The organism is Streptomyces sp. NBC_00390 (genome assembly GCF_036057275.1).
Lineage (GTDB): Bacteria > Actinomycetota > Actinomycetes > Streptomycetales > Streptomycetaceae > Streptomyces.
This window is the reverse complement of sequence record NZ_CP107945.1, coordinates 746387-802212: the sequence shown is the minus strand read 5'-3', so window position 1 is coordinate 802212 and position 55826 is coordinate 746387. Positions and strand designations below refer to the sequence as shown.

Sequence of the window (55826 nt, the reverse complement as noted above, 5' to 3'; positions counted from 1 at the left end):
GAGAAGCTGCTTGTGCACACTCCCCACCTGGACCGCGTGTTCTTCGGCAACAGCGGTACGGAGGCGGTGGAGACCGCGTTGAAGTTCGCCCGGTACGCAACCGGCCGGACCAGGATCCTGTACTGCACGCATGCCTTCCACGGCCTCACCGCCGGCTCGCTGTCGGTCAACGGCGAGGCCGGATTCCGGGACGGATTCGCGCCGCTGCTGCCGGACACCGCCGTCGAACCGGGGGATCTGGACGCGCTGGAGCGGGAACTGGAGCGCGGCGATGTGGCGGCCTTCGTCGTCGAGCCGATCCAGGGCAAGGGTGTGAACTCCACGCCGACCGGTTTCCTGCGCGCCGCCCAGGAACTCCTGCACCGGCGAGGGGCCCTGCTGATCGTCGACGAGGTGCAGACCGGACTCGGCCGGACCGGGGACTTCTACGCCTTCCAGTACGAGGCCGGTGTTGAGCCGGACCTGGTGTGCGTGGCAAAGGCGCTCTCCGGAGGGTATGTGCCCGTCGGGGCGACCCTCGGAAAGGACTGGATCTTCAAGAAGGTCTACTCGTCCATGGACCGCGTCCTGGTGCACTCCGCCAGCTTCGGGGCCAACGCCCAGGCGATGGCCGCCGGGCTCGCCGTGCTCTCGGTGCTCGAGGACGAGCATGTCGTCGCGAACGCGCGGGTGACCGGCGAGCTGCTGCGCGCCCGGCTCGCGGCACTCGTGGACCGCTACGAGCTGCTGCATGCCGTACGAGGGCGCGGGCTGATGATCGGCATCGAGTTCGGCCGGCCGGAGTCCATGCGGCTGCGCAGCCGGTGGACCATGCTGCAGGCCGCCCGTAAGGGACTCTTCGCGCAGATGGTGGTGGTGCCACTGCTGCAGAAGCACCGGATCCTCACCCAGGTCTCCGGTGACCACCTCGAAGTGATCAAGCTGATTCCGCCACTGATCATCGGCGAGCGGGAAGTGGACCGCTTCGTCGAGGCGTTCACCGCGGTGATGGACGATGCCCATGGCGGCGGCGGACTGATGTGGGACTTCGGCAGGACGCTGGTGAAACAGGCCGTCGCGAATCGCTGATTCTTTGCCTGGCTGGCAAGAAATTTGCCAATGGGGCAATCGCCTGGCGCAATGGACGCATGACCGATGCTGCCGCCGGGCGGGGAACCGGCCCGCTCCCCGCCGAAGGGACGGCCCCTGCCGAAGGGCTCCCACACGTCGCGCCGCGCCTGCGCGATCTGCGCCGCCGCCGCCGGCTCACGCTCGAGGCGGCGGCCCGGCGCGCAGGCCTTTCGCCGGCCCATCTCTCCCGGCTCGAGACGGGACAGCGCCAGCCGTCGTTGCCGATGATGCTCGCCCTGGCCAGGATCTACGGTACGACGGTCGGCGATCTGCTCGGCGAGCTGCCACCGGAGCGCGAGGCTGTCATCAGGGCCGGCCGGCGGGAGCCCGCCGCGTCCGACGGCTGGACATATCAGCAGGCCGGCGCGCCAGGGCGGGCCATGCAGGCCCTGCGGGTGGTGGTGCCCTACGGCGCCCAGGGCGACATGGTGCGCGTCCATCCCGGCGAGGAGTGGCTGTATGTCCTCGAGGGGCGGCTGCGGCTGAGCCTCGGTGACTTCGTGCAGGAACTCGCACCGGGGGACAGCGCGCACTTCGACTCCCTCACCCCCCACCGCCTGGCGGCGGCCACCCCGGACGGGGCAGAGCTGCTGTTCGTCCACACCCTCCTGCAGAGCCCCGAGCTGCACCCGCACGTCTGAGACCCCGGTGCGCGGTTCGCGCTCCGTCCTGAACAGAAAGGTCCGTCATGTCACAGCAGCAGGAGGAGCGGTTCCCCCGAGGCCTGGTGATCAGGCTGTTCGTCTACCTGATAGCCGGTCACCTCTTCGCCGGCTTCCTCTATCTGCTCTTCCTGGTGGGCGGCAAGGGGTAGCGCGCAAGGCGTCACGCCTCGTCGAGGAGCCGTTCGCGCAGGCGCTCGCGCGTCTCGGGGGAGAGCCCCAGGCCATCGGAGAGATAGCGCTCCGTGCCGCCCCACGTCTCCTCGATCGTTTCGAAGGCCGCGGCCAGATACTCGGCGCGGGCGTCGAACAGCGGGGCGAGCAGCTCCATGACCTCGGGGGACATCGCGGCGGGGGAGTTGTCTTTGCGCCGGACCTTGTAGCGGCGGTGGGGGTCGTTGGACTTGAGGTAGTCCGCCTCGATCGCGTCGCGGTCCACGCCGACCGCGAGCAAGGACACCGCGATCGACAGACCGGCCCGGTCCTTGCCGGCGGCGCAGTGCATGAGCGCAGGGACGCTGTCCTCGGCCAGTGCGTGCAGCACCCGGCTGTGCTCGCCGGTGCGCTCCTTGATGATCATCCGGTACGACGCGGACATCCGGCCCGCGGCCTTGCCGTCCGCGAGGATCGACTTCAGCTGGTCGAGGTTGCCCTCGCGCACCATCGTCCAGAACTCCGCGCCGTCGGCCGGGTCGCTGAGCGGCAGGTTCACATTGCGTACGCCCGGAAGATCGACGTCGGGACCCTCCAGCTTCTGGTCCGCGGCGTTGCGGAAGTCGAAGATCGTGTGCAGCCCGAGCCCGGAGAGGAACGCCGCATCGCTCGCCGTCGCGTTCGCCAGGTGACCGCTGCGGAAGAGCCTCCCGTACCGCACCCGCCGGCCGTCCGCCGTCGGCAGTCCGCCCACATCCCGGAAGTTACGAACTCCGGCCAGCTCGGGTTCTGTCGACGGGGTCTGCGGCAGCTGCTGCGTCACGTGGACTCCTGAGGTGACTGCCATCGGCGCGGCTCGCCGACGGTGGCGTGATGTGGCTCCCGACGATACGACACCCGTTTATCGGGCAATCATCTCGGCCGTCCTGCAGGGGCGTTGCGCCGTCCGCCCTGGTCGCGGCGAGTGATCCGGGGATCCGGCTGGTTCGGACCAGGCCCCGGTCGATGCGGCCACCCGCGCCCGAGCGGGACCGGAAGCGACTTCCCGTCCCTGTGCGCCGTGTCGACGCGCCTGACACGTGTATACGGAGAGTCACCCGGATGCTTTCGCATTCCTCGGCGGAGGGGAGCCGGTCGAATTCAATGCCGTCCCCCGACCTCGTCGGCGGTGAATAGAAGGATCGCCGAGGCCCCACGGCGGAGTAATGGAGTGATGTGCATCACTTTTCCTCGACCCACGGAAGGGCGAATTGCGTTGATCGTCGTGGGGCTTGATCGGTGAGTGGCGGTGTAAATCATTAAATGGTGCTTCTGTCCGAATTGGATGGTTCCGGTATGGCGTGCCCTGATGTGGGGCGCGCTGGAATCGGGTCGTGAGCAGGGTCATATTTGTGACCGTCCGTGGCCGGGCCTCGAGGTCGAATTCCGTTGTCGGCGCGGGGGGCGAAGATCCGCGATCCACGGAGCGTGACGGGAAATCCGCAGCGCTTTCCCCGCTCGGCATTACTTCCGGAAATCGGCGGCTTGTTCCGGCCCGACAAACTCGCTTACGGTCACCGCAATCCGGACGGACCGCCCAATCCTGCCGCTGTCCGGAATTCGATCCCATCCACGTGTGGCAGGAGCGGGGGACCCAGGTAGTACGCCGCATCCGATCAAATCGGACGGCTTGGGGTGAAGTCGGACATTTTGTCCGGCCGGGCAGCTCCAGCCCGAACCCGACAGCTCACCTCGCCGGCGCCGGAGAGGAATGCGCCATGCCCGCAAAGGGTAAGCACCGTCGTCCCAAGTCCAACCGGATCACCCGCGGCTTCATCGCCGCCGGTACGGGTGGCGCCGCCATCGCCCTCCCGCTGATGGGTGCCACCGGCGCACACGCCGCAGCCAAGGCCGCGCCCGCCACGGCACCTGCCGCCGCGTCCGGGAAGGCACATGCTGCTGCCCCGGCCACCTTCTCGGCCGGATCGGCAGCCCATGCGCCGGCCGGCAAGAAGGCCACCACCTACTCGGTCGTCCCCGGCGACCACCTCTCCAAGATCGCCGCTGAGCATGATGTGCGCGGTGGCTGGCAGAGCCTGTACGCGGACAACCGCGAAGCCGTCGGCGAGAATCCCTCGCTGATCCACCCCGGCCTCAGGCTGACGATCAACGGCAAGGGGAAGGCGAAGACTTCCGAGGCAAAGGCCACCGAGAAGTCCGAGTCCCCGTCCGAGTCGCAGACCCGGCCGTCCGGTGACGACGCGCGGCCCGCCCCGGCGGACACGGCAGAGCCTGTCGAGCAGCAGTCCTCCGAGCCGAGCGCCGAGCAGACCTCCGCCCCCGAGCAGTCCTCCGAGCCGAGCGCCGAGCAGACCTCCGCCCCCGAGCAGGCCTCCGGCTCCGGCTTCGCCGCACCCATCGAGGGCGCGCCGATGTCCACCGCCTACCGCACCGCCGGCGCGATGTGGTCCAGCGGTTACCACACCGGCGTCGACTTCGCCGCCGCCACGGGCACCTCCGTCAAGTCCGTGACTGCCGGCACCGTCGTCTCGGCCGGCTGGGGCGGCGCGTACGGCAACCAGGTCGTCATCCAGCACACCGACGGCACCTACTCCCAGTACGCCCACCTCTCCTCGCTGTCCATCTCCAGCGGCGAGTCGGTGACCGGCGGCCAGCAGATCGGCCTGTCCGGCAACACCGGCAACTCCTCGGGTCCGCACCTCCACTTCGAGATCCGCACCGGACCCGGCTACGGCTCCGACGTCGACCCGCTGGCCTACCTGCGCCAGAACGGCGTCTCCATCTGACCGCCCTGACTCCCTGACAGGTTCGGGCGCTGTTGGACCGGCTCCCCCGTCACCGCTCACGCGGGGCGGGGGAGCCGGGGTATTCCGGCTTGGGCGAAACTTGACCGGTGGCAAAGATCACCCCGCGTCAACCCCTCCTTACGGTCGCGTAGGTCACACCCGTAAGGGAAAGATGTGCTCCCGTGGCAGACGATTCGAGAACAGGGAACAGCGGCGGAATCGGGTCGTACGCGGCGATCGGTGACAGCTTCACCGAGGGCGTGGGAGACCCCGGACCCGGCGGGACGTTCGTCGGATGGGCGGACCGCTTCGCGGTCCTGCTGGACGACCGTATGCCGGAGCACACCTTCCGGTACGCCAACCTCGCCGTGCGGGGCAAGCTCCTCGACCAGATCGTGGAGGACCAGGTGCCGAGGGCCAGGGAACTCGCCCCGGACCTGGTGTCGTTCTGTGCGGGGGGCAACGACATCATCCGGCCCGGCACGGACCCCGACGATGTCGCCGAGCGCTTCGAGCGTGCCGTGGCCGATCTGTCGAGCGCGGTCGGCACCGTCATGGTGACGACCGGGTTCGACACCCGAGACGTCCCGGTCCTTCGCCATCTGCGCGGCAAGATCGCCACATACACCGCGCATGTGCGGGCCATTGCCGACCGCTACAACTGCCCGGTGCTCGACCTGTGGTCGCTGAAGTCCGTCCAGGACCGCCGGGCTTGGGACACCGACCGGCTGCATCTGTCGCCGGAGGGGCACACCCGGGTCGCCCTGCGCGCCGCCCAGGTGCTCGGGCTCGACGTGCCTGCCGACCCCGACCAGCCGTGGCCGCCGCTGCCGCCGCGCGGCGCGCTCGAGGTGCGCCGGGACGACATCCAGTGGGCACGTGAGCACCTGGTGCCCTGGATCGGGCGCCGGCTGCGGGGCGAGAGCTCCGGCGACCATGTCGAGGCGAAGCGCCCGGACCTGCTGCCGCTGTGACCCGGACGGCGGCGCCCCTGCCCGGTCAGGGGCGCGCCGCCGAGGTCCACGGCCCGCCGGCCGGGGCCGCCGCCGGGATCCGTTCCAGCACGCCGCCCGCGAACACGTCGTACAGCGGCAGCGTCTCCAGATGCACATAACCGATGTGGCAGTCGCAGACGGCGAGCGGGCAGGCCCTCGGGCCGAGGGCTCGCCGGAACGAGCCGTCGTAGAGATTGCCCAGCTCGGCACGGACGAAGTGGCAGCGGCGCACCGTGCCGTCGCCGTCCACGGAGACGACGGACTCGCCCGTACGGCACGGCAGGCCGGCGGAGCGGTGCGGGTGGCGGCTGTAGGGGAACAGTGGGTCGAGCGCCGTCCACAGCGCCGCCTCTTCATCGGTGTATGCGTGGCCCTCGGCTGCGTTGACCCACAGATACACGTGGGCCGGCAGCTCGGAGCGCAGCCTGCGTGCCTGCTCCAGATGGTCCGGAAGACCGACGACACCCACGCTGAACCGGATCCTTTGCCCTGCCAGATCGGTGCACTTCTGAAGGAACCTGTCGTACGGGGTCTGGCCCGGGTGGTAGGTGCACCACAGCGCGAGCGTGCCGGGGTCCGCGTCCGCCGTCCAGTCCGTACGGCAGCTGAGATTCGTCTGGACGGCCACCCGGCGGATGTGCGGCAGATGCGAGAGCTCGGTCAGGGTCCGCCGGTACCAGGAGCGGACGAGCCCCTCGCCCCACGGTGTGAAGAGGATCGACAGCCGGTCCCCCCGCTGCGCCGCGGCCCAGGCCGCGAACCGCTCCAGCGCCGCCCGGTCGGCACGCAGCTGCTCCCTGCTGTCACGGCGCTTGGCGAACGGGCAGTACGGACAGTCGTAATCACAGGAGGCGAGCGGCCCGCGGTACAGCATGGTCAGGTCCACGGCATGCTCACTTCAGCTCGTACGCGGCCATGGCGGCCCGTACCGGGGCCGAGAAGAGTTCAGGCCCCAGCGCGTCCGAGTACGCGAGCCCCTCGGGCGTCAGCTTCAGCCGGCCCGGCTCGGCGTCCTCGTCGAGCCAGCCCCGGGCCGCGAAGCGTTCCAGCTCCGCGGGGAAGTGCTCGGCCGCATCCGCGCCGAACCGCTCGCGGTAGCCTGCCCTCTCCATGCCCTCGGCCTGGAGCAGCGACTGCAGCAGATGCCGGCGGCGCGCCTCGTCCTCGTCGACCCGGCGGCCCACCTCGGCCCGCGTGAAGTCGTCGGCCTGCGTGAAGGTGTCGATGATGCCGCGTATCTCTCGCATCTCGACGGCGTAGTCGAAGGAGTAGTGGAGGGCCGAGGTGTACGAACGCGCACCGCAGCCGAGGCCGATCATGCCGTCGGTCTGGCAGGCGTGGTCGCCGGGGCCCTGCCGAGGGGCACCGCGGCGGCGGAACATCCGCATCGACACCTGCTCGTAGCCATGCGTCAGCAGATGGTCCCGGCCCGCCCGGTACAGCCGCAGCCGCTGGGTGTCCCATGCCGCGTCGCTCCGGTCCCCGAGCCGGCCGAGGCCGGTCAGCGGGCGCACATACAGCGGATACAGGTACAGCTCCTCCGGCTCCCAGACCAGTGCCGCATCCAGTGACGCCCGCCAGGTGTGCTCGGTCTGGCCGTCGATGCCGTAGATCAGATCGATGTTGAGCACCGGGACACCGGCATCACGGATCCGGCCGAGTGCCGCTTCCACGTCGGCGCGGTGCTGCGGGCGCACCGCCGCCTTCGCCTCCGCGTCGACAAAGCTCTGCACGCCGATGCTCACCCGTGTGGCGCCGCGTGCCGTGAGCACGGCCAGCCGGTCGGCGGTGGCCGTGGCCGGAGAGGTCTCGACCGAGAGCGGGACGGCCCGCAGATCTGCTCCCATCCGTTCCTCGGCGATGTCGCACAGCCGCTCGAGCTCGGCCGCGGTGAGACAGGTGGGCGTGCCGCCGCCGAAGGCGGCCGCGGCGAAGTGCACCGGACCGTCGTCGCCGAGCGCCTCGCGCACGGCGGTCGCCTGGCGGTCCAGGGCGTCGAGATAGCGGCCGGTGAGCTCGTCGGGCGCGCCGATCCGGGTGAAGAGATTGCAGAAGCCGCAGCGGACCTCGCAGAACGGTATGTGCGCGTAGAGCGAGAGCGCGTCCTTGCCTTCCCCCGCCCAGACCTCGCGCAGCGCCGGCCGGTCTCTGCCGTCCCTGCCCAAGGGGCGGTAGGCGGTCTTGTGCGGGTAGGCGTAGACGTAACTCTGGTACGGACGCGGGACGTTGCTGCTGGCGCTCATACGGATGCCTCGAGGAAGAAGTGGGCGTACGGGACCGTCCAGACGGATGCGTGACCGAGCCGGTGGCCGGTGAATCCGTCGTCGCCGTACGCGGTGCCGTGGTCGGAGCACACGATGGCGAAGCAGCGGCGGCGGCCGGCGGCCGCCGCGAACAGCCGGCCGATGTGCCGGTCCACGTACTCGAGGGCGGCCGCGTGCGTCTCGCGGGAGTCGCCCGCCGCAGGGGTCGCGCCCGGCAGATGGAACCAGTTGGGCTGATGCAGCGAGGGCACGTTGACGAACAGGAACAGCCGCTGCTCGCGTGGCAGCGCCGCGACCACCTGCTCGGCGCGCGCCACCTGGGCCTCGAAGGAGGTGGGCGAGGCGACGCCGAACTCCGGCTCCCAGTGGCTGTCCTGGAACAGCCCCGGCAGGACGGAGCCCAGCGGACCCTGCTTGGTGAAGAACCCGACGCCACCGATGCACACCGTGCGATAGCCCGCCCCCGCGAGGGCCGACACCAGGTCCGGGGTGTCGTAGACGAAGGTGCGGCCGGCGGTGGTCTCGCTCCCCGCGAAACGGGCGGCGAACAGCCGGGGATGAGGTCCCGGCGTCGCCGGGGTGGGCAGAAAGCCGGCGAAGATCGCCTGGTGCGAGGCGTAGGTGAAGCTGCCGGGTGCATGACGCCGTTCCCAGGTGCCGCCGGGCAGATGCCGCGCCAGGTTCGGGATCCGGCCCGCCGCGGCGAGCTCGGCCGCGACGTCGAAACGCAGTGTGTCCAGGGTGACGAGCAGAAGATCGTCACGGCCGACGACCGCGTTCATGTCCGGCTGCGGTTCGCTGCGGGGTTCGGGCTCCGGGTGGAGCTCCAGGTGGGGAGGCCGGAGGGCCTGCGGGTCAGGGGCTTGCACGGTGGTGGTTCCTTGTTCCGTTCGGTTCGGTTGATCTGCGCAGCACGGCGGAGACCTGCGCCGCATAGGTGTCCTGGCCTTCGGCCTCGCTGCCCGCCAGGCCGGACAGTCCCGGCAGCAGATCCCCGAAGGCGTTGACCTCGCCGACGGCGAAACGACGCCAGCCGGTGGCAGGCAGCAGATCCACACCCACGCGAAGGGACCTCGGGAAGCAGGCCGCGGTCCGCTCGCAGAGCTCCAGCGTCCGCCCCCAACTGCCGCCCGCCGCCTCGGTCGCCGCACGGGCAGCCGCCAGGTCGCCCCGAGCACCACCCAGATGCAGGTTGGTCATGGGGGAGCGGCTCGTCCTGACCACCGCGTGGGTGGCACGGCCCGCGACCACCACCACACGGAGATCGGCGGTCCCGCCCCGCTGCGCGGCTTTCGGGAGCCAGCGCTCGATGTGCAGGCCGTCCGGGGCGAGCGCGTCGACGAGAGCGGCGACTTCGCGCTCGGTGGTACAGCGGCGCACCCGCAGGGAGTTGAAGAGCCTGCCGTCCGGTGCACGCTCCACCGATGTGGTGGCCTGCACCCGGCCCCGACTCGCCGTCTCCAGCGCCAGCACGCCGGACGCCGAGGAGCCGTGCGCCGGCTTGACGAACACCCGCGGCAGCCCGAATGCCTCCTGAAGGGCGCGTACATCGTCCCAGCCGCGCACCACCGGAGCATCCGCACCGGACGTCGGTGACGGCGGAACGGGCACTGCGGCGCGGTCGAGCACGGCATGACAGAGCCGCTTGTCGAACAGCACGGCCAGCTCCTCGGGGTCGTCGAGCAGGCTCGCGCCGCCGGCCGCGGCCAGCGCGGCCACCTCCCGCAGGGCCGCGGTGAAGCGCTCGTACCAGCGGGCCGTGCCCTCCACCCGGGTCGGGTCGTCCGTCCCGCGCAACTCCCGTTCGACCTCGGGGTCCTCGCCGGGCGAATCGATCCGCACGAGCTCGCCGGGGCGGAACCCGGCGCGGCCCCGGAGCACATCGAGCCACGGCACCACGCGAGCGGCGGGCAGGCCGGCGGCACGCACCGCGTCCTGGAACATGCCGACCCGGCGGTTCTCCGGATTGCCCACCAGGGCGAGGCGCGCCCCCGCGCGGCCACGGGCCGGGCCGCTCACTCGGCGACGGCCGTGTAGCGGTCTTCCCTCGCACGGGTGGCGTTGCGGGCGGCCTGCTCCTCCGAGTGGTCCACCTCGACTCCGGCCGGCTCCAGGGCGTCGGACAGGCGCTTCATCATCGCCTCGCTCAGGAAGTGATGATGCACGTCCAGCTTCTTGAGGTGGGTCAGCGGCTGTCCGGTCAGCAGAGCCTCGGCGCCGTCGTCGCCGAGCGTGCCCATCGACAGATCGAGCGTCTCCAGGCCCGCCACCACCGGAGCGCTCGCCACGGCAGCGGCTATCTGGTCCTGGATCTCGCTGTTGCGCAGGGCCAGGTACCTCAGCCGGGGCAACCGCGTGCCGGAGAGGATCGGCTCCACGTCGGACACATCAGCGGTCCCCCCGTACCAGGACGTGCCGAGCCAGACGTCGAGATGCTCCAGCGCGGGCAGCTCGCTCGCCGCGATACCGCGCACCACCTCCGCGCTCAACCCGCCCGCCTCGACCCTGAGATCACGCAGCCGCTCGTGCTTCAGGGCGGGGAACTCCAGCCCTTCGCCGCCGCGCACCCCGAACACCTCCAGTTCGGGGAACCGGTCGAGCAGTGGCCCCACCGACCCTTGGTTGATCCAGGAGATCTCGCACTGCTCGTACGTGATGTCGCCGAGGAACAGCGCGCGCAGCCGCGGCAGCCGATCCTTCGCGCCGAGGAGCGCCGATACGACCCCTTCCGGTGCAGAGTCGAACGCATCGCTCCACGAGCCCGCGATCAGCGCCCGCACCTCGGTGGTGTCCACCACGTCCGTGAAGCGGGCGAAGGCATCCTCCCACTCCTCCTCGCTGTCGTAGGAGTCGACGGAGATCCGCCACGCCACGGATGCGGCCGGCGGCAGCTCGGTCTTCGACTCGGCGCCGGGGAAGTCGAACGCGGGCAGGCCGTACAGCTCCTGCAGATGGTCCGAAATGGTCATGACGGGCTCCAGACACCGGTGCGGTGACGATCGGCTGATGTGCGTGCAGTTCTACCAACTCCCACTGACAACGGCCGTGGCGGGGCCGGTCCGCGGCGGCGGCCGGGGCCGTTGTCAGACCCTGCCTCTAGCTTCGTGTTCAGGTCCCGGCGCACTCGGCGCCGGGCGTGGAGGGGAGAGCCATGTACCGGCAGGGGGATGTGCTGATCGTGCCCGTCGCGGAAGAGGCCGTGCCGTCGCATGTGACGGACGCGCCGCACGAGGCGCGCGACGGACGGGGCCGGCTGGTGCTCGCGCTCGGCGAGGTCACCGGCCATGCGCACGCGGTGCTGGGACCCGGCCGGCTCGTGCGTGAGCCGGGCCCGTTCGGTCCGATGCTGCTCCATCTGCCGGAAGGCGGACGCGTGGTGCACGAGGAGCACGCCGCGATACCGCTGCCGAAGGGCTGGTACCGGGTGGTGCGCCAGCGCGAGTATCTCCCGGGCGCGGTACGGATCGTCGCGGACTGACCGTCGGCGTACCACCACCACATCGACACAGGAACGAAACAGGGGACGGGGCTCACACATGCAGTACGCGGACAAGTGGCGGGCCGTCGCGGCGGCGACGGGACCGGCGGACCGGGCAGCCGCCGAAGAAGGCGTCCGGCTCGCCTACCGTACGGCCGGGCTCGCCGCGCCGGAGCGGATCATCTGGGCCGGCTCGCCGCGCGCGGGCGCCCTGGCCGTGCGTGCGCTCGACAGCCCGGGACGCTCGGTGCGCGACGAGGTGCGCACCAAGCCGTGGGCCGAGGAACGGCGGCGCGTGCACGACGAGTTGGGTCCGGCCGGCTGGGCCGAGGTGTGGAGCGTGACCGGCGCCCGCCTCTGGGACACGACGCGTGCGCTGGCCGAGCGGATACGCGCGGGAATCGTGGACTCCCTCGTCGGGGCGGATCCCGACGGCAGTGCGGCGCACGCCGCGGCCGAGACCGAGATCCGGATCGCCCTGCTCGACGCGGTCCTCGGCCAGCACGACGCCGCCTGGCTGGCCGCGTTCGACGGCCGCAGCGACCGGCTCGAAGGGCTGGCCAGGGTCGCGTCGCACGCCGGCTGGTGGTGGCCGTACGAGAACGTGGCAGTGATCTGCGAGCGGCCCGCTCAGCTGCACCGCGACGAAGCCGGCCGTCTCGACTGCGGGGACGGCCCCGCCCTGGTCTTCCCGGACGGCTTCGCGCTGTACGCCTGGCGGGGCATGCCCGTGCCCGCCGACTTCCTGCGCGAGCTCACCTCGCTCACCCCGGAACGCATACGCACCGAGGAGAACGCGGAGCTGCGCCGCGTGATGCTGGAGCACTACGGCTACGACCGCTATCTCGCCGAGTCCGCGGCCGAACCGGTGCACCGCGACGAAACAGGGATCCTGTGGCGCATCGCCCTGGCCGACGACGAGGACGTGGTGATGGTCGAAGTGGTCAACTCCACGCCGGAGCCCGACGGCACCCACCGTGCGTACTGGCTGAGGGTCCCGCCGGACACACGGACGGCGAAGGAGGGTGTGGCGTGGACGTTCGGGCTGCATGCGGACGCCTACGAGCCGGTGCGGCAGACCTGAGGCGCCGGTGCGTGTGCCGCCTGAGAACCGGGGGCGACAGGCGCGTCGCCGAGGGAGGGTGGGTCAGCGGGCGCCGGCGCTGAGGGCTGCACGATCGACGCCGAGTTCGCGGGCGAGCGCCTCGTCGGTCCACTCCAGCATGGCCGCCCGGGACAGCGACCCCGCGTACGAGGTCATCTGGACCGCCAGACCGTCCAGGAAGGCCGTGAGCCGCCAGGCGGCCGCCGCCGGGTCCTCGCACGGGAACTCCCCGGTGGCGGCGCCCTCGGCTATGACCCCGGTCAGAGCGGCCTTCCACTGCTGGTCGAGATCGCGGGCCACATCACGCAGGGCCGGTTCGCGCAGCGCGACCGCCCAGCCCTCGATCCACAGGCGCCAGCCCTTGGCCTGCCCGGTCGGCGCATACCAGCGCACGGCGGACCGCAGCCGCCGCAGTGCGGTGGTGCGCCGTCCGAGCAGCTTGCGCAGATGGGCGAGATCGCCGTCGGCGGCATAGCTGAACGCATCGGCCACCAGCTTCTCCTTGGTCGAGAAGTGGTAGAGCACCAAGGCGCTGCTCACGCCCAGGGACGCTGCCACGTCGGAGATGCGCACGGCCGCCACGCCCCGCTGCTCGATCTGCTCGACGGCGGCGCACAGCAGCTCCTCCCGCCGCTCCGCCACACTCAACCGGACTCTGCCCACGGCGTCACCCTACACAGCGGATCTTGGAGCAGGCCCGCCGCTGTCGGAGACGGGGGCTCGCTTGCCGGTCGCGACGAGCGGGCGTGCTCCGCCGGTCCGACAGGGCCCCGCTGTGCGGCTGTCGGGCGCTGTTGCCCGGCCCGCTCGTACCGTGCGCCGCCGGTCCGGCCGGGCGCGACAGGTCAGCGCGCGGCGGCGGTCCGGGTGGGCGGCTTCGCCGGGATCTCGCAGCGATCCTTGAAGCCCTGACTGGTCAGGCCCAGTGCAGAGTTGATCCGCGAGCGGAGGTTCTCCACCGCGACCATCGCGGTCAGTTCGACGAACGCCGGCTCACCCAGCGCCGCGACCAGCCGCTCCGCCAAGTCGTCAGCGACCTGTGGCGGGTTGGCCGTCATGGCCTCGGCGTACTCCATGACATCCCGCTCCAGCGGGCTGTAGGCGTCGCTCTCACGCCACATGGGCACATCCTGCACCTTACGTGCGTCCATCCCCTGTCGTCGGCTCTCCCAGTGCCCGAAGTCCATGCACCAGCTGCAGCCGATCGACGCTGCCGTGGCCATCACGGCGAGCGTCTTCAGCTCGTCGTCCAGGCGGTTCCACCTGGCCACCGACATTTCGAAGCGGAGATCGGACCGCATCACCCGCGGGTTGTGGGCCAGCGCCCGGACGGGGTCCAGGACCTCACCGTACGAGCGCTTCGAGTACCACTCCGTGAAGCGCAGGAACAGCGAACGGGGCGGGGTGAGCGAGATGCGGGCCATGACGGGCCTCCCTCTTTCTTCGTGATCGCTTGGACCGGCTCGGTCCTGTGCGATGCCCTTCACCGATATGACGGACCGGCCGCCCCGGAATGTGACATCGGCCGGACGGCACCGGATCCCGGCGGGCAGGAACACCGGAAAGGGAGCAGGCGTTGCCTGGTCATGACGGATATGGACGCACAGCCGGAAGCGACTTCGAACCCAGGGTCGGACCCGCGGCACGACGCCCTGCTGAAGCTGGTCGCCGAGCAGGACGGTGGCGTGCTGGTGACCCTCAAGCGGGACGGCAGGCCCCAGCTGTCGAACGTGAACCACGCCTACTACCCCGACGAGCGGACCGTGCGGGTCTCCATCACCGACGACCGAGCCAAGACCAGGAACCTGCGCCGTGACCCGCGTGCCTCCTACCACGTCACGAGCAAGGACCGCTGGGCATGGACCGTCGTCGAGGGCGTCGCGGACCTCTCGCCGGTCGCCGCGGACCCCCACGACGACACCGTCGAGGAGCTGATCAGGCTCTACCGGGACGTGCAGGGCGAGCACCCGGACTGGGACGACTACCGGCGGGCGATGGTCGAGGACCGGCGCCTGGTGCTGCGGCTGAGGGTGGAAAGGGCCTATGGCCAGCCCCAGGCCTGAAGCCCCGGGCCCCCGCCGGGCCGCCCAGCCCCGCGATACCGCTTCGCACATACATACATAATGGATGGAACCCGAGCTTCAGGAGGTGCCGTGACCGGCGCTGGTACCCCCCACACGCTGCGCTCCCGGCTGCGCTCGCTCCGATCGGCCGCTTTCGGAGCCGACCCCGGCGGGGCCCGGATGGAGCGGATCCGCCGCTCGCCGAACTTCGCCGACGGTGTCTTCCAGAACCCCGTGGGGGCCCGGACCCGGCCCTCCGGCGGTTCCATGGTCGAATTCTTCAAGATCTACTTCCAGAAGGAGGCGCGGGCGCACCGGTCACCGATCGGCACCGTGCCCGTCCATGCCACCACGGTCGCCGACCTCGCCAAGCCCCCGGTCACCGACCTGCGGCTCACGTGGATGGGGCATTCCAGCGTCCTCGCGGAGATCGACGGCCACCGGGTCCTGTTCGACCCGGTCTGGGGCGATCGATGCTCGCCCTTCAGCTTCGTGGGCCCCAAGCGTCTGCACCCCGTCCCCGCCCCGATCGCCTCTCTCGGTCCCGTCGATGTGGTCGTGATCTCCCACGACCACTACGACCACCTGGACATGCCCACCATCCAGGCACTCGTCTCCACGGACACCGTCTTCGCGGTGCCGCTCGGCGTCGGCGCCCACCTGGAGCGCTGGGGCGTCTCCGCCGACCGGCTGCGTGAGCTGGACTGGAACGAATCGACGAAGGTGGACGGGCTCCGCCTGACCGCCACCCCCGCTCGCCACTTCTGCGGCCGTGGGCTGCGCAACCAGCAGCACACCCTGTGGGCGTCCTGGGTGGTCGAGGGAGCCGAGCACCGGATCTTCCACAGCGGGGACACGGGCTACTTCCCCGGCTTCACGGACATCGGCGCCGAGCACGGCCCGTTCGACGCCACCATGATCCAGATCGGGGCGTACAGCGAGTACTGGCCCGACATCCACATGACTCCCGCCGAGGGCATGCGGGCCCACCTCGATCTGCAGGGCGGGCAGCCGGCCGGTGTGATGCTGCCGATCCACTGGTGCACGTTCAACCTCGCACCGCACCCCTGGGCGGAGCCCGGTGAAGGCACCGTCGCCGCCGGCGCCGAGGCCGGGGCCCGGGTCGCTCTGCCCCGCCCCGGCGAACCCTTCGAGCCGACCTCCGACACCGTCCCGGCCGTACCGTGGTGGCGCGCCGTCGCCACCGCGCCCGGCGGCGGATGGGGCTCCTCCGCACGCAGCGGCACCCCGGAAGTGGCACCGACGGCCTGACCCCTGCCTTTCGGCCAACATCCGTTCGGGTCCCCGCCTGCCCGGTCCGCCACCCGCACCCAGCCTTCGCCCAGTTCGACGCCCCCTTGACCCCGCTGCCACGACAGATCCGGCCGCGGGGTCAAGGGCATGCTTTCGGGCGTTCGTACGAGCCCTCATACCAGAGCAGGACGAATAACGGGCAACTTTGTCAACTGCCCGTCGCACGTGTCCGTTTGGCCACTACCGTGTGTTGCCGGCGATCAACGATGGGCTCATCCTGCATGCCCGGGTCCAGCGTCGAGCCGATGTCGACCACTCGAACCACGTCGTTTTCCTGGGGCCCCACGTACCAAGGACGCTGATGTCTCAACTACGAGCACCCGCCGCGCGGTCCGACCGCCGAGAGGGCGGGCGTCACGGCCGCCCCGGCGCCCGATCCCTGTCGTCGGGGAGATCGAACCCCGCGCCGTCGTCGCCGGAAACCCGCATACGCCCTCAACTGCTGCGCACCGCGGTCCTGCCCACCGTCGTCGCCGCGCTCAGCGGAGCGACCGCGGTGATCGTCACGATCCGCGCCACCTCACCCGAGCCGACCCTCGGTCTGTGGGTGGCGCTCACCGGCATGGCCGCACTGGCCATAGGGGCTGTCGCGGCGGCCGCCGTGGGCGCGGACCGGACGTCCAAGTCCGTGCTCGACCGCTGCTCCGCGCTGCGCCGCAGCACGGCGCGCGAACAAGCCGGCCTGCTTACCCTCGTCGACCAGCTCAGACGCGGCGAAGGACCGCCCGCCCGCCGGACGCCGGCGCCGCCACCGAAGGGTGGGGACGAGTTCGACCTGCTCACGCAGGAGCTGAGCCGCTCGCACGACGCGGCCGTCGCGGCCGTGGTGCAGGCGTCCCGGCTCTCCAGCAGCGTCGGCAACGAACAGAAGGTGGAAGTCTTCGTCAATCTTGCCCGGCGACTCCAGTCGCTGGTCCACCGCGAGATCCAGCTCCTCGACGAACTGGAGAACGAGGTCGAGGACCCCGAACTGCTCAAGGGCCTCTTCCACGTCGACCACCTGGCCACCCGAATCCGCCGCCACGCCGAGAACCTCGCCGTCCTCGGCGGTGCGATCTCGCGGCGCCAGTGGTCCAACCCGGTCACCATGACCGAGGTCCTGCGATCCGCGATCGCGGAGGTGGAACAGTATCCGCGGGTCAAGCTGGTGCCACCGATCGACGGCACCCTGCGCGGCCATGCCGTCGCCGACGTGATCCACCTGCTCGCCGAACTGGTGGAGAACGCAACCCTGTTCTCCGCCCCGCACACCCAGGTGCTGCTGCGCGCCCAGCATGTCACGGCCGGACTCGCCGTCGAGGTCGAGGACCGCGGCCTGGGCATGCCGGTAGGCGAACAGAACAAGATGAACGCGCTCCTCGCCGACCCCGACCAGGTCAATGTCGCGCATCTGCTGCAGGACGGCAGGATCGGGCTGTTCGTGGTCTCCGCGCTCGCCCGCCGCCACGGCATCGCGGTCCGGCTCCAGACGAACATCTACGGCGGCGTGCAGGCCGTGCTCGTCCTGCCGCAGGGACTGCTCGGCGCCACCACCGACCGGCTCGAGCAGTCCGGCGCCGCCTCGGCGCCGCAGGAGAACGCGCACCGTATCGCCGCCACCGCGCCGCCCGTCCTGCCCACGCATCAGCCCGAGCAGCCGGCACCGGCCCACGCCCATGCCCAGCCGCATCCGATGCCGCAGCAGGCCCACGCCCAGCCGCATCACCCGCTGCCCGCGCAGCGCGAACCGGCCCCCTCCACCACGGGGACCAGCCCGTTGCCCGTACGGGGTGAGCACAGCGACCGGCCCAATCCCGCAGCCGCCAGGCCCCCCGCGGGCCGCCCGGCACCACATCTGGGCACCCCGGCCGAACCCGTACGCACCATGCCGAGCGACATCCCGGCGGGCCATCTGGCCCCTGGCAGCACCGGCCGCCCCCAACTGCCCAAGCGCCGGAGCCAGGAGCACCTCGTCCCCCAGTTGCGGGACGCCCCCATGCGCCGCAAGGACGACGACCACACCCTGCACGATCCGGGGCTGATGGCGGCCTTCCAGCGAGGCATCGGCCTCGCCGAGTCCCAGTCGTCCGCACAACCCGCAGCGCACCACACCCCGCAGCTCCCCGACAACACCCCCAAGGAGTAGACGACCATGGCGAGCGACATGCCGGCCGGTCATGCCTCGGACCTCGACTGGCTGCTCAGCGGCCTTGTCCAACGCGTTCCGTACACCCGCAACGCGGTACTGCTCTCCTCCGACGGCCTGGTGAAATCGGTGCACGGACTGGACACCGACAGCGCGGACCACATGGCCGCACTCGCCTCCGGCCTCTACTCGCTCGGCCGCAGTGCCGGAGCGCGGTTCGGCGACGGCGGTGAGGTACGCCAGGTGGTCGTGGAACTCGACTCCACCCTGCTGTTCGTCTCCACGGCGGGCTCGGGCACCTGCCTGGCCGTGCTCGCGGGCCGTGAGGCCGACGCCGCCGTCCTCGGATACGAGATGGCGATGCTGGTCAAGAGTGTGCGTCCGTATCTGGTGACGCCGGCGAGACAAGCCGCGGGAGCGACGCCCAGCGCCGCGGGGCAGTGAACATGCCGGCGCCCAAGGACGGGCCGTTGCTCGACGACGCGGCGGGACGCCTCATCCGTCCGTACACAGTCAGCGGCGGCCGCACCCGTCCGACGGCCGCCCTGGACCTGCTCTCGATGGTGATGGCCACCGGGACCACACCCCAGCCACAGCTCGGCCCCGAGCACAGTGTGGCGCTGGGACTGTGCGACGGCCCGACCTCGGTCGCCGAGATCTCCGCGCATCTGCGGCTTCCGGCGGTCGTCACCAAAGTGCTGCTGTCCGACCTGGTGGACTGCGGCGCGCTGACCGCGCGGGCCCCGCGCGGGAGTGACACAACCACGGACCGTTCTTTGCTGGAGGCGGTACTCGATGGCCTACGACGAAGGCTCTGAAACCGGCGACCTCTTCCCCACCGCGCTCAAGATCCTGGTCGCGGGCGGCTTCGGTGTGGGAAAGACGACCTTGGTCGGCGCGGTCAGCGAGATCGACCCGCTCAGTACGGAGGAATTGCTCACCCAGGTCAGCGTGGCGACCGACAGCCTGGACGGCATCGAGTCCAAGACGACCACCACCGTCGCCATGGACTTCGGCCGGATCACGCTGGACGCGCGCCATGTGTTGTATCTCTTCGGTACGCCCGGGCAGGAGCGCTTCTGGTTCATGTGGGACGAGCTCTCCGAGGGCGCGCTCGGAGCGATCGTCCTCGCCGACACACGCCGGCTCGAGGACAGTTTTTCCGCCGTGGACTTCTTCGAGCGGCGAGGCATCGGATTCGTCGTCGCCGTCAACGAGTTCGACGGCGCCTATCGCTACGAGCCGGAGGAGGTGCGGGCAGCGATCGACCTCAAGCCGGAGGTTCCGGTCGTGCTGTGTGACGCCCGGATCGCCAGCTCGGGGATCAAGACGCTGGTCACCCTGGTCCAGCATCTGCTCACCACCACCGCGGTGCCGGACGCGGCACCCAGCTATGGAGCACCGATATGACCTACGACCCCACCGGCCATCTGCTGCTGACACCGGTCGACCGTGAGGCCCCCGTCCGGGTGCAGCGGCTGCGCCAGCTGGGATTGGGAGACCGGCCCGACCCGGCCTTCGACGAATTCGCCCAAAAGCTCGCGGAGGTGACCGGGGCGCCGTTCTCCATGGTCAACTTCATCGACGAGAACCGGCAGTTCTTCGCCGGACTCCATACCCCGACCGGTACGCGCAGCGGCTCCGACCTCGGTGCGGCAGCGGCGGGCAGCGGCGGGGTCAGCCGCTTCATGGCGCGCGACCACGGTTACTGCCCGCATGTGGTGGTGCGCCGCAAGGCACTCGTCCTGGAGGACGTCTGCGACTATCCGCGGTTCGCGGGCAATCCGGTCGTCGACGAGATCGGCATCCGCTCCTATCTCGGGGCGCCGCTGATCGACCGGACGGGTATCGCGCTGGGCACGATCTGTGTGGTGGACACCGAGCCGCGGCCCTGGGGCAGAGCGGGCCTGGAGACCATCAAGGCCCTTGCGGCGGAGCTGATCGAGCAGATCCACCGCCGCGAGGACGGCGGCATCTGAGGCGGCGTTCCCGGGGCCCACTCCCGCGGCCCCCGGGAAGGCCACGAGTACGGCCCCGGCAGCGGTCCGCAGCGCCTGCCGGGGCCGAACGCCATCTGCACTACGGCACACCCGTCGCACACGGACATCAGATGGCGGGAGCCATCCGCACCAGGTCGGACAGCTGCTTCGACCACTGCCCCTTGGACGTGCCCAGCGCCACCTCCGCCAGGCGCAGCAACTGCACGTCGGAGGTGCCGGCCGGGGCGAACATGTGCAGGGCATCGCGCAGATAGCGCTCCATCGGCCGGTCCGTGAACAGGCCCGAGGCCGCGTGGATCTCCATGCCGTTGCGGGCGGAGTCGATCGCCGACTCCACATTGACCAGCTTGGCGTTCATCAGCTCGGCGTCGCAGGCCATTCCCTCGTCGAGCAGATGTACGGCGTGGTAGGCGGCGAGTCTGGCCGTCATCAGCCGCGACTGCATGGCCCCCAACTTCAGTTTCACCGAGGGAAGTTCGTGCAACGGCTTGCCGTATCGGTGGCGCTGGGCACAGAAGTGGGTGGTCTCCTCGAGGACGGCACAGTGGATGCCGAGGGATACGGCAGTGAGGTTGGCCCGCCCGTACAGCACGCTGGACGAGTAGGCCACGGCCAGCCCGTCGCCCTCGTCGCCGAGCCGGTTGGCCGCGGGCACCCGGCAGTTCTCGAAGTGAAGCTCGCCGAAGCTGAACCCGTGCAGTCCCATCGTCGGACTCTGTTCGCCGATCCGGAGCCCCGGCCGGTCCGACTCGACGAGAAAGGCCGTGAGCCCACCTGAGCCGGGTCCCGTCCTGGCCACCACGCCGTGCAGATCGCCTACGTGGCTGTTGCCGACAAATATCTTTCGGCCATTGAGCACGTACTCGTCACCGTCCCGCACAGCGGTGGCGCTCATGCCGAGCACATGGCCGCCCGATTCGGCCTCCGTGACAGCAATGGTGGGCAGGCATTCACCGGCGGCGATGGCGGGAAGCCAGGTCTTCTTCTGCTCGTCACTGCCGAAATGGACAATCTTCGCCACCCCCAGCTGGGACGCCTGCACCATCGCGCCCATGGCGCCGCTGACTCGTGACAGCTCCTCGATGATGATGGTCTTGGCGAGGTGTCCGAGTGCCGTTCCGCCGTAATCGCTGCTGATGGTGACGCCGAGCCAGCCCTGTCGCGCGATCAGCAGGGACAGCTCCCGGTGGACCGCGCGGGCCTCCTCCATCGCCGGTATCCGGGGCCGCACCTCCCTCTCGGCGAATTCCCTCACTTCGGCCCGAAGCTGATGGTGCAGTCGACTGGCGAAGTATCCGTCCATCGCGAGCCCTCCTCTGCGAAACGCCTGCTCGTGCGATTGTTCGAGCAGGTGGTGCATCGGCAGTGGTCCCGTCCCGAACAGGCCGACCACATCAGCGTGTTGACCCTTCCGGAGCGGGACAAGGTCGTTGTCAACTTTGGCCGATTCCTTGACCGTTGAGGTTTGATTGAACGCCTGTTCTGTGTGGTAAAGCCTTGCCTGATCCCGTCGTACGGCATTCCCCGTGCATCACTTCCTGCCACATGCCAAAGGCAAAGGTTTCGTGGGCATATGGCACTCAGGGTCAATTGATCACCTCAGAAGAACACAGGTGTGTCATCCGGGACCATCTGCAGAATCGATAAAGCGCCGAAGCGGACTGAAAAGAGCCCTTCCCTGCCTGGCTGGTGGCCACGTGCGGCGCAATGTGGTGGCACAGAGCGCGCGGGCGCGCATCGCGGGGCGTGCATCGAGGGGTCGCACCTTCACGCGCGCCCGTACGGGGCAGCCGCACTCCCCGGCGTCCCTGCGGTTGGTACCGGTGTCAGTGGTGAGTCGTACGGTCGTTTCCATGGCCACTGCCGACGACGTACGCCGTATCGCGCTCGCGCTCCCGCGGGCTGTGGAGAAGCTCGCCTGGGGTATGCCCACCTTCCGGGTGGAGGGAGGAAAAATCTTCGCCTCGCTGGACGACGACGACCAGGTGATAGGGGTGAAGTGTCCCCAGGAGGACCGCGAGGAGCTGATCGCGTCGGAGCCCGGCAAGTTCTTTCTGCGCACAGGCCACGACGAGAACTATCCGTGGTTGCGGGTGAGGCTCGCGGCCCTGGACGACGTGGACGAGCTGCGGGCGATCCTGGCGGACTCCTGGCGCCAGGCCGCACCGCGCAGACTGCTCGACACGCATCCGGAGTTGGCCGAGCCGCCGGTGGACTGAGCGGCGTCGGCGGCGCCTTCGCCTTACGGACACCCGACCAGGGTCCGGCCCCCGCGTCCGGTGCTCCGGTGGCCGCCCGTCGGTGGGCGAGGGCGTCGCCGAGCCGCGAGCGGCCCCGCGGAGCCTGCCCTCGGGTGGCGAGGTGCCGGCGAGGGACGGCTCCGCGATCACCGTGTCCGGGCGGTCGCCCGTCGCCCGTCACGCGGTCGCTCCTCGCTGCCGACGCTGCTATGTCCATGCCCTCGGTCGGCACGGTCGCGCACTGCTCGGTATGCGGCGGACCGTGACGACGCTCCCGCCGTGGCGCGAGCCGCAGGCCACCCGGACGAGGCGGAGGCTGCGCTGCGACTGGCCGCATCAGGGAGCGCCGAGCCGGGAGGCTCGGGCCTGCCCGTGCCTCCCGCCGCCGGGCAACCCGAAGTGCGGCCGAGGGGAGGCGGTGCCGGGGCGACGTGGCGGACGCGGCGGGACATGAAATACGGGTTCGTGACCACCGGTCCAAGTGCGGTATTGTTCTCGTGCGCGTTCGGCCGGGGGAAACCCCAGGTCAGGCGGGCATCGGGACGTGGCGCAGCTTGGTAGCGCACTTGACTGGGGGTCAAGGGGTCGCAGGTTCAAATCCTGTCGTCCCGACTTTTCGAAGTCGCAGGTCACAGGCCGTGTCGGAGACATCCGACACGGCCTCTGACCGTTTCCGGCGTCCTTGTGACCCGATGTGGCGTCATCCGGTCGGCTGCGGCGGACTCAGCTCCGCCCAGATGATCTTGCCGTCCCGGGTGTAGCGGGTGCCCCACTGGGCTGCGAGCTGGTTGATGATGAACAGCCCCCGTCCGCGCTCGTCCGCCGTCCGGGCATGGCGCAGATGCGGTGCCGCCGTGCCGGTGTCGTGGACCTCGCAGGTCAGCGTGTGTGTCTTGATCAGGTGCAGGCGCACGGGCGGGGCGCCGTAGCGGACCGCGTTGGTCACCAGTTCGCTGACGACGAGCTCGGCCGCGTACATCTCTTCCTCGCGGTGCGCGCGCCGGACAGTGCGATGGTGTCGAACCAGCAGCCGCTGTTGCGCCCGGGAAAGTAGAGTGGCGCGGTCTCGACGGCGATGCGGTCGGCGGCGGCGTACGGGAGCAGACGGCGCTGGACCGTCGAGGCGATGGTGTGGTCCCGGGCGTAGCGACGGGCGTTGTCGATGCTCAGTGCGGTGTGCGCGGTCAGTGTCACGGTGAAGGAGAGATCGTTCTTGCTGAAGGGCTCGGACCTCTTGCAGCGGTAGAGGCTCACCGCGCCGAGGACCATGCCGCGCAGCGCCAGGGGAGCGACGATGAGCGAATGGGCCCCCGTCGCCTCGATCGCCCGGCTCCTGGCCGGGTCTGCCGCCAGCCAGGGGGTGTCCGGGCCCAGCGTGACGCGGCGCGGCCGCAGGTCGGACAGCGCCTGTGCGTAGGGGGTGGGATACGGGACGTCGCGCACATCCCCCACCGGATAGGCGGCGTCGACCCCGCTGGGGCCGCGGAAGGCGGTGCGCCGCAGCGAGGAGTCGCGGGTGAGGGGCTGCAGGGGCGGCTCCGCGCCGCGCAGCACCTCCTCCACCACGTCGACCACCGCGATGTCGGCGAAGGCCGGTACCAGAGCATCGGCCAGATCGCGACAGGTGGCCACCAGATCGAGCGACTGCCCCACGCGCTCGCGCACCGCGTCCAGTGCCGCCGCCCTCGAACGGGCCTGTTCCTCCTCCGAGACATCGGCCACGAGCACCAGCACACCGGGCGTGGCACGGTCCGAACCGGTGAGCCGGTAGAAGGAGACGGTGAAGCTGTGGTCCGGACCGGAGCCGTCCGCACGCCGGCCGCGCACGCGCCATCTGCGGGTGGGCGCACCGGTGTCCAGGGCTCTCTCCAACAGGCGCTCCGCCTCGTCCGACCGCTCGAGCCGGTAGATCTCGGTGAATCTCCGGCCCAGGAGCGATCCGACGGGTGCCACGGGGGACGCGGTGTCGACGCTCACGGTCCGCAGGTTTGCGTCGAGGACGTACAGCGCCATGGTGGACTGGCTGAACAGCGCGTCGAGGAGTGCCGCCCCCATGCCGTCGGCCATCGAGTTGTGGATCGGCGCATCGGCGTCCGACACGGTGTCACCGCCTCCAAGGTGCCTCTGGTGCTGTGCGCCAACACCAGGACACCAGGATCGGACGACGGTCGTGCCACCGCGACCGAGCGGCGGCGTGCGGGTGAGGCCGCGCGCGGCGGGAGGCACGCCCGGCCCTTACGGCGTTGCCCCCAGAAAACGCTCCGCCCACAGACCCAGCAATTCCTCGTCGAACGAGGGGTTCTCGCGCAGTACGCCGGTGAGCGCGAGGCCGCGGTGCAGGACCAGAAGCGACTCGCAGAGCATGGCGAAGTCCGAGCGTGCGGTGACCTCGGGCCCGAAGATGTCGGCGAGGACGGCGCGTTGGGCGGTGCCCACCTCGCGCTCCGCGGGCAGCAGGGCCGACTTGAGCTCGGGGTCGGTGCGGGCGGCCAGCCACAGTTCCAGGCCCGCGAGGAAGTAGGGTCCCGACATCGCGGCGCGCAGCAGTTCGAGACCCTTCTGCGGGCTCCTGCCGTCGCTGTTCGCCTCGCTGCGGATGTGGGCGAGCCGCAGCTCGGCGGCATGGTGGGTCGCGGCGGCCAGCAGGGCCGCCTTGGAGGCGAAGTGGTGGAGCAGGGCGCCGCGCGAGACTCCGGCCCGCTCCTGCACCCGATGGGTGGTGGTGCCCGCGAAGCCGTACTCGACAAGGCAGTCGATGGTGGCGTCGAGGAGCCGCTGCCTGGTCTCCTCCCGGCGTTGCTGCTGGGTGCGTCGGGTGGGTGGCATGGCGGGAGCGTACGGCACGGATCATGGATCAACAAACAGTCTGGACGGACTGTATGGGGGTCCTCTATCGTCCCGGTCACCACGCGTCGCCGGACGGGTGCAGGCTGGGGAGTCTGTCGAAGGCATCTGCCCGGCCCGGCCGGTCCAGGTGCCAGGAAAGGGGATCGATGGACGACAACCCGGCCGTGCGGATCGAGCGGGACGGACCCGTCTTCACGGTGGTGCTCAGCCGTCCCGAGGTCCGCAACGCCGTCGACGGGCCGACGGCAGACGGACTCGCGGACGCCTTTCGCCGGTTCGAGGCGGACAAGGACGCGTCGGTCGCCGTTCTGTGGGGCGAAGGCGGCACCTTCTGTGCGGGTGCCGATCTCAAAGGCATCGGCACCGAGCGCAGCAACAAGGCGCTCGCCGAGGGCGACGGGCCGATGGGGCCCACCCGGATGCGACTGACCAAACCCGTCATCGCGGCGGTCTCCGGGCATGCGGTGGCCGGCGGGCTGGAGCTCGCGCTCTGGTGCGATCTGAGGGTCGCCGAACAGGACGCGGTCTTCGGGGTGTTCTGCAGGCGCTGGGGTGTGCCCCTCGTGGACGGTGGAACGGTGCGGCTGCCGCGCCTGATCGGCGAGAGCCGCGCCATGGACATGATCCTCACGGGACGCCCCGTGCCGGCTTCCGAGGCGTACGACATCGGGCTCGCCAACCGGCTCGTACCGCCGGGCGACGCGCGCCGGGCCGCGGAGCAACTCGCCCGGGAGATCGCCGCGTTCCCGCAGCTGTGCCTGCGGCACGACAGGCTCTCCGTGCTCGAGCAGCACGGACTGGGCACACCGGACGCGCTGGCCGCCGAGTACCGGCACGGCATGGTCCCCTTGACGGCGGGGGAGACCCGGTCGGGCGCCGACCGGTTCGCGGGCGGTGCGGGCCGTCACGGGTCGTTCACGGACTGACCGTCAAGGCTCCTTCCGCGCCCGAAGAGGTCCGCTCACAGGTGCGGCAGCGCGGGTCCGGGCCGGGTCACAGCAACAGCGCCGCCCCGGGGTGAGCGCACCGGGCGGGCCGGACCGGCGACAGCGCGCCCGGCCCTGGTGCGGCCCCACGTGTGCGCCCGGCAGGCCCGGCGCCCAGGGCCGGCGACGCCCCCGCGCCGGACATCCCCCGGGGCGCCGCACGGCAGAACCGGCCCTTCTCCTCCGAACGGCCCTGCCCCGGTGCCGCACCCGCAATCCATCGGCGACCCTGGACAGATGCAGCACGACGCCTCCCGGATCCGGGTCCGCAGAATCTACGACGCCCCCGAGCCGGACGACGGCACGCGGGTGCTGGTCGACCGCCTGTGGCCGCGCGGCCTGAGCAAGACGGACGCCCGCGTCGACGAGTGGCCGAAGGCTCTCACGCCGTCCACGGAACTGCGGCGCTGGTACCACGGCCCGGAGGGGGCGTACGAGGAGTTCTGCCGGCGCTACGAGAGCGAACTCGCCGAACCCGCCGCCGCCGAGGCGCTGGAGCGGCTGCGGACGCTCGCGGAGGCCGGGCCGCTGACCCTCCTGACGGCGGCCAAGGAGCCGGCGCACAGCCATACGTCGGTCCTGGTGCGGGCGTTGGCGCCGAACCGCTCCTGACGCGGGGGCGCGACGCACCCTTCACGCGCGCCGCGGGCCTCGTGCACGATGGCGGACGTTCCGGGTGTCCACCGGGCCCGGAGTCCGCTGTCCGTCCTCAAGCCCTGGAGGCGTCGCATGGCGAGCAAGGACCACGGAAGGCTCGACGAGTTACAGCGCGACCCCTATCCGCTCTACGCCGAGGCCCGCGGCACGCCGGGCCTGACCTTCGTGCCCGAACTCGACGCCTGGCTCGTCGCGCGCGACGCGGACGTACGCGAAGTGCTGATCCGCTCCGACGACTTCTCGTCCGTGCGCGCGCTGCTCCCCGACGTCATGCCCTCGCCCGCCGCGCTGCAGGTGCTGTCCAAGGGGTTCGGCAAGCGGCCCACCGTCGTCTCCACCGACGGCGCGTCGCACCAGCGGCACCGGGCCCCCCTCAACCGCGGGCTCTCCGCGGCCCGCGTCGCGGCCCTCGTGCCGTACGCCGCCGAGCGCGCCGAGGCGCTCGTGGACGACTTCGCCGCCGACGGCCGCGTGGAGCTGATGCAGGCGTACGCCCGCAAGCTGCCGGGTCAGGTGATCGGCCGGCTCATCGGCATCGACCCGCAGGACGTGCCGGCCGCGGTGTACGGAGGCTACCGCGCCGAGCAGCTGCTGTTCCGTCCTCTCGAGCCCGACGAGCAGGTCGGTGCCGCCGAGGACGTCGTGGCGCTGCAGACCATGCTCGACCGGTACATCCGCGACAGGCGGGCGCATCCCCGCGACGATCTGCTGTCCGGTATGGTCGCGGCTCTGGCACCCGGCAGCGGCGAGCTCACCCTCGACCAGCGCCACGAACTCGTCTCCAGCTTCCAGAACTTCCTGATCGCCGGGCATCTGACCACCTCGGCCCTCATCGGCACCACGCTGCTGCACCTGCTGCGCGACCGGCGGCAGTGGGAGATGATCTGCGACGACCCCGAGCTGGTACCCGCCGCGGTCGAGGAGGCCGCCCGCTATGACACGGCCGTCCAGGGCTTCCGCCGCACCGCCACCCGGCCGGTCACCGTCGCCGGAACCGAACTGCCCGCCGGAGCGACCGTGTTCGTGGCCTACGGCTCCGCGAACCGCGACGAGCACAGCCATGACCGACCCGATGCCTTCGACATCACCCGACCCCTGTCCCGCCGTCATGTGGCCTTCGGCCACGGCGCGCACGGCTGCCCCGGCTCCCAGCTCGCCCGCGAACAGCTGGCCCTGACCCTTGGACTGCTCGCCCGCAGACTCCCCGGACTGCGGCTCGACGAGGAACAGGCCCCGGTCGTCATGCGTCCGACGCTGATCCACCGCTCGCCCGAGACGCTCCATGTCCAATGTTGAATCCTCCCCTCCGTGGAGGGATGGGATTCCTCGCCCTCCGGGGCTGGTCTGGGGATTTCTGGCTCACGCTGCCGGACCAGGCAGCGCCTGGGCTGGACTTCCGCGATCAGCACCAGCCGGGTTGAGACCAGCCCGGACCAGCATCACGCGGGCGGAGTTCTTGTCCCTGGGGGATACGGCTCCGCACGCGGTGCAGGCATACGTTCGCGTCGAAAGAGGCAGTGCGTGCTTGGTTCTCGCTCCGCACTGTGCGCAGTCCATGGTGGTGTGCGCGCATCCTCGGAGGAATCCGGTGAACGGATCCCGGTGACCCGATGTCTCACGGCCCGGGTTGGGACGCACGGCCCGGCATCCCGCATATCCTCCGGCCATGCGCGTCGCACTCTTCATCACTTGCGTCAATGACGCGGTGTTCCCGGCCACGGGCATCGCCACCGTGGAACTCCTGGAACGGCTGGGGGTCGACGTGGACTTCCCGGCCGGTCAGACGTGCTGCGGACAGCCGCAGTTCAACACCGGATACCGGCGCGAGTGCGAGCCCCTCGTCCGGCGTACGACGCGGGCCTTCGAGGGGTACGAGTACGTCGTCACCCCCTCGGGCTCCTGCGCGGCCATGGTCCGGCAGCACTATCCCCGGCTCGGCGGCCCGCCGGGCGAGGAACTGGCGGCCCGCACCTACGAGCTCACCGAATTCCTCGTCGACGTACTCGGCGTGACCGACGTCGGCGCGTACTTCCCGCACGTCGTCACGTATCACCCCTCCTGCCACGGTCTGCGGCTGCTCGGCGTCGGGGACCGGCCGCGCCGGCTGCTGGCTGCCGTCAAGGGCCTGGAACTGCGCGAACTGCCCGGCGGTGAGGAATGCTGCGGCTTCGGCGGCACCTTCGCCGTCAAGAACGCCGACGTCTCCACCGCCATGGGACAGGACAAGGCGACGAGCGCGGTGTCCACCGGGGCCACGGTGCTGTGCGGCGCGGACAACTCCTGCCTGATGCACATCGGCGGCATTCTGCGCCGCCGAAGGGAGCCGATGCGCACCCTGCACATCGCGGAGATTCTCGCCGGCACGGAAGCGCATCCCCGCACAGGAGAGGAGTCCCTGGCATGAGCGGCACCTATCTCGGGATGCCGTCCTTCCCCGTGGCGGCGAGGGACGCGGTGCACAACCCCACACTGCGCGCCAATCTGCGGCACGCCACCCACACCATCCGCGACAAGCGGGCACTGGCCGTCGCGGAGCTCGAGGACTTCGCGACGCTGAGGGAGGCCGGCAAGCAGATCAAGGACCACACGCTGCGTCATCTCGACCGCTACCTCGTCCAGCTGGAGGCCGCGGTCACCGCGGCGGGCGGCTCCGTGCACTGGGCGGCCGACGCCGCCGAGGCCAACCGGATCGTGGCCGATCTGGTCAAAGCCACCGGCGAGCGCGAGGTCGTCAAGGTCAAGTCGATGGCCACCCAGGAGATCGGTCTGAACGAAGCGCTGGAGGCCGAGGGCATCGCGGCGTACGAGACCGATCTGGCCGAACTCATCGTGCAGCTGGGCGACGACCGCCCCTCACACATCCTCGTCCCCGCCATCCACCGCAACCGCGACGAGATCCGCGACATCTTCACCCGCAGGATGGCCGACTGGGGCAGAGGCGCGCCCGACGGACTGACCGACAGCCCGGCCGAACTCGCCGAGGCAGCCCGGCTGCATCTGCGGGAGAAGTTCCTGCGCGCCAAGGTCGGTGTCTCCGGCGTCAACTTCATGGTCGCCGAGACCGGCACCATCGTGGTCCTCGAGTCCGAGGGCAACGGCCGGATGTGCCTGACGCTGCCCGAGACGCTCATCTCCGTGGCCGGCATCGAGAAGGTGGTGCCGACCTGGCGGGATCTGGAGGTCTTCCTGCAGACCCTGCCACGCTCCTCGACCGCCGAGCGGATGAACCCGTACACCTCCATGTGGACGGGGACCAGGGACGGCGACGGGCCGCAGACCTTCCATCTGGTACTGCTCGACAACGGCCGTACGCGGACACTGGCCGACGACGTCGGCCGGCAGGCCCTGCGCTGCATCCGCTGCTCGGCCTGTCTGAACGTCTGCCCGGTGTACGAGCGCGCCGGCGGCCATGCCTACGGCTCCGTGTACCCCGGCCCGATCGGCGCGATCCTGAGTCCCCAACTGCGCGGCACCGGCAGCGAGATCGACGCCTCGCTGCCTTACGCCTCCACTCTGTGCGGCGCCTGCTACGAGGTGTGCCCGGTCGCCATCGACATCCCCGAGGTGCTCGTCCACCTTCGGGAGAAGGTCGTGGAGCAGGGCGGCAAGGGCCACAGACGGGAGAAGGCCGCGATGAAGGCCGCCACCTGGGTGCTGAACCATCCGGGGGCTCTGGCCGCCGCCGAGCGGGCAGCGTCGAAAACCCGGGGACTGCATCCGAAGAAGCCGCCCGGCGCGGGCGCGTGGACCGGCACCCGCGAACTCCCGCAGGTGCCGGCCACATCCTTCCGTGACTGGTGGAAGAAGAACCGCACATGAGTGAACGTTCCCACCGGGCGAGCTCCCGCGACCGGATCCTCGGCCGCATCAGGGCCGCCGTGGCCGACGCCCCCGCGGCACCGGAAGCCGCCCGCGACTATCTGGAGAGCCATGCGCCGCACGACCCGGCCGCGCTGCTCGGCCTGCTGCACGAGAACCTCGCGGACTACCGGGCCCATGTCCACCGCGCCTCCGAGGCCGAGGTGCCTGCACTGATCGCCCGGCTGCTGGCCGGGCGCGGTGCGCGCTCGGTGGCCGTGCCCGACGGACTCCCGCCGGCCTGGCTCGCCGCTGCCGACGTCGAACGGCGGACCGACGAAGGCCCGCTGACTCCGTACGAACTCGATGCGACGGACGCCGTGGTGACCGGCTGCTCCCTGGCGATCGCCGAGACCGGCACGATCGTCCTTGACGCCGGTCCAGGCCAGGGCCGCAGGGCCCTCACCCTCGTACCCGACCTGCACATCTGCGTCGTGCGCGCCCCGGACCAGATCGTCGCCTCCGTTCCGCAGGCCATGCCACGCCTGGACCCGACCCGCCCCCTGACCTGGATCTCCGGTCCGTCGGCGACGAGCGACATCGAACTCGACCGGGTCGAGGGCGTGCACGGCCCGCGCACGCTGGAAGTGGTCCTGCTACAGGGTCAGCCGCGGCGCCCGTGACGCCGCGTCCACCGGACCGCTGAGGCCGGCCGCCAGATCGCGCGCCCAGGCGGTCAGACCAGCGACATCGATGGCGTACGGATCGGGGAAGTCCGCGATCCGGTCCGCGCCGCGCCGCAGCAGGCGCGCGCCGCCCGTCGTATTGCCCCGGGCCGCATGCGTCAGGCCGACCGCGAGCTGGGCGAGGCCCCGCCACAGCTCACGCTCGGTGTCCGGTCCCGACTTCCACGCGTCCTCGAAGACCTCGTGCGCATGGAACGGCATGCCCGCATCGAGCAGACGCTGCGCCTCGGCCAGCGTCTCGGCCGGAGTGCGCAGCACCCCCTCGGGCTGGCGTTCGACGCCTCTCTCTCCGTACGGCAGGGGGCGGCCCAGGCCGTCGCGCGGGCGGGCATTGCGTGCGCGTCCGTCGAAGTCGCGGTCCCTCGGTGCCTTCTCCACGCCCCGATTGTGCCCCGGACACCGCCCGGCGCGGCGGGCCGGGCGGTACCCGGCCGCCGAGTGCGACGCAGGAGCGGACCGTGGGCAGCCCCCGTCGCCGCAGCGGACGGCCTTCCCGCCTGTTCGGTCCCGTGGCCGGCCCGGCTGGGACCGGGCCCGCTTCACGGCCGGCCGCGCCGGCCTGCGGCGCCGGGCGACCCGTGCCTCCAGGTGTGTGCGGCCCCCGGCCGGGACGGCGCGGTCCCGTCGGGCAGCAGGCCGGCCCGGGCCCCCGTGGCTGCCCGTCAGGTCGGGTGTGCGCACACAGCGTTCGATCCGCCGGCGGGTGTCACACCGGCCACGGCCCACCCCGTCCGCCCGCCCCGCGGAGTGGGGTATGGTTCTCTTGCACGTTCGGCCAGGGGGAAGCCCCAGGTCAGACGGGCATCGGGACGTGGCGCAGCTTGGTAGCGCACTTGACTGGGGGTCAAGGGGTCGCAGGTTCAAATCCTGTCGTCCCGACTTTTCGAAGTCGTCGATCAGAGGTCGTGTCGGAACATCCGGCACGGCCTCTTGGTCTTTCCTCCAGGCACCCATTTGTGCGGCCGGCAACTCCGGGAAACTCCGTTCGCCCACGTCAGTGCGGATCGATAGGGTTTATGTGGAACTGCACCCGGACAACGGGAGCGGTCGGCAGGCGGAGCGCCCGACACCCCGGGGTTAGGTCGTTGCGTTGGACATACACGGGTCGACGAGTGATGCGCCGGATCAGCCACTGTCGGCGATCGGGTATGCCGGTGTGCTCCGCGACCTGCTGCCGATCGCGCTGTGGAGGTCCGATGCGGATGGACGCATCGTGGAGTGGTCGCTGGCCGCCCAGGACCTGCTCGGCTATACGCACGACCAGGTGGTGGGCCGGAGCGCGGTTCCCGCTCTGGTGCCCCCCGCCGGCTGGGGGCCGGCCGAGCGGATGAAGCAGAAAGTGCTGGCGGGCGAGGCAGTCGTCGGGACCCTGGCGCTGCGGCACCGCGACGGCCACCTCGTGCCGATGGAGATGTGGGTGGTCCCCTCCGCGGACGTGCAGGGGCACACCGGCATCCTGGCCATCGCGGTGGAGACATCCGCCGTCCGCACGATGAGGGACTCGCTCGCCGCCCTGGAGGGCCTGTTCACCCAGTCACCCATCGGTCTGGCGATCCTCGGCCCCGATCTGAGTTTTGTCCGGGTCAACGACGCGCTGGCGCGGATGAACGGCCTCTCCGCGCCCGAGCACCTCGGCAGACGGCTGTCCGAGGTCGCACCCGGCATCAACGCCACCGTCCTGGAGAGCGTGATGCGGCAGGTCCTGGACTCGGGGGAGGCGATGGTCGACGTGCGCCGTACCGGTCGCACCCCCGCCGATCCCGACCAGGAGCGGACGTGGTCCTGCTCCTACGCGCCGCTGCTCGACAGCGCCGGCCGCCGGCTCGGCCTGATCGCCTCCGTGATCGACATCTCCGCGGCGGAGCGGGCACAGGCCGAGGTGGGGCGGGCACGCCAGCGCTTCGCCTTCCTGGCCGAGGCCGGTGCGCGGATCGGGACCACGCTGGACCTGCGGCAGACCGCCGAGGAGGTGGTGCAGGTCCTTGTCCCCCAGCTGGCCGACTCCGCCGACGTCCAGCTGCTGGAGGAAGTACTCGGCCCCGACGAGGCAACCGCGTCCAGCCACGGCGTTGTCCGGCGGCTGGCCGCCGCCTTCCCCGACGCCTTCGCCGCCCCCACCCCGCAGCTGGCGGTCGGCATGACCTTCCAGATCCCGCTGGGTTCGGTGTACGAGCAGGTCGTCACCGACGGACGTCCCATGAACCTCTACCTGTCCGACATCCCGCAGCTGATCACCGATCCGCGCGCCGACCGACTGCGTACGTACCTCAGCACCCGGTTCGGCTGCGCGCGGCTGATCCCTCTGGTCGCACGCGGCACGGTGCTCGGCGCCGTGGTGGTGACGCGTGTCCGCGGCCGTGAGCGGTTCGACGAGCAGGACTGTGTCCTCATGGACGAGCTGGTCTCCCGCGCCGCGCTGAACATCGACAACGCGCGCATGTTCACCAGCCAGCGGGAGGCCGCCCTCACCCTCCAGCGCAGCCTGACGAGCACCGCGTTGCCCGACGTGCCGGGGCTCGAGCTCACCGGGCGGTATCTGCCTGCCAGCGACCACGAGGTCGGCGGGGACTGGTACGACGTCATCGCCCTGCCCGACGGCACCACCGGGCTGGTCATCGGCGATGTCATGGGTCATGGCATCCACGCGGCGGCCGTCATGGGGCAGCTGCGTACGGTGGTACGCACACTGGCCCGGCACGGAATGCCCCCGGCCGAGCTGCTCCGCTCGCTCGACTCCGCCGTGGCCGACCTGGGCGAGAACGAGATGGCGACCTGCGTCTACGCGGTCCACGACCCGGCGGCCGAGGGCTGTCTGATCGCCCGGGCGGGGCATCCGCCGCCGGCCGTGGCCCACGCCCGAGGGGCGATCACGTTCCTCGACGGGCCTTCCGGTACGCCGCTGGGTGCGGGAGGTCAGGATTTCCCGACCGAGAAGGTGCCGCTGCCCCCTGGGAGTCTGCTGGTGCTGTACACCGACGGCCTCATCGAGGCCCGCGACAAGGATCTCGACCAGGGCATGGAACAGCTGGCCCGGGCGCTGCGCGACTTCGACCGCCCGCTGGACGACATCTGCGACCACGTCCTCGGCCGGCTGCTGCCCACCGAAGCGCAGGACGACGTGGCGATGCTCCTCGCCCGGACGCGGCACCCGCACCGTTCCGCGGCCGGCACCCCGCCGGTTCGGCGCGGTCCTGCCGGCCATGCGGTGGGGAGGGGGTGGTAGCTGTGGACACACCGGTGACGACATTCAGCGAGGGGCCCGAGGACCCGTTCGCGCTGGGCCGTGCGGCCACGGTGGTGCTGGACGACCGCGGAGGCATCGTCGGCTGGAGTGAGCGGGCCGAGGCGCTGCTCGGCTACCCGTCCGGTGAGGTGCTCGGGAAGCCGGCGGCCGCGCTCCTGGTCGACCCGCGCGACCGGGATGTCGTGCTGGAGGCGGTCGCGGACTGCCTGCACGGCCGGGGATGGTTCGGGGTCGTACCAGTGCGGCACAGCAGCGGCCGCCGGGTGGAACTGGGCTGCCGGGCCCGGATCATCCTGCGGGGGGACTCGGGCGTCGAGTGGTTCCTGGTGGGCGCGCCCGCCGAGGAGGTGATCCAGTGGGAGACGGACCGGGCGGTCCTCGACGGACTCTTCCGGCGGTCCCCGATCGGCCTGACCGTCCACGCCCCGGACATGAGCATCCTGCGGGTGAACCGGGCGATCTCGAGATTCAGCCGCTTGCCCGTGGAGGAGCACCGAGGGCTCTACACCAGCGACTTCCTGATCCGGCAGGACACGGACACGGTCGAAAGCCAGATGCGGGATGTGCTCGAGACGGGCCGGTCCTCGATCTTCGCCGAGCAGTCGTGCCGGCTGCGCCACGATCCCAGCCATGAGCTGTTCGTGTCGGTGTCGGCGTTCCGGATCCAGGACTCGGCCGGCCGCGTCCTCGGTCTGGCGCAGACGGTCGAGGACGTGACCGAGGGGCACCGGGCCCGGCACCGGCTGACCCTGCTCAACAAGGCGAGCGCCCGCATCGGCACCACGCTGGACGTCGCGCGGACGGCGCGAGAGCTGGCCGAGGTGGCGGTCCCGGATCTCGCCGACTGCGTCTCCGTGGATCTGCTGGAGCCGGTGACCCGCGGTGAGGAACCCAGCCAGGAGATGCTCGGCACCGTGCGCCGCGCGGCCATTCGCAGCATGCTGCCGAACCAGGCTGAGGTCATGTACCCGGTCGGCCACACGATCCACATCCCGCCGGACAGCCTTCAGGCGCAGTGCCTGGCCGAGCGGCGCCCGGTTCTCGACGTCGACCAGAAAGGCATGACCAAGTGGCTCGCCGGCGACCCTGAGCGGGCCGCGCGTGTCGGCGAGGCACTGGGTACACCGTCACTGCTGGTGGTGCCGCTGATCGCACGCGGACTGGTGCTCGGACTGCTGAGCCTGTGGCGGTGGCACCGGCGGGACCCGTTCGAGGAGGGCGACCTCACCCTCGCCGCGGAATTCGCCTCCCGGGCCGCGGTCTGCATCGACAACGCACGCCGCTACACCCAGCAGCACGACGCGGCGCTCACCCTGCAGCACAGCCTGCTCCCGCACGACGTCCCCAGGCACCCCGCCGTCGACGTCGCCCACCGCTATCTGCCGGCCGACGCCGAGGCAGGTGTCGGCGGCGACTGGTTCGACATCATCCCGCTCTCGGGGCTGCGCGTCGCCCTCGTCGTCGGGGACGTGGTCGGGCACGGCATCCACGCTGCGGCGACCATGGGCCGGCTGCGCACCGCCGTGCACACCCTGGCCAACCTCGACCTCGCACCCGACGAGGTGCTGTCCCATCTCGACGATCTCGTGGACCGCCTGGCCGCCGAGCAGCCCGCGGACGACGAGCGCGTCCCGCAGGTCCTCGGCGCCACCTGCCTGTACGCGGTGTACGACCCGGTCTCGCGGCAGTGTGCGCTGGCCCGTGCGGGGCATCCGCCGCCGGTGATGGTGACCACGGACGGACAGGCGCAGCTCGTCGACGTACCAGCGGGGCCGCCTCTGGGCCTGGGCGGCCTGCCGTTCGAGGCGGCCGAGATCACGCTGGACGAGGGCACCCTGCTGGCGCTCTACACCGACGGTCTGATCCAGGGCCGCAAGCGGGACGTCGACGAGAGCCTGGCGGATCTGTGCGCTGCCCTGGCCGTGCCCGCCGACTCGCTCGAGGAGACCTGCCGGACGGTGGGGAGCACGCTGCTGCACGACCGCCCGGCGGAGAACGGAGTCGCCGACGACGTCGCGCTGCTCGTCGCGCGCAGCCGGGTGCTGGCGCGGGAGCAGGTGGCCGTGTGGGAGCTGGCCGTCGATGTGACCGCCGCAGCCAAGGCCCGGGCCCTGGCCACGGCCCAGCTGGCCGAGTGGGGTCTGGAGGAGATGGCCTTCACCACCGAGCTGATCGTCAGTGAGCTGGTCACCAATGCCTACCGTTACGGCGGCGGGTACATCGGGCTGCGGCTCATCCGTGACCAGCACCTCATCTGCGAGGTGTCCGACGCCGGCAGCTCCTCGCCGCACCTGCGGCGCGCGCGTACGACCGACGAGGGCGGCCGCGGACTCTTCCTCGTGGCCCAGCTCACCGAGCGGTGGGGCACCCGTTACTCGCGCGACGGCAAGACCATCTGGACCGAACAGCCGCTGACGCCGGCGCCGGAGCCGTGAACACGCTCACCGGGCCGCTCAGGCCGTGCCCTCCTTGTTCGCCTTCAGCTTGTGCCACACGGTGCTGAGGGCTTCCAGGTCCTTCTCGTCCAGGAGGTCGGTGAAGACCGGGGCCAGGCACGCTCTGCGCGTGGCATCGGCCTCGGCGAACAGCTCACGGCCCGCGGCCGTGAGGGCGACCTCGACGGAGCGGGCGTCCCGTGCGGACGGGGTACGGGTGACCAGGCCGCGGCCCTGGAGCGCGTCCACGACCCGGGACACCTGGCTGCGGCTCAGCATCGTGCTGTTGCCGAGGACGGAGGCGGGGACCGGGTCCGGGCTGGAGGCGAGCCAGAGCATGACCTCGAACCACGAGACGGGCAGGTCGTGGGCCTTGCTCAGGGCGCGGTCGACCCGTTCGGTGAGGACGGTTCCGGCCCAGACCAGCCCGTAGAAGGCGTGGTCGGCGACGGGCATCTCCGCCTGGCTGAGCTTCCTCTTCTTCATGATCCGAGTCTACCGGTTGCGTGTGCACGCACATAATGTTTATGGTGTGTGTACACGCACTTAATCGTGCTCCTCTCCGACGAAGGGCCCGCATCATGTCTTCCAAGGTTGTTCTGATCACCGGTACCTCCTCCGGCATCGGCCTTGCCGCCGCCGTCGCCGCGGCTCAGGCCGGCTGGCGCACCGTCGCGACCCTGCGCGACACCGGCCGTGCCGACGCACTGCGCAAGGCGGCGGCGGAGGCCGGCGTCGAGCTCGACATCCGGCAGCTGGACGTGACCGACGAGGCCTCCGTCACCGCCGCGATCGACGGCGTGATCGCCGACCACGGCCGCCTCGACGCCGTCGTCAACAACGCGGGCGCGGGCCACCTCGGCACGCTGGAGAACGAGTCCGTCGACGACGTGCGTCAGGTCATGGAGGTCAACTTCTTCGGAGTGCTCCATGTCTCGAAGGCGGCGCTGCCCCATCTGCGCGCCTCCGGCGGCCGTCTGATCACCGTGACCAGCGTCGGTGGCATCATCGGGCAGCCGTTCAACGAGGCCTACTGTGCCGCCAAGTTCGCCGTCGAGGGCTACATGGAAAGCCTCGCGCCGGTCGCCGCGAAGCTCGGCGTGAGCGTCAGTGTCGTCGAACCCGGTGCCGTGGCCACCGAGTTCGTCAACAACCTCGGGGTCGACCTGGAGTCCGAGATCGCTGCCGCAGGGCCGTACACGGAGGCGCTGCGGGCCTATGTCGACCGCACCGTCTCGCAGTTCCTCAGCGGCGCGCAGACCCCGCAAGAGGCCGCCGCGTCGGTGCTGGAGACGCTCGCAGCGGAGCGGCCCGCGTTCCGTGTCCAGACGTCCGAGTGGGCCCGTGGCTTCACCGGCACCAAGCTCGCCGACCTGGACGGCTCGGCGGTGCTCCGCCTCACGGGTGGATGGCTGGGCTGACCGCCGGACCGTGCCCTGTGGCGGTCAGCCGGGCGGCGGACCGTCCGGCACCGCCGCAGGCGGCCGGCTGCCCGGCCAGGAGTTCAGGGCGGTGGCCAGCTGGGCCCGTGAACGGACGTCCAGTTTCTGGTAGATACGAGTGAGGCGCGCCTCGACCGTCTTCACGCTCAGATACAGCTTGGCCGCCGCCTCCTGGTTGCTGGCACCCTGGCCGACCAGCCCGGCCAGCCGAAGCTCCGCATCCGTTAGCGTGGACAGGGCGCCGCCGCCGCGCGCGGTTCCCGTGGCCGGGGCGGGCTCAGCGGCCCCGGAGAGGGTCTCCGTGGCCAGCGCGAGCCAGGGCGTCGCGCCTACCCGTTCGAAGGCGCCCGCCGCGGCCTGCAGCGCGCTCTGGGCCGCCGACCGCCGTCGCCGGCGGCGCTCCACGCGGGCGAGCGCGATCAGCGCGCGGCCGTGCTCCAGTGGCAGCCCGGCCGCCGCGAACTGCTCGGCGACGCGCATGAGCAGCTCCGCCGCCTCGTCGGACCTGCCGCTCGCCGCCAGATGCAGCGCGTAGGCCCGGTCGCAGCCGAGCAGCACCGTCGTACGGCCGAGGTGCCGGGCGACCGGTCGTACTTCGGCGATGAGATCCGCTGCCTCCTCCAGGGCGTCGTTCGCGAGCAGGGCCTCGGCGAGCTCCTCGTGCCAGCGCAGCATCGACGGATCGACCGTCGACTGGGCGCGTTCACTGGCCTGGACCCGCCGCAGGGTCTCCAGTGCGCCTGCCACGTCCCCGGTGACGAGCTGGACGCGGCCCAGCGCGTACAGGCTGCGCGACAGGAAGACACGGTCGCCCTCCTCGTCCGAGGCCTGCACGCTGCGCCGTGCATAGCTCGCAGCCCGTGCGAAGCTGCCACCCGCGGTCTCCGCGAGCGCCAGCGCGTACCACGCAGGGCCGGGGGAGAGCCCCGCTTCTAGGGTGAGGGCGAGGGACCGTCCGGCATGGGGGATCGCGGCCGCGCAGGGGCCCTGCCGGGCCTCCACCTCGGCGAGCGTACGGAACAGCTCGATGGCGTCCTCGACCGGGCCGCGGCGTTCCACCAGCGGCAGCAGGGCGTTGAGCTGGTCGCGGGCGTCGGTGAGCCGGTCGTCGAACAGTGCATGACGGATCGTCAGGATCTGTGCGGCGTTGCGGATCCCCTGTGGACGCTCCGCCAGCTCCAGGGCACGTGCCCTGGCGAGCACCCGCTCCGATTCCGGCGAGCCCAGCACGCGGTCCATGCGTGCCTGGACGGTCAGTGCCTTGGCCGCCGTCGTCCGGTCGCCCACCGACCCCGCCAGCACCGCCGATTCGACCGCGGCGCCCCGGGACCGTACGGGATCGCCGTCGGCGAGCACGTACTTGACCGCCAGCCGCAGCTGGACGGCGGCCCGCATCGCCGTATCGCCCTCGGAGTCCTCCATGGCGTGCACATAGATCTCGTCGAGATCGCCGAGTCCCTGCCCCGCGGTGTCGAGAACCGCGAGCCGCGCCCGCACCCGGTCGCGGGGCTCGGCGTCCCGGGCCAGCAGGTCGCCGGCGGCGCGCACCGCCAGATCGGCGCGGGCCGCGCGGGCGGCCTCCTCGGCGGCGTCGGCGAGCCGGGAGATCCGCCGTGCACCCTGTTCCACGGGCGTGGACTCGGCGGCGAGCAGGGCGAGTTCGGCGGCCAGCGCGCTGTTGCCCCGGCGCCGCGCGGTGTCCGCGGCCGCCGCGACCTGCGCGGCCAGCGACTCGTCCGGGACGTCCGTGGCCAGCGCCCGGTGCCGCACCGCCGCGACGGGGTCGTCGACGACGCGGGCGAGCGCCGCGTGCCCGGAGCTGCGCGCCGTCCAGCACGCGTCGTGCACCAGCGTCGACGCCAGTACACCCGCCGTGAACGCGACCGTCCCGTCCTCCGTGAGCGAGATGAGATGCGCCCGCTCGGCCGCCGCCAGGTCCGCCTCGGCGGTCGGCCGGCCGGCACGTCTGATCAGGGAAGCACTCGGCCGCAGCGCCAGCGCCGCCAGCAGCAGGGTGCTGCGCGCCTCGGGGGAGACGACACCGAGCAGCTGCCGGGCCAGGTCACGCGCGCGGCCGGACAGCGACAGCGCCTCGGCGTGGTGCACGGGTGTGCGGGCGTCGGCGAGGGACCGGCCGACCGCGAGCGCGAGACGCGGATTGCCGCCGCTCGCCTTGTGGATGCGGCCGGCCATCCGGGACGGCAGCCGGTGGTGGAAGAGGAGCTCCGCGATCTCGTCGGCCTGGAGCGGCGGTACGGACAGGACGTCGGCCTCGGACGGCACCCACAGGGGCTCCGGGCCGCTCCCCGGTGCGGCCCGCACATCGGCGGCGAAGGCCGCGGGCGTCTCGAGGGCGATGACCCGCAGTGCGGCCGGCGCGAGGTGCAGCGCGAAGCGCAGCAGGTCCGCGCTGTCGGAGTCGATGCAGTGGACGCCGTCGACGACCAGGAGGACAGGGCCGCGCGAGGTCAGGGTCTGCAGGACTCGGGCGAGCGCGAGCCGCAGGGCGACGGGGTCCCAGCCGTCGTCGGGGACCGGGGCCTCGCGGCACAGCATGGCGAGAGCCGACCGTTGCGGCCCCGGCAGTCCCTCGAGCACGTCGAGGGCGGGTGAGGAGCCGGACACACCCGGCGACGGCCATGCCATGGACGTGGCGATGGAGGCGACCAGCGCGGCTGCGGCCGCGCCGGGTATCTCCCGGTCCGCGGGAAGTGCGGGGAGCCACAGCACGGTCTCGCCGAGGGACTCCGCACCGGAGGCGACGGCCAGGGCGATCTCGGTCTTGCCGACCCCGGCGGGTCCGGTGAGCAGGGCCCGTCCACGGGTGTGCAGGACGCGTTCGAGCCGCGCGATGAGCTCTCCCCGTCCGACGGGCGCAGGGCGGCTTGCCACTGACGTCACGAACCCACCACCACCTTCCGGCGTGCGCGGGCCCCCTGCCCGTTCGAGCAGAGAATACGAACCCTGTCGCCCCAGTCCAGGCCCGCTGTCCGGCATACGGACAGGCCGTGCCCGGACAATGCCGCGGGCGCGCCCCCGGCATATGCCGGGAACGCGCCCCTGACCTGCGGTGATGCTGTCGAGCCGGTGGCTCAGAAGGTGAGACTCCAGGAGTCGATGTAGCCGGTGTCACCCGAGGCCACATCGCGGACCTGCAGCTTCCAGGTGCCGTTCGCGACCTCGCTGGAGGCGTCGACGGTGTACGTCGCAAGGACGTTGTCGGCGCTGTCCGAGCCGGAGGAGGCCTTGAGGCTCCGCACGGTGCCGTCCGGGGCGATCAGGTCGATGGCCAGGTCGCCGCGCCAGGTGTGCTTGATGTCCACGTCGACCTTGAGGGCGGCGGGGGCGTTCCCGGTGCGGCCGGTGACGGCGATCGACGACGACACGGTCGAGTTGTCGTTGATCGTGACATCTGCCGAGTTGGTGAACGTGGCGCCGCCCGGGGTCCCGGTGACGGCGTTCACGGTCTTCGTGGCGTCGGCGATGCCGGTGCCGCAGCCGCCGGTGCAGGTGCCCGGCAGCGCACGGGCGTTGGCCTTGATCGCGGACTCGATGTCGGCCGGGGTCAGGGCCGGCTTGGCCGACTCCAGCAGTGCGGCGAGGCCCGCGATGTGCGGCGCGGCCATCGACGTGCCCTGGTAGGGCTTGTAGTTCTCGGCCGACTGCGTGGTGGTGCCCGAGTTCAGCGTGGAGAGGATGCCGTTCTCGGGGGTGGTGACGGTGCCGGGCGTGTCGGTGGCGCGACGGGTCTCGCCACCGGGCGCGGCGACATCCACGATGCTGCCGAAGTTGGAGTAGAACGAGCGGTTGCCCTCGCGGCTGGTGGACGCCACGTTGATGATGTTCGCGCAGTTGGCGGGCGTGAAGCCGGACGCGTTGGCGTTGCTGTTGCCCGCGGCGACCACGACGGTGGTGCCGCGGGAGACTGCGCCGTTGATGGCGTTCTGGTAGACGCTCGGGCAGGTGGCGCTGGCGCCGCCCAGGCTCAGGTTGATGACCTTCGCCGGGGTCGCGTTGGCGGGGACGCCGGGGACACTGCCGCCGGACGCCCAGGTGATGGCGTCGGCGATGTCGGCGGAGGAGCCGCCGCACTTGCCGAGCACCCGCACGGGCTGGATCTTCGCGTTGTACGCGATGCCCGCGACGCCCTTGCTGTTGCCGGCCGTCGCCGCGATGGTGCCCGCCACGTGCGTGCCGTGCCAGGAGGAGTTGCCCGCCTTGGAGCCGGTGCCGCACTCGCCGTCGGTGGCGTTCCAGTCGCCCTCGTCCTTGGCGTTGCTGTCACGGCCGTTGCCGTCACGGGCGTCCGCCGAGGTGGAGATGAAGTCGTAACCGGACACGACATTGGTGGCCAGGTCCGAGTGGGCGGCGTAACCGGTGTCGATGACGGCGACGGTCACACCGCTGCCGGTGGTCTTGTCCCAGGCGCCCGGGACGTTCATGCCACCGGTGGCCTCGAACAGGTCCCACTGCTTGGTGTACTCGGTGTCGTTCGGGGTGACCGCCATCGCGTAGGCGCGGATGTCGGGCTCCACGGACGCGACCTGCGGATCGGCGCGGAAGGCGTCCATGACCTCCGCGACGTCCTTCTTGGACGCGTCCTTGCCGAGGTCGACCAGGGCGGCACCGCCGGCGAGACGGCGCTCGAAGGACAGGTTCTCGCCCGTCTCGGAGCCCTTGTCCGCGGCGTCGGATGTGGCCGCGGCGTTCGAACTGGCCTCGGCGGCCTTGGACTTGTAGGTGACGATGACCTTCTCGACCGGCGCGGCCGGCAGCTTGGTCATGGCCTGGGAAGCCGGGGCAGGCTTCGGGGAGGGCTCCGCCGGGCCGGCGGCAAGCGCCACGGAGGAGGTGGCGGCGGCGCCGGCGATCGTGGCGCTCACGGCCGCGACGGCTATGAGTCTCCGTCTGGAACCTTTCAAGGTGTTCCCTTTCCAATGACGGTGCGGAGCGCGGGCGGGCGGCGCGGGATGTGAACCGCGTTGCGGTGTGGGGGGTGCGACCGCGGTACCCCTGGGCCGGGGCCGCCCGCGCGCCGCCGCCGGCGCGACAGCCCCTGGTCAAGGGCTGTCACCGGCGGATGCCGATTTACATGCACCTGACATCGGCCAGGTGGGGTACGGAATCTGCCGGTGCGGCAGACAGTAGGGAACGGCGAGATGAAGCCGATACGGGGAAAACCCTTGTCACCCCCGCGCGGCCCTGAGGGCGGCTGATTTCGGGACTCCGGGGTGAAGCGGTTGAATGGGGGAGAATCCGAGCGATTCATTCACGCCGATTTTCCGGAGGTCTCGACGGACGTCCTGGCGCTGATCGGACGCATCCTGTTCGTGCTGCTCTTCCTGAGCTCAGGCGTTGCCCACTTCGCGCAGACCAAGGCCATGGCCGGGTACGCGGCCTCCCGCGGCCTGCCCGCCCCGGTGCCGGCGACCCTCTTCCGCGAAGTGGTGCTCCTGGCCGGACGGCCGAGCGTGCTGCTCGGCCGTCCGGCCCGACCTCGGAGCCCTGCTGCCGGCCGTCGTCCTGTTCTGGAAGGACACCGAGCCCCGGGCGCGCCGGACGGAGCAGACGGCGTTCCTGAAGGACGTGTCACGGGGCGGCGCCGCGCTGATGCTGCTCGCGTTCTTCAGCCTGACCGGCGACGAACTCGGACTCACCGTCACCGGACCGCTCTTCGGCACCGGCTGACGTCTCCCGGGGGCGCTGTCCGGATATCGCCGGGAGCGGCCCCCGGTCGCCACGAACCGGTCGGCGCCCCGCCTCCGGTGACGGCGTCAGGCGATGCAGGCCGAGACGATCGCGGACACCGCGAGGTTGCAGGAGGCGGTCACCCACACCGCCGGGTGCGGCTCGGTCTCGACCAGCGTGGCACCGAGTTTGCCCGGAGTGACCAGATCGAGGATCAGGAACGCCACCGCCATCATCACCAGGCCCAGGACACCGAACGCGGCGGTGGAGACAAGCCCCTTGGCGAAGCTGTCGTACGTCGTCCAGATCGAGGTGAAGACGATCCCCCCGATGCCGAGGAGCGCCGAGCTCAGCAGCACCGCCGCGTTGCGGTTGCGCTCCTCCCAGATCTGCCGCCCGAGCTTCCCGGGGGTGAGCAGGTCGACAAGCACGATGCCGAGGATGAGGAGGACCACACCGAGGGCGCCGTACGCGCCGGCGCGGCCAAGTCCACTGACTATGTCGCTCATTGAGGGGCACGTCTCCGTATCGAAAAGATCTTGCTGGTCAAGGGCGCGCAAAATCTACCGCACACATCCGGCCATGCCAGCGCCCCCTGCCTCACCCGTACGGCTCAGCAACACACCGGTCCCCGCCCCGGCCCGGACGAGAGTGGATCGCGACGCCACCCCCCCAGGAAGCAGGAGAAGCCATGGGATCCCTCGTCCGACGCGATCTCGGTCTGCTCGCGCTGCGTATCGGCACCGGCGCGGTACTGGCCGCGCACGGCACCCAGAAGCTCTTCGGCTGGTTCGGGGGCCCCGGTCTCGAGGGGACGGCGCAGGGCATGGAGGCCATGGGATTCCGTCCCGGCAGGCCGAGTGCCGTCCTTTCCGGGCTTTGTGAGACGGGCGGCGGCGCGCTGCTCGCCCTCGGTCTTGCCACCCCGGCCGCCGGTGCCGCAGCCGCGGGCAACATGGCAGGGGCCGTCTCCGTGCATGCGCCCGCGGGATTCTTCAACCAGGACGGCGGCTTCGAGTACCCGGCGTTCCTGGGTTTCACGGCCGCGGCCATCGCCGTCGCCGGCCCCGGACGCTACTCGCTCGACCACGCCACCTCCCACCGCTTCGACCAGCCGTGGATGATCGCGACGGCCTTCGCGGCGAGCGCCCTCGCCGCGGCCGCCGTCATCGGCAGGCGGGCCAAGGGCAAGGCGGAGGACGAAGCGAAGCAGTAGCTGCGCGCTGAGTCCGGTCCGCGTCCCCGGCATGGAGGATGATGAGAACGGCCAGGACAGCCGACGGGATGTGCCATGTGCGCCACCGAGAGCGATCACGACTACCCCTTCGACGCTGCCCACACGGCTGCATCACTGCTGGACGGCGCGGGAACGGTCGTGGCCTGGACGGCGGCCGCCGAGAGGCTCCTGCAGCGGCCCGGCAGCGAGGTGTGCGGCCGTCCGGTCCGTGACCTCCTCGCGGAGCCGAGCACCTGGGGAGCGGTCCTCGCACAGCGCACGGGGCCGCCGGAGGAGGTCTGGGACGGCACGGCAGCCCTGCGGCGCGGATCCGGGGACTGCCTCGAGGTCACCTTCCGCGTGATCCCGCTGCACGCATCCGCCGGGGAGCACCGGGCGCGGTTTCTCCTGCTCGGTGCCCCCGCCGAGCAGGACAGCAAGTGGCGGCAGGATCTTGCCTTCACCCAGGAGCTGTTCCTCCAGGGACGCATCGGTCTGGCCGTCTTCGACGAGCACCTGCGGCTGCTGCGGACCAACACCCAGCTCCTGCCCTACACCGGGGTCCCCGACGACCTGAGGGGCCGGCGCCTGGCGGACTTTCTCCGGGCGGAGGACGCCCGGACCATCGACGAGAAGCTTCAGGAGGTGCTGACCAGCGGCGAACCGCTGGTGGGGTTCAATGCCACGGCGCGCACCCTCGACGATCCCGGAGCGGGCCGTGTCATGGCGCTCTCGGCCTTCCGGCTGCAGGGGCCCAGCGGGCAGCTCATGGGGGTCGCCGCGGTCTTCAACGATGTCACCGACCACGAAAGGGCCCGGGCCCGGCTCGATCTGCTGCACCGGGCCACCGCCGTACTGAGCGGCTCCCTGTCCCTCACCCGCGGGAGCGAGGATCTGGCCGCCGTACTGGCGCCGGCGCTGGGGGACTGCGTGGCGGTGGATCTCGCGGAAGAGGTGTTCAGCGGCAGCGAACCGGCCGCCGTCCGGTCCCGTCCGCTGGTGCTGCGCCGCACAGCCGTGGCCGGGCATGCGGCCGACGGGCTGCGGACCGGCGTGATCCACTCCGCGCAGAACGCTCCCCTCCGCGCGCGGGAGGGCAGGGGAACCCTGGTCACGGGCAATGACGCACCGTCCGCGGGAGGACAGCCGCCACGCTGGAGCGAGGGCGTCCCGGCCGCCCACTCGGCGATGATCGTGCCGATGACAGCCCGGGGCACCCTGCTCGGCCAGGTCACGGTGTGGCGCACCGGGAAGCGTCCCCCGCTGGACCGGCACGACCTGAGCCTTCTCGAGGAGATCGCCACCCGCGCCGCTCTTGCCGTCGACAACGGCCGCCGCTACACACGCGAGCGCCTCACCGCAGTGGCCCTGCAGCGCAGCCTCCTGCCACCGGCGACGACCGACACACCGGCCGTGGAGGCCGCCAGCGTGTATCTGCCCACCGACGCGGCGAGCGGCGTCGGTGGGGACTGGTTCGACGTCTTTCCGCTGTCCTCCGCCCGGGTCGCCCTGGTCGTCGGCGACGTCGCGGGCCACGGACTGCACGCCACCGCCATGATGGGCCGCCTGCGCAGCGCCGTACGCGCGCTGGCCGATCTGGAGCTGGAGCCCGCCGAACTCCTCGTCCATCTCGACGACCTGATCCTCCAGCTCACCGCCGAGGCCGAGGGGGTCGTCTCCGATGAAGGCGCGGCCCAGATCGCCGAGTACATCGGGCCGGTGGCCGCCACCTGTCTGTACGCCGTGTACGACCCGGTGACACGGCTGTGCGTCATGGCGAGCGCCGGGCATCCGCCGCCCGCGGTCGTGGTCCCGAACGGCACGGTGCGCTACGTCGAGCTCAGCCCCGGGCCGCCGCTCGGCGTGGGCGGCTGGCCCTTCGAGATGTCCGAGGCGGAGCTCCCGCCCGGAAGCGTGATGGCCCTGTACACGGATGGGCTGATCGAACGCGACGAGGGCGACATCGACGAGGGCATGCGGGGACTGGCCGACCGTCTGCTGCGTGCCGACGTTCTCGGCCGGCCGCTGCGGGAGGCCCGGCACGATGTCGTCGCCGACCTGCCGCCGGGACGCCTCGCGGACGACGTCACACTGCTGCTCGCCCGCACCCGGCTCATCACGGAGGACTCCATCGTGACCTGGCAGCTCGACGCCGACCCCGTCGTCGTCAGTGACGCCCGCCACCTGGTCACCCGGCAGCTGTCCGTGTGGGACCTGGACGAGCTCGCCTTCACCACCGAACTGATCGCCAGTGAACTGGTCACCAACGCGATCCGCTACGCCGGCGGGCCTGTCCGGCTGCGCCTGATCCGTGCGGGCGCGCTGACGTGCGAAGTGTCCGACCCCAGCAACTCGCAGCCCAGAATGCGCCGCGCCCGGTCCTCGGAAGAGGGGGGCCGAGGCCTGTATCTGGTGGCCCAGCTCTCCCACCGATGGGGCAGCCGCTACACGAGGGAGGGCAAGACCGTCTGGTCCGAGCAGCCCCTGCCGCTGCAATGAGAGCTCGCTCGGACACAGGCCTCACTCATGGCCGTTCCCGAGAACGACGGACCGGGTGAGGTTGCGCGGCCGGTCGGGATCGTGGCCCTGGGCCTCTGCGCGTGCGACCGCGAGACGCTGGGCCCGGACGAGGTCCGCCAGCGGGTCCAGATCGCCGTCGACGGGACGGGACCCGGCGACCAGGGTGCCGCCCACGCGACCGACGTCGTCCGCCAGGCCCTCCGGCACGGAGCCGAACACCCATGCCACGCGGCCCGGGGCCGTGATGCTGATCGGTCCGTGGCGGTACTCCATCGCCGGGTATGCCTCGGTCCACGCCCCGGCGGCCTCGCGCATCTTCAGACCTGCTTCGAGCGCGAGTCCGTACGTCCAGCCGGTCCCCAGGAACGTGAACTGTTCGGCCCCGCACACACGGGCGTCCAAGGGGGCCGGCACGGCCGATTCCGCGTCCTTTGCCGCCCGCTCGACCGTGCGGATCCCTGACGGCAGCGCGCCCTCCGCCTCCAGGTGCGCGCGCAGGAGCGCGAGGGTGGTGGTGGCGAACCGGGTCTGCACCACCGACTCCTCGTCGGCGAAGTCGAGAACGGCCACGGAGTCGGCCGCCCGCATGACCGGCGTCGCCGGGTCCGCGGTGATCGCGCTGGTCGGCGTCGTTCCCTTCACCAGCCGGAGCAGGTCCAGGACTTCGGTCGTCGTACCGGATCGGGAGATCGCCAGGATGCGGTCGTACGTGCGAGGGTGCGGGAACTCCGAAGCGGCGAAGGCGTCCGTCTCGCCGTGGCCGCCGCTCTCGCGCAGTGTCGCGTACGACTGCGCCATGAACCATGACGTGCCGCAGCCGATCACGGCGACCCGTTCGCCCCGGCGGGGCAGCGCGGCCGAGTGCCGGGCGACCGATGCCGCCGCCTGCCGCCATGTGGAGGGCTGGGAGTCGATCTCGGCCGACGTGCGGGAGGAAGCCGTGGTGGACATGGGACGGGACTCCTTCGGAGAGTGCTTCACCGAACAGGCACGGGGCCAGCGCGGCGACTGAGCCGCACCCCATGCATGTATCTGATTAGTCTCCCGATATTTCGAGCAGTTACAAGCATCAACCATGTGCGAAGATTCTGAGTGCAGGAACAGGCAGTGAAAGGGAGCCGACGGATGTCCAAGCATGAGCGGTGGAGTGCCCTGCTGGAGCTGCTGGCCGCCGAAGGCAGGCTGGACGTCGAGGAGGCGGCGACGGCACTGGAGGTCTCGCCCGCCACCATCCGCCGGGATCTCGACGAGCTGGCCGAGCAGCAGATGCTCGTACGAACCCGGGGCGGAGCGATCGCCCACGGTGTCTCCTACGAACTGCCGTTGCGCTACAAGTCCGCCCGGCACGCGTCCGAGAAGCAGCGGATCGCCGCAGCAGCCGCCGAACTCATCGGTTCCGGAGAGGTCGTGGGCCTCAACGGGGGCACGACCACGACAGAGGTGGCGCGGGCAGTGGCGCTGCGGGTCGGCGGCAGTCGGCGGGACGCTCCCGACCACCTCGCCGCCCCGGCCCTCACGGTCGTCACCAACGCCCTCAACATCGCGGGTGAGCTCGCGGTCCGTCCGCAGATCAAGATCGTGGTCACCGGGGGAGTGGCCCGCCCGCAGTCCTACGAGCTGGTCGGCCCCCTGACCGTCGGCGTGCTGAACGAAGTCGTCCTGGACGTCGCCGTCCTCGGTGTCGACGGGATGGACCCGCACCTGGGGGTGATGACCCATCACGAGGACGAGGCGAGCATCAGCCGGCTGTTCGCCCAGCGCGCCCAGCGGGTGATCGTGGTCACCGACTCGTCCAAGATGGGCAGGCGGGCGTTCGCCAGGATCTGCGGACTGGACAGCATCGATGTCGTCGTCACCGATTCGGGCATCCCCGCCGCCATGACCGCCCGTCTCACCGATGCCGGAATCAAGGTGGTCGCCGTCTGAGGTGCCCCGCGGGATCCGCGGAGCACCTCTCGGCCGACGGTGTCGCAGCCCGCGTCAGGGAGCGATCGCCATGTCGAACACATGGATGTTGCCGTTGGCCGGCAGGACCACCAGCTCGACGGTCTTCGACGCGTCGATCGGGATCGAGTTGGCGAAGATGTTGTAGTCGATCCCGGCGTTCCCGTAGCCGTCCGGCCGGTTGCGGCCGTTGGTCGACTTCACCAGCGTGGCACCGTGCGCGGTCACCGAGTGGAACGACCAGTTGGGGAATCCGAACGAGCCCGAGGTGGTCGTACCGTCGGTGTAGTGCACCGCGGCGCTGCCGACGGCCCCGCTGGTCACGCCCGAACCGAGGAACACCAGCTTGCTGCCCTTGCCTGCCAGCGTGATCGCCTGGCCGGCGCTCGACACGTTGTCCTTGCTGCCGGCCGGCACGTCCGGCCAGGTCAGCTCGGCGCCGAGGGCGCTCACAGCGGCCTTGCGGGTCAGCCCGACGTCGGCGAGCTTCTGCGCGGAGAAACTGTTGCCTTCCCCGTCGTAGTTGCCGGGCTTCGTGTTGCTCTCGTCCGTGATGGCCACGCTGTTGTACGCAGCGGCCAGGCTCGGCTGCGGGGTGCCCGTGCGCTCGGACCTCGTGCCGGTCGCCGATCCGAGCCCGTCCCCGCCCCGGTACTCAGCCGTCGCCGTGAAGGTCCGTACCGTGAAACCGGCCCGCTTCTCGGGTACTTGGATCCGGAAGGCGGCATCCGCGGACGCACCCGCCGCGAGCGATCCCGGCACACTGCGGACGGGCGGCTGGACCGCCCATCCTGTCGGTCCGTGCAGGGACACCTTGAGCGAGCGCAGGCGGTGCGGGGCTGCATTCCTGACGGTCACCTTCACCGACGAAATGGCCGGGCCGTCGAGGTCGACGGAAGAAATCGTCACCTCCGTCCGTGGCGAGGGGCCGGCGGGCTCCGGTTCGGCCGCGACCGCGGGCCCGGACACCAGCATCATCGCCCCGGCCGCAGCCATGGCTCTGAGAGAGTTGATCAAGCGGGCTGATCTCACTGTCTGCTCCTTCAAGAGGTCGGCCGAACGGGCAGGCTCAGGCGACGGGGGGCATCTCGGACACACGGGAGTCGAGGCCGAGCCGCAGATTCACCCAGGCGCCGCGGGTGAAGTCGGGGACGTCGACGGGCCGCCCGTCCGCGGCCAGGGACGTGACGCTCAGGGGGATCGGCGAGCACCAGGCCGCCGAGTCGTACACGTCGATGTCGGGCACCAGTCCGGCCCGCATCAGCTGGACGGTGCGCCACTGGAGCACGTAGTCCATGCCGCCGTGACCACCGTTGTTCGCGGCGTCGTCGCCGATCTTCTTCCACAGCCAGTGGTCGAACTCCTTGCGGAAGGTGTCGAAGTCACGCCAGGAGTGGCCGCTGTGGTCCGGTTCGACGTAGACCCGTCCTCCGGTCGACGACGTGCCGGCGTAGTCCTCGAAGATCCCCCGGCTGCCGGCGAGCGAGTTGATCCGGCTGTAGGGGCGGGGCGAACTGACGTCGTGCTCGGCCCGGATGACCCTGCCCTTCGCGGTGTCGATCAGGCAGGTGACCAGGTCGCCGTTGACGTACGTCTCCTTCCACGAGGGGTGCGACCGGGGCACGAACCGCTCGCGGTAGTCGGCCAGTCCCTTGGGAGCGGTGGCGGTGGCGCGCAGTGTGGTCATCCGGTCGCCGCGGTTGATGTCCATGGCCGCGGCGATCGGAGCGAGTCCGTGCATGGGATAGAACGACGCGGTGCTGCGCGTGTGCCAGCGCCGGCGCCATGCGTCGGTGTAGTACGTGTCGGAGAAAAGCAGTTGGCGCAGATCGTGCAGGTAGCCGCCGTGGCCGTTGGTGATGTCGCCGAACATCCCCTCGTGCGCCATCTTGAGCATCGCCAGCTCGTTGCGGCCGTAGCTGCAGTTCTCCGACAGCATCAGGTGCCGGCAGGTGCGCTCCGAGGTGTCGACGAGATCCCAGAGCTCGTGCAGTTCGGTTGCGATGGGCAGTTCGACGATGACGTGCTTGCCGGCCAGCAGCGCGGTCCTGCCCTGCTCGTGGTGGAACTCCCACGGCGTGGCGATGTACACCAGGTCGATGTCGTCGCGCCGCAGCAGCTGCTCGTACGAGTCGGCGGTTCCGCCGAACTCGGCGGGACGCGGCTTGCCCTGGGCGACCAGCTGGTCGGCGGTGCGCTTGGCGCGGTCCGCGCGGATGTCGCATACGGCGGTCACCGTGCAACCGGGGACGACGGACCACCCGGTGGTCATCCCCGAGCCCCGGTTGCCGAGCCCGATGACACCGACGCGGACCGTGCGGTACGTCTCGAAGGGCACATTGATCATGGATCTCTGGCCTGGCCGGCGACGGGGTGCGGGAAGGGCGGCAGCCGTAGGAGCGGATCCGACTCCGGTTGCGAGCGCTCCGGAGGCCAGCGCTCCCCCCAGCAGCAGGCGACGTGAGATTCCAGACAGTTGAGTCATGACGCGTGGCACTCCTCCGTGTTCGGCATCGCTGGTGAGCGCTGAAGACTCTGGCGGTGCTGCTCGGGCCATGTCAATAGACGCTCAAAAGAACGGAGTTACGAGCAGAAATGAGCAATCAATGCCCATGGCTATCGGTGATGTGCGGCTGGTTCGGTGCCAGGAGGCGTCACAACCGGCAACCGGGGATGATGGGAAGTGCCCAACGGGATACCGGCCGAGAGGCGGTCCGATGCGACGACGCCACCACTTCCACATCGATCATCTCGGCCACTCGGTGAGTGCCACGGTCCAGACCGGCCGGACGTCCGTGGTGGAGGTGCTCATCGACGGCAAGGAGACCGGGCACGTCACGACGAGCCGCGACCGGTCGGTCGCCGTCGCGGTGGAGCTGCCGACGGATCCGCCCACACCCGTGTCGGTCCGCGCGACGCCAGGACCGGGCGTGCCGCGCTGTGTGTGCGAATTCCATGGCGGCGAGCAGCACGTCATGTCGCCGCGCCCGTACTGACCGGCGTCGGCGGTGCCGGGCCCGGCCGCCTCGGCGAGCGCCGGAGAACGGGACGGCCCCGGGCGGCAGAGACTCTGCCGCCCGGGGCCGCTCGCCGTTCACGGGATTGCGTGCCCGCTTCCTGCCGGGCGCGCCGGAGCTGCTACCGGTTCGCGATGGGCAGGAGCGCCATCTCCCGGGCGTTCTTGATCGCCGCGGCGATCTGCCGCTGCTGCTGGGCGGTGACGCGGGTGACGCGGCGGCTGCGGATCTTGCCGCGGTCGGAGATGAACCTCCGCAGCACATCGGTGTCCTTGTAGTCGATGTATGTGATCCCGGCCGTGTCCAGGGGGTTGGGGCGGGGCTTTTGCGGCTTGCGGGGGTCGTGACGGCGGGCCATGGGGTCCTTCTTCCGTGCTGATGTCGGACGGGGATGTGGTGCGGGGGTCAGGAGACGGGATCGAGGAGGGAGTCGAACGCGGCCGGCAACTGCTTCCACGCCTCGGGGCCGGCGGCGTGCTCGTCGTCGGTGAGCAGACACGACTCGAGAAGCTCGGCCAGGCCGTCGCGGTCGAGTCCGGGGGAGGTGAAGACCAGGTGCTGGCAGCAGTCACCGTGCTCCGGGTGCCAGTCCGTCGCGGCGGCGGCACGGCGCATCGGGGGCACCATGTCCCAGGCGGCGTCCGGCAGCGAAGCCAGCCACGGGCCGGCGTTCTCCACGCACAGCGCGCCGCCTGCGGCGTCCCAGGCGAGCAGGGTGTCCGGGCGGTCGGCGAGCCAGAACCGGCCACGGCTGCGAGCGGCCGCGCAGCAGAGGTCTTCCAGTGCCTGGTAGAGGCGTTCGGGGTGGAAGGGGCGGCGGCGGTGCCAGACGAGAGTGGCGACTCCCGCTTCGTCCGCCTCCTGGGGCAGCAGGGCGCAGGCCGGGTGCTGGGCGGCGGCGGCCGTCTCCACATCGAAGCCGGCGAAGGCCAGTTGGGCGAGTTCACCGGATCCGGCGGGCACCTGACGGGCGGTCGGGTGGAGCTGGGCAAGGAGCGCACGGTCCTCGTCGTCGGTGTCCTCGCTGTCGACGAGAGCGAGCACGGGAGCGTACTCCAGCTGACGGGCCCAGGTGTCGGCGACCGTGCGCCGGTCGGTGGCCGCGGCGGCGAGCCCGACCTCGGCCAGATCGTCGCCGTTGGCGAGGCAGGGCAGTACGAGCGCGGGATCGACGGCGGTCATGACACCGGTGAGTTCGAGGGCACCGCCGCCGTGCGCGACGACGACCTCGGCCATCGCCTTGGGCTCGACCGAGTCCCACAGCTCGACGATCGCCAGCCGGGTCAGTGCGTCGGCGGCCAGACGCTCCAGCTCGGGGACCAGGTCCTCGCGGAGCGCGCAGCAGGCGCAGTCGTTGACGAGCGGGGCGTCGCCGTGCGCCAGTTCGCCCGAGGCGTCGCGCACCAGGCGCCGGACGGTGCCTTCGGCCGCTGTGGCCAGGTCGTGGTGGAGAGCCACACTGCCGGGGACGGTGCGCAGCAGGCGGTCCACGACCTCCTTGCGGGCGTCGGAGTGGAGCCCGCCCACGATCACAACGGGCAATCGGTGCTGGTCCTGCATCAGTTGGCCCCGCGGCTTCCGTAGCGGCGCTCGAATCGCTCGACGCGGCCGGCGGTGTCCAGGACACGGGCGGTGCCCGTGAAGAACGGGTGGCTCACGTTCGAGATCTCGACGTCGACGACGGGGTAGGTGTTGCCGTCCTCCCACTCGATCGTCTTGTCGCTGGTGGCGGTCGAGCGGGTGAGGAAGGCGGAGCCGGCGGCCTTGTCGCGGAAGACGACCGGGCCGTACGGGGGATGGATTCCAGGCTTCATGGCGTGGTCCTTCGGGGCGGAGGTGGTGTGGTCAGCGTTCTTCGCGGAAGTCGACGTGCCTGCGGGCCAGCGGGTCGTACTTGCGCAGGACCATGCGGTCGGGATCATTCCGCCGGTTCTTGCGGGTGACGTACGTGTAGCCGGTCCCGGCGGTGGAGCGGAGCTTGATGACCGGGCGTACTTCGTTGCGAGCCATGGAGGTAATATATGGCAATGATTTCCATTACCAAAAACCCTCGTCCGAGGAGAGGCAGGTCACACCTTGTCCGCCCACTGCCAACTGACCGGAGCCCAGCCGGGCTTCGGCAACACCATCTCCCACTCGCACCGGCGCACCTCGCGCCGCTTCGACCCCAACATCCAGCACAAGCGGTACTGGCTGCCGAGCGAAGGCAGGTATGTGCGCCTGACGCTCAGCGCCAAGGCGATCAAGACGATCGACAGCATCGGCGTCGAGGCAGCGGTGGCCCGCATCCGCGCCAGGGGAGTGAAGGTCTGATGGCCAAGCAGAGCAAGATCGCCAAGAACGGGAAGCGCAAGGTGATCGTCGAGCGGTACGCCGCCCGGCGGGCCGAGTTGAAGGAGCTCATCCGCCGTCCGGGCACCCCGGAGACGGAGCGGGCCGCCGCTCTGGCGGAACTTCGGCGCCAGCCGCGCGACGCCAGTGCGACCCGGGTGCGCAACCGGGACAGCGTGGACGGCCGGCCCCGCGGGCACCTGCGTCGGTTCGGGCTGTCCCGCGTCCGTATGCGCGAGCAGGCCCATGCCGGATTCCTCCCGGGAGTCACCAAGTCGTCCTGGTGACCGTGCCACCCTCGCGGCGGTCCGGCTGATGCGGCCGTGACTCGGCGGAGTCACGGCCGGCAGCCGGTCCGCCGCGAGGACCGCGGCACCTCTGTGCACGCCCTTGATTCCGCCGGACGCCCCAAGCCGGCCCGCCGCACATGCGCTTGCCCGTATGACCTGGCGTCAGCGCACCCGGCGGTCCTCCAGCGGGGCCGCCTGAAGACCTTCGCCCGTCGTACGGGGCAGACAGGACCACGAAGGCGACGTCCCGCACGACGGCATCCCCCTCCCGCGCGCCTGCTAACTGGCCGCGGTTCAGTACGTCTTCCCGGACGCGAGCGCAGCCTTCGACGGACACCGCCGGGCCTTGGCGCGGATGCACCGCTTCGGC

54 protein-coding genes, 2 tRNA genes, 1 pseudogene and 1 riboswitch (1 of these 58 cut by a window edge) are annotated in these 55826 nt (G+C 71.0%); of the genes and pseudogenes, 32 read left to right on the top strand and 25 right to left on the bottom strand.

From position 1 onward, the window contains the following. The 3 genes in view from OHS70_RS03370 to OHS70_RS03360 are tightly spaced (at most 59 nt apart) and all read left to right on the top strand, a layout consistent with a single transcriptional unit that may run on beyond the window. On the top strand, positions 1-1068 hold the 3' portion of the coding sequence (locus OHS70_RS03370) for an aspartate aminotransferase family protein (RefSeq protein ID WP_328393473.1). Its footprint begins 327 nt before the window's first position; 1068 of the gene's 1395 nt are visible here — the last part of the coding sequence; the start codon falls outside the window, past its left edge; its stop codon occupies positions 1066-1068. Positions 1069-1127: 59 nt separating this feature from the next. Continuing rightward, the gene (locus OHS70_RS03365) at positions 1128-1751 is read left to right on the top strand and encodes a helix-turn-helix domain-containing protein (protein ID WP_328393471.1); all 624 of its coding nucleotides are present in this window, start codon (positions 1128-1130) and stop codon (positions 1749-1751) included. Between the two features lie 47 nt (positions 1752-1798). Beyond that, positions 1799-1924, top strand: a complete 126-nt coding sequence (locus OHS70_RS03360) for a DUF6126 family protein (protein ID WP_328393469.1) — start codon at positions 1799-1801, stop codon at positions 1922-1924. An 11-nt stretch (positions 1925-1935) separates the two neighbouring features. On the opposite strand, the gene OHS70_RS03355 is transcribed toward OHS70_RS03360, so the two are convergent. After that, positions 1936-2748: a tyrosine-protein phosphatase gene (locus OHS70_RS03355; RefSeq protein ID WP_328393467.1), complete on the bottom strand. Its 813-nt coding sequence runs from the start codon at positions 2746-2748 to the stop codon at positions 1936-1938. 771 nt (positions 2749-3519) lie between these two features. Beyond that, positions 3520-3678, top strand: a riboswitch (cyclic di-AMP (ydaO/yuaA leader). Between the two features lie 4 nt (positions 3679-3682). Between OHS70_RS03355 and OHS70_RS03350 the strand changes: the two genes are divergently transcribed. Beyond that, on the top strand, positions 3683-4711 hold the full coding sequence (locus OHS70_RS03350; RefSeq protein WP_328393466.1) for a M23 family metallopeptidase: 1029 nt from the start codon (positions 3683-3685) through the stop codon (positions 4709-4711). Between the two features lie 182 nt (positions 4712-4893). Beyond that, complete coding sequence (locus tag OHS70_RS03345; RefSeq protein ID WP_328393464.1) at positions 4894-5685, top strand: SGNH/GDSL hydrolase family protein; 792 nt, start codon at positions 4894-4896, stop codon at positions 5683-5685. Between the two features lie 25 nt (positions 5686-5710). On the opposite strand, the gene OHS70_RS03340 is transcribed toward OHS70_RS03345, so the two are convergent. The 5 genes from OHS70_RS03340 to OHS70_RS03320 all read right to left on the bottom strand — a co-directional run bounded on the left by OHS70_RS03340 (position 5711) and on the right by OHS70_RS03320 (position 10939). Next, the gene (locus OHS70_RS03340; protein ID WP_328393461.1) at positions 5711-6592 is read right to left on the bottom strand and encodes an STM4011 family radical SAM protein; all 882 of its coding nucleotides are present in this window, start codon (positions 6590-6592) and stop codon (positions 5711-5713) included. Between the two features lie 7 nt (positions 6593-6599). Continuing rightward, complete coding sequence (locus tag OHS70_RS03335; RefSeq protein WP_328393459.1) at positions 6600-7949, bottom strand: STM4012 family radical SAM protein; 1350 nt, start codon at positions 7947-7949, stop codon at positions 6600-6602. Continuing rightward, positions 7946-8752: an STM4013/SEN3800 family hydrolase gene (locus tag OHS70_RS03330; protein ID WP_328405377.1), complete on the bottom strand. Its 807-nt coding sequence runs from the start codon at positions 8750-8752 to the stop codon at positions 7946-7948. The genes OHS70_RS03335 and OHS70_RS03330 overlap by 4 nt, the downstream gene beginning before the upstream one ends. 73 nt (positions 8753-8825) lie before the next feature. After that, entirely contained in the window at positions 8826-9914 is a 1089-nt protein-coding gene (locus tag OHS70_RS03325) for an STM4014 family protein (protein ID WP_443062722.1), read from the bottom strand. Between the two features lie 71 nt (positions 9915-9985). Next, positions 9986-10939, bottom strand: coding sequence for an STM4015 family protein (locus tag OHS70_RS03320; RefSeq protein WP_328393455.1), 954 nt, complete (start codon positions 10937-10939; stop codon positions 9986-9988). Between the two features lie 182 nt (positions 10940-11121). On the opposite strand from OHS70_RS03320, the gene OHS70_RS03315 reads away from it, so the two are divergent. Then, positions 11122-11448 (top strand): hypothetical protein, encoded by a 327-nt coding sequence (locus OHS70_RS03315; RefSeq protein ID WP_328393453.1) that lies wholly within the window; start codon positions 11122-11124, stop codon positions 11446-11448. Positions 11449-11506: 58 nt separating this feature from the next. Continuing rightward, positions 11507-12532 carry a DUF6745 domain-containing protein gene (locus OHS70_RS03310; RefSeq protein WP_328393451.1) on the top strand — a complete coding sequence of 342 codons (1026 nt, stop codon included), beginning with the start codon at positions 11507-11509 and terminating at the stop codon, positions 12530-12532. Between the two features lie 63 nt (positions 12533-12595). On the opposite strand, the gene OHS70_RS03305 is transcribed toward OHS70_RS03310, so the two are convergent. Together OHS70_RS03305 and OHS70_RS03300 are read right to left on the bottom strand one after the other, a co-directional pair. Then, positions 12596-13216 (bottom strand): TetR/AcrR family transcriptional regulator, encoded by a 621-nt coding sequence (locus tag OHS70_RS03305; RefSeq protein ID WP_328393448.1) that lies wholly within the window; start codon positions 13214-13216, stop codon positions 12596-12598. Positions 13217-13398: 182 nt separating this feature from the next. After that, positions 13399-13977 (bottom strand): carboxymuconolactone decarboxylase family protein, encoded by a 579-nt coding sequence (locus OHS70_RS03300; protein ID WP_328393446.1) that lies wholly within the window; start codon positions 13975-13977, stop codon positions 13399-13401. A 162-nt stretch (positions 13978-14139) separates the two neighbouring features. On the opposite strand from OHS70_RS03300, the gene OHS70_RS03295 reads away from it, so the two are divergent. The 7 genes from OHS70_RS03295 (at position 14140) to OHS70_RS03265 (ending at position 20034) form a co-directional block, all read left to right on the top strand. Beyond that, positions 14140-14616 (top strand): PPOX class F420-dependent oxidoreductase, encoded by a 477-nt coding sequence (locus OHS70_RS03295; RefSeq protein WP_328393444.1) that lies wholly within the window; start codon positions 14140-14142, stop codon positions 14614-14616. Positions 14617-14706: 90 nt separating this feature from the next. Then, positions 14707-15888: an MBL fold metallo-hydrolase gene (locus tag OHS70_RS03290; protein ID WP_328393442.1), complete on the top strand. Its 1182-nt coding sequence runs from the start codon at positions 14707-14709 to the stop codon at positions 15886-15888. A 343-nt stretch (positions 15889-16231) separates the two neighbouring features. Further along, on the top strand, positions 16232-18055 hold the full coding sequence (locus OHS70_RS03285; protein WP_328393440.1) for a sensor histidine kinase: 1824 nt from the start codon (positions 16232-16234) through the stop codon (positions 18053-18055). A 6-nt stretch (positions 18056-18061) separates the two neighbouring features. Next, the gene (locus OHS70_RS03280) at positions 18062-18499 is read left to right on the top strand and encodes a roadblock/LC7 domain-containing protein (RefSeq protein ID WP_328393438.1); all 438 of its coding nucleotides are present in this window, start codon (positions 18062-18064) and stop codon (positions 18497-18499) included. 2 nt (positions 18500-18501) lie between these two features. Further along, positions 18502-18873, top strand: coding sequence for a DUF742 domain-containing protein (locus OHS70_RS03275; protein ID WP_328393436.1), 372 nt, complete (start codon positions 18502-18504; stop codon positions 18871-18873). Then, on the top strand, positions 18851-19465 hold the full coding sequence (locus tag OHS70_RS03270; RefSeq protein ID WP_328393434.1) for a GTP-binding protein: 615 nt from the start codon (positions 18851-18853) through the stop codon (positions 19463-19465). Before OHS70_RS03275 ends, OHS70_RS03270 begins: the two co-directional genes overlap by 23 nt. Continuing rightward, entirely contained in the window at positions 19462-20034 is a 573-nt protein-coding gene (locus OHS70_RS03265; protein WP_328393431.1) for a GAF domain-containing protein, read from the top strand. The genes OHS70_RS03270 and OHS70_RS03265 overlap by 4 nt, the downstream gene beginning before the upstream one ends. A 127-nt stretch (positions 20035-20161) precedes the next feature. Here the strand turns inward: OHS70_RS03265 and OHS70_RS03260 are convergent, their stop codons facing one another. After that, positions 20162-21358, bottom strand: a complete 1197-nt coding sequence (locus OHS70_RS03260; protein ID WP_328393429.1) for an acyl-CoA dehydrogenase family protein — start codon at positions 21356-21358, stop codon at positions 20162-20164. A 550-nt stretch (positions 21359-21908) separates the two neighbouring features. Here OHS70_RS03260 and OHS70_RS03255 point away from each other — a divergent pair. Then, positions 21909-22274, top strand: a complete 366-nt coding sequence (locus OHS70_RS03255) for an MmcQ/YjbR family DNA-binding protein (RefSeq protein WP_328393427.1) — start codon at positions 21909-21911, stop codon at positions 22272-22274. Positions 22275-22833: 559 nt separating this feature from the next. Next, a tRNA-Pro gene (locus OHS70_RS03250) sits at positions 22834-22907 on the top strand. 88 nt (positions 22908-22995) lie between these two features. On the opposite strand, the gene OHS70_RS03245 is transcribed toward OHS70_RS03250, so the two are convergent. The 3 genes from OHS70_RS03245 to OHS70_RS03235 all read right to left on the bottom strand — a co-directional run bounded on the left by OHS70_RS03245 (position 22996) and on the right by OHS70_RS03235 (position 25121). Beyond that, entirely contained in the window at positions 22996-23274 is a 279-nt protein-coding gene (locus OHS70_RS03245) for an ATP-binding protein (protein ID WP_328393425.1), read from the bottom strand. Continuing rightward, complete coding sequence (locus OHS70_RS03240) at positions 23238-24395, bottom strand: PAS domain-containing protein (protein WP_328393423.1); 1158 nt, start codon at positions 24393-24395, stop codon at positions 23238-23240. The genes OHS70_RS03245 and OHS70_RS03240 overlap by 37 nt, the downstream gene beginning before the upstream one ends. A gap of 135 nt (positions 24396-24530) precedes the next feature. Further along, complete coding sequence (locus tag OHS70_RS03235; protein WP_328393421.1) at positions 24531-25121, bottom strand: TetR/AcrR family transcriptional regulator; 591 nt, start codon at positions 25119-25121, stop codon at positions 24531-24533. 167 nt (positions 25122-25288) lie between these two features. Between OHS70_RS03235 and OHS70_RS03230 the strand changes: the two genes are divergently transcribed. The 3 genes from OHS70_RS03230 to OHS70_RS03220 all read left to right on the top strand — a co-directional run bounded on the left by OHS70_RS03230 (position 25289) and on the right by OHS70_RS03220 (position 28081). Then, on the top strand, positions 25289-26068 hold the full coding sequence (locus OHS70_RS03230) for a crotonase/enoyl-CoA hydratase family protein (protein WP_328393419.1): 780 nt from the start codon (positions 25289-25291) through the stop codon (positions 26066-26068). 297 nt (positions 26069-26365) lie between these two features. After that, positions 26366-26740, top strand: a complete 375-nt coding sequence (locus OHS70_RS03225; protein ID WP_328393417.1) for a DUF488 domain-containing protein — start codon at positions 26366-26368, stop codon at positions 26738-26740. A gap of 117 nt (positions 26741-26857) precedes the next feature. Continuing rightward, complete coding sequence (locus tag OHS70_RS03220; RefSeq protein ID WP_328393415.1) at positions 26858-28081, top strand: cytochrome P450; 1224 nt, start codon at positions 26858-26860, stop codon at positions 28079-28081. An 84-nt stretch (positions 28082-28165) separates the two neighbouring features. On the opposite strand, the pseudogene OHS70_RS03215 reads toward OHS70_RS03220, so the two are convergent. Continuing rightward, positions 28166-28354, bottom strand: a pseudogene (locus tag OHS70_RS03215) (zinc ribbon domain-containing protein); the annotation flags it as partial. Positions 28355-28451: 97 nt separating this feature from the next. On the opposite strand from OHS70_RS03215, the gene OHS70_RS03210 reads away from it, so the two are divergent. The 3 genes from OHS70_RS03210 to OHS70_RS03200 are packed head-to-tail and all read left to right on the top strand — an operon-like array spanning position 28452 to position 31266. Then, the gene (locus tag OHS70_RS03210) at positions 28452-29189 is read left to right on the top strand and encodes a (Fe-S)-binding protein (RefSeq protein ID WP_328393413.1); all 738 of its coding nucleotides are present in this window, start codon (positions 28452-28454) and stop codon (positions 29187-29189) included. Beyond that, on the top strand, positions 29186-30604 hold the full coding sequence (locus OHS70_RS03205; RefSeq protein WP_328393411.1) for a LutB/LldF family L-lactate oxidation iron-sulfur protein: 1419 nt from the start codon (positions 29186-29188) through the stop codon (positions 30602-30604). The genes OHS70_RS03210 and OHS70_RS03205 overlap by 4 nt, the downstream gene beginning before the upstream one ends. Beyond that, the gene (locus OHS70_RS03200) at positions 30601-31266 is read left to right on the top strand and encodes a LutC/YkgG family protein (protein WP_328393409.1); all 666 of its coding nucleotides are present in this window, start codon (positions 30601-30603) and stop codon (positions 31264-31266) included. Before OHS70_RS03205 ends, OHS70_RS03200 begins: the two co-directional genes overlap by 4 nt. Here the strand turns inward: OHS70_RS03200 and OHS70_RS03195 are convergent. Then, entirely contained in the window at positions 31240-31707 is a 468-nt protein-coding gene (locus OHS70_RS03195; protein ID WP_328393407.1) for a DUF309 domain-containing protein, read from the bottom strand. The genes OHS70_RS03200 and OHS70_RS03195 overlap by 27 nt on opposite strands. Positions 31708-32134: 427 nt before the next feature. On the opposite strand from OHS70_RS03195, the gene OHS70_RS03190 reads away from it, so the two are divergent. The 3 genes from OHS70_RS03190 to OHS70_RS03180 all read left to right on the top strand — a co-directional run bounded on the left by OHS70_RS03190 (position 32135) and on the right by OHS70_RS03180 (position 37008). Next, positions 32135-32208: transfer RNA gene (locus OHS70_RS03190), tRNA-Pro, on the top strand. A gap of 211 nt (positions 32209-32419) precedes the next feature. Beyond that, positions 32420-34552 (top strand): SpoIIE family protein phosphatase, encoded by a 2133-nt coding sequence (locus OHS70_RS03185; RefSeq protein ID WP_328393405.1) that lies wholly within the window; start codon positions 32420-32422, stop codon positions 34550-34552. A 14-nt stretch (positions 34553-34566) separates the two neighbouring features. Further along, complete coding sequence (locus OHS70_RS03180) at positions 34567-37008, top strand: SpoIIE family protein phosphatase (protein ID WP_443062555.1); 2442 nt, start codon at positions 34567-34569, stop codon at positions 37006-37008. 18 nt (positions 37009-37026) lie between these two features. On the opposite strand, the gene OHS70_RS03175 is transcribed toward OHS70_RS03180, so the two are convergent. Beyond that, the gene (locus tag OHS70_RS03175; RefSeq protein ID WP_328393401.1) at positions 37027-37494 is read right to left on the bottom strand and encodes a MarR family winged helix-turn-helix transcriptional regulator; all 468 of its coding nucleotides are present in this window, start codon (positions 37492-37494) and stop codon (positions 37027-37029) included. Between the two features lie 95 nt (positions 37495-37589). Here OHS70_RS03175 and OHS70_RS03170 point away from each other — a divergent pair, with 95 nt between their 5' ends. After that, a complete protein-coding gene (locus OHS70_RS03170; RefSeq protein ID WP_328393399.1) occupies positions 37590-38429 on the top strand; it encodes an SDR family oxidoreductase in 840 nt (279 codons plus the stop codon). A 24-nt stretch (positions 38430-38453) separates the two neighbouring features. Here the strand turns inward: OHS70_RS03170 and OHS70_RS03165 are convergent, their stop codons facing one another. From OHS70_RS03165 to OHS70_RS03155, 3 genes are all read right to left on the bottom strand, one after another. After that, a complete protein-coding gene (locus OHS70_RS03165; protein WP_328393397.1) occupies positions 38454-41351 on the bottom strand; it encodes a LuxR family transcriptional regulator in 2898 nt (965 codons plus the stop codon). 191 nt (positions 41352-41542) lie between these two features. Continuing rightward, complete coding sequence (locus OHS70_RS03160; protein WP_328405375.1) at positions 41543-43234, bottom strand: S8 family peptidase; 1692 nt, start codon at positions 43232-43234, stop codon at positions 41543-41545. 990 nt (positions 43235-44224) lie between these two features. Next, complete coding sequence (locus tag OHS70_RS03155) at positions 44225-44647, bottom strand: DUF350 domain-containing protein (RefSeq protein WP_328393395.1); 423 nt, start codon at positions 44645-44647, stop codon at positions 44225-44227. Between the two features lie 182 nt (positions 44648-44829). Here OHS70_RS03155 and OHS70_RS03150 point away from each other — a divergent pair, with 182 nt between their 5' ends. Together OHS70_RS03150 and OHS70_RS03145 are read left to right on the top strand one after the other, a co-directional pair. Next, positions 44830-45354: a DoxX family protein gene (locus tag OHS70_RS03150; protein WP_328393393.1), complete on the top strand. Its 525-nt coding sequence runs from the start codon at positions 44830-44832 to the stop codon at positions 45352-45354. A gap of 75 nt (positions 45355-45429) precedes the next feature. After that, a complete protein-coding gene (locus tag OHS70_RS03145; RefSeq protein WP_328393391.1) occupies positions 45430-47853 on the top strand; it encodes a SpoIIE family protein phosphatase in 2424 nt (807 codons plus the stop codon). A 21-nt stretch (positions 47854-47874) separates the two neighbouring features. Here OHS70_RS03145 and OHS70_RS03140 read toward each other — a convergent pair whose 3' ends face one another. After that, positions 47875-48825 (bottom strand): SIS domain-containing protein, encoded by a 951-nt coding sequence (locus OHS70_RS03140; RefSeq protein WP_328393389.1) that lies wholly within the window; start codon positions 48823-48825, stop codon positions 47875-47877. Positions 48826-48999: 174 nt separating this feature from the next. On the opposite strand from OHS70_RS03140, the gene OHS70_RS03135 reads away from it, so the two are divergent. After that, positions 49000-49800, top strand: coding sequence for a DeoR/GlpR family DNA-binding transcription regulator (locus OHS70_RS03135; protein WP_328393387.1), 801 nt, complete (start codon positions 49000-49002; stop codon positions 49798-49800). A gap of 54 nt (positions 49801-49854) precedes the next feature. Here the strand turns inward: OHS70_RS03135 and OHS70_RS03130 are convergent, their stop codons facing one another. Continuing rightward, positions 49855-50850 (bottom strand): NEW3 domain-containing protein, encoded by a 996-nt coding sequence (locus tag OHS70_RS03130; protein ID WP_328393385.1) that lies wholly within the window; start codon positions 50848-50850, stop codon positions 49855-49857. Positions 50851-50887: 37 nt separating this feature from the next. Then, complete coding sequence (locus OHS70_RS03125; RefSeq protein ID WP_328393383.1) at positions 50888-52303, bottom strand: Gfo/Idh/MocA family protein; 1416 nt, start codon at positions 52301-52303, stop codon at positions 50888-50890. Positions 52304-52535: 232 nt separating this feature from the next. Between OHS70_RS03125 and OHS70_RS03120 the strand changes: the two genes are divergently transcribed. Beyond that, positions 52536-52814, top strand: a complete 279-nt coding sequence (locus OHS70_RS03120) for a hypothetical protein (RefSeq protein WP_328393381.1) — start codon at positions 52536-52538, stop codon at positions 52812-52814. A 142-nt stretch (positions 52815-52956) separates the two neighbouring features. Here OHS70_RS03120 and rpsR read toward each other — a convergent pair whose 3' ends face one another. The 4 genes from rpsR to rpmG are packed head-to-tail and all read right to left on the bottom strand — an operon-like array spanning position 52957 to position 54845. Continuing rightward, the gene (gene rpsR / locus OHS70_RS03115) at positions 52957-53193 is read right to left on the bottom strand and encodes a 30S ribosomal protein S18 (protein WP_328393379.1); all 237 of its coding nucleotides are present in this window, start codon (positions 53191-53193) and stop codon (positions 52957-52959) included. A 47-nt stretch (positions 53194-53240) separates the two neighbouring features. Next, positions 53241-54395 carry a CobW family GTP-binding protein gene (locus tag OHS70_RS03110; protein WP_328393377.1) on the bottom strand — a complete coding sequence of 385 codons (1155 nt, stop codon included), beginning with the start codon at positions 54393-54395 and terminating at the stop codon, positions 53241-53243. Further along, positions 54395-54649: a type B 50S ribosomal protein L31 gene (locus OHS70_RS03105; RefSeq protein WP_328393375.1), complete on the bottom strand. Its 255-nt coding sequence runs from the start codon at positions 54647-54649 to the stop codon at positions 54395-54397. Before OHS70_RS03105 ends, OHS70_RS03110 begins: the two co-directional genes overlap by 1 nt. 31 nt (positions 54650-54680) lie before the next feature. Then, positions 54681-54845 (bottom strand): 50S ribosomal protein L33, encoded by a 165-nt coding sequence (gene rpmG / locus OHS70_RS03100; protein WP_328393373.1) that lies wholly within the window; start codon positions 54843-54845, stop codon positions 54681-54683. Between the two features lie 66 nt (positions 54846-54911). On the opposite strand from rpmG, the gene rpmB reads away from it, so the two are divergent. Both rpmB and rpsN read left to right on the top strand, forming a co-directional pair. After that, entirely contained in the window at positions 54912-55148 is a 237-nt protein-coding gene (rpmB, locus tag OHS70_RS03095) for a 50S ribosomal protein L28 (protein WP_328393371.1), read from the top strand. Then, complete coding sequence (gene rpsN, locus OHS70_RS03090; protein WP_328393369.1) at positions 55148-55453, top strand: 30S ribosomal protein S14; 306 nt, start codon at positions 55148-55150, stop codon at positions 55451-55453. Before rpmB ends, rpsN begins: the two co-directional genes overlap by 1 nt. Positions 55454-55826 lie beyond the last annotated feature (373 nt).

Coding starts and splice junctions, on each gene's coding strand:
- rpsN (WP_328393369.1), top strand. CDS start 55,148: ATGGCCAAGCAGAGCAAGATCGCCAAGAACGGGAAGCGCAAGGTGATC.
- OHS70_RS03245 (WP_328393425.1), bottom strand. CDS start 23,274: ATGTACGCGGCCGAGCTCGTCGTCAGCGAACTGGTGACCAACGCGGTC.
- OHS70_RS03315 (WP_328393453.1), top strand. CDS start 11,122: ATGTACCGGCAGGGGGATGTGCTGATCGTGCCCGTCGCGGAAGAGGCC.
- OHS70_RS03140 (WP_328393389.1), bottom strand. CDS start 48,825: ATGTCCACCACGGCTTCCTCCCGCACGTCGGCCGAGATCGACTCCCAG.
- OHS70_RS03110 (WP_328393377.1), bottom strand. CDS start 54,395: ATGCAGGACCAGCACCGATTGCCCGTTGTGATCGTGGGCGGGCTCCAC.
- OHS70_RS03125 (WP_328393383.1), bottom strand. CDS start 52,303: ATGACTCAACTGTCTGGAATCTCACGTCGCCTGCTGCTGGGGGGAGCG.
- OHS70_RS03145 (WP_328393391.1), top strand. CDS start 45,430: ATGTGCGCCACCGAGAGCGATCACGACTACCCCTTCGACGCTGCCCAC.
- OHS70_RS03205 (WP_328393411.1), top strand. CDS start 29,186: ATGAGCGGCACCTATCTCGGGATGCCGTCCTTCCCCGTGGCGGCGAGG.
- OHS70_RS03170 (WP_328393399.1), top strand. CDS start 37,590: ATGTCTTCCAAGGTTGTTCTGATCACCGGTACCTCCTCCGGCATCGGC.
- OHS70_RS03260 (WP_328393429.1), bottom strand. CDS start 21,358: ATGGACGGATACTTCGCCAGTCGACTGCACCATCAGCTTCGGGCCGAA.
- OHS70_RS03230 (WP_328393419.1), top strand. CDS start 25,289: ATGGACGACAACCCGGCCGTGCGGATCGAGCGGGACGGACCCGTCTTC.
- rpsR (WP_328393379.1), bottom strand. CDS start 53,193: ATGGCCCGCCGTCACGACCCCCGCAAGCCGCAAAAGCCCCGCCCCAAC.
- OHS70_RS03270 (WP_328393434.1), top strand. CDS start 18,851: ATGGCCTACGACGAAGGCTCTGAAACCGGCGACCTCTTCCCCACCGCG.
- OHS70_RS03275 (WP_328393436.1), top strand. CDS start 18,502: ATGCCGGCGCCCAAGGACGGGCCGTTGCTCGACGACGCGGCGGGACGC.
- OHS70_RS03330 (WP_328405377.1), bottom strand. CDS start 8,752: ATGAACGCGGTCGTCGGCCGTGACGATCTTCTGCTCGTCACCCTGGAC.
- OHS70_RS03235 (WP_328393421.1), bottom strand. CDS start 25,121: ATGCCACCCACCCGACGCACCCAGCAGCAACGCCGGGAGGAGACCAGG.
- OHS70_RS03265 (WP_328393431.1), top strand. CDS start 19,462: ATGACCTACGACCCCACCGGCCATCTGCTGCTGACACCGGTCGACCGT.
- OHS70_RS03175 (WP_328393401.1), bottom strand. CDS start 37,494: ATGAAGAAGAGGAAGCTCAGCCAGGCGGAGATGCCCGTCGCCGACCAC.
- OHS70_RS03135 (WP_328393387.1), top strand. CDS start 49,000: ATGTCCAAGCATGAGCGGTGGAGTGCCCTGCTGGAGCTGCTGGCCGCC.
- OHS70_RS03335 (WP_328393459.1), bottom strand. CDS start 7,949: ATGAGCGCCAGCAGCAACGTCCCGCGTCCGTACCAGAGTTACGTCTAC.
- OHS70_RS03295 (WP_328393444.1), top strand. CDS start 14,140: ATGACGGATATGGACGCACAGCCGGAAGCGACTTCGAACCCAGGGTCG.
- OHS70_RS03310 (WP_328393451.1), top strand. CDS start 11,507: ATGCAGTACGCGGACAAGTGGCGGGCCGTCGCGGCGGCGACGGGACCG.
- OHS70_RS03150 (WP_328393393.1), top strand. CDS start 44,830: ATGGGATCCCTCGTCCGACGCGATCTCGGTCTGCTCGCGCTGCGTATC.
- OHS70_RS03225 (WP_328393417.1), top strand. CDS start 26,366: ATGCAGCACGACGCCTCCCGGATCCGGGTCCGCAGAATCTACGACGCC.
- OHS70_RS03280 (WP_328393438.1), top strand. CDS start 18,062: ATGGCGAGCGACATGCCGGCCGGTCATGCCTCGGACCTCGACTGGCTG.
- OHS70_RS03350 (WP_328393466.1), top strand. CDS start 3,683: ATGCCCGCAAAGGGTAAGCACCGTCGTCCCAAGTCCAACCGGATCACC.
- OHS70_RS03160 (WP_328405375.1), bottom strand. CDS start 43,234: ATGACCAAGCTGCCGGCCGCGCCGGTCGAGAAGGTCATCGTCACCTAC.
- OHS70_RS03300 (WP_328393446.1), bottom strand. CDS start 13,977: ATGGCCCGCATCTCGCTCACCCCGCCCCGTTCGCTGTTCCTGCGCTTC.
- OHS70_RS03200 (WP_328393409.1), top strand. CDS start 30,601: ATGAGTGAACGTTCCCACCGGGCGAGCTCCCGCGACCGGATCCTCGGC.
- OHS70_RS03360 (WP_328393469.1), top strand. CDS start 1,799: ATGTCACAGCAGCAGGAGGAGCGGTTCCCCCGAGGCCTGGTGATCAGG.
- OHS70_RS03325 (WP_443062722.1), bottom strand. CDS start 9,914: ATGTTCCAGGACGCGGTGCGTGCCGCCGGCCTGCCCGCCGCTCGCGTG.
- OHS70_RS03155 (WP_328393395.1), bottom strand. CDS start 44,647: ATGAGCGACATAGTCAGTGGACTTGGCCGCGCCGGCGCGTACGGCGCC.
- OHS70_RS03210 (WP_328393413.1), top strand. CDS start 28,452: ATGCGCGTCGCACTCTTCATCACTTGCGTCAATGACGCGGTGTTCCCG.
- OHS70_RS03120 (WP_328393381.1), top strand. CDS start 52,536: ATGCGACGACGCCACCACTTCCACATCGATCATCTCGGCCACTCGGTG.
- OHS70_RS03320 (WP_328393455.1), bottom strand. CDS start 10,939: ATGACCATTTCGGACCATCTGCAGGAGCTGTACGGCCTGCCCGCGTTC.
- rpmG (WP_328393373.1), bottom strand. CDS start 54,845: ATGGCTCGCAACGAAGTACGCCCGGTCATCAAGCTCCGCTCCACCGCC.
- OHS70_RS03285 (WP_328393440.1), top strand. CDS start 16,232: ATGTCTCAACTACGAGCACCCGCCGCGCGGTCCGACCGCCGAGAGGGC.
- OHS70_RS03220 (WP_328393415.1), top strand. CDS start 26,858: ATGGCGAGCAAGGACCACGGAAGGCTCGACGAGTTACAGCGCGACCCC.
- OHS70_RS03255 (WP_328393427.1), top strand. CDS start 21,909: ATGGCCACTGCCGACGACGTACGCCGTATCGCGCTCGCGCTCCCGCGG.
- OHS70_RS03105 (WP_328393375.1), bottom strand. CDS start 54,649: ATGAAGCCTGGAATCCATCCCCCGTACGGCCCGGTCGTCTTCCGCGAC.
- OHS70_RS03365 (WP_328393471.1), top strand. CDS start 1,128: ATGACCGATGCTGCCGCCGGGCGGGGAACCGGCCCGCTCCCCGCCGAA.